This window comes from Plantibacter cousiniae (nom. nud.), from assembly GCF_977070315.1.
Map to the genome: position 1 here is coordinate 626,570 of NZ_CDRVEU010000002.1, position 57,129 is coordinate 683,698.

The window sequence follows — 57,129 nt, forward strand, 5'->3', positions numbered from 1 at the left end:
GGCGTTCCAGTACCTGAGTGCCCTTGCCCTGCCGGCGCAGCACACTGCCCTCGCGGACCAGTTCGTCGACAGCACGGCGAATCGTGTGGCGGTTGACGCTGAAGCGTTCGGCCAGCTGAAACTCGGCGGGCAGGTAATCGCCAGGCAGGTACGTGGCCAGCTCGTCACGCAGCGTCTCGGCCAGTTCCAGGTACATCGGCTCAGCTTGTCTAGACAACTGCATGGTTAAAAAAAGTGTTCATTGAACACCCCTCTTCTGTCAGATGAATTGCTTGCGCAGGCGCTGCGACATGATGTCGATGACGCTTACCACAACGATGATCACCAGCAGCACGGCGCTGGTCTGGACGAACGCAAAGGCGCGAATGTTTTCCCAGAGGATAACCCCGATGCCCCCTGCGCCGACCATCCCGACCACGGTTGCCGAGCGCACATTGGATTCGAACCGGTATAGAGCATAGGAGATCCACAGCGGCATGACCTGCGGAATGACCCCGTAGATGACTTCCTGCAAGGCGCTGGCACCGGTGGCGCGCACCCCTTCGACCGGTCCGGGCTCTATGGCTTCGACAGCTTCGGCGAACAGTTTGGCGAGGACCCCGGTGGTGCTGATCCACAGTGCCAGCACCCCGGCGAACGGCCCCAGCCCGACGGCGACCACAAACAGCATCGCGAACACCATCTCGTTGATCGAACGAAAAGCGTCCATGCAGCGCCGCAGCGGCAGATGAATCCACCACGGCGTGATGTTCTCGGCGCACAGGATGCCCAACGGTATCGAGCAGACAATCGCCAGCGCCGTGCCCCACAGGGCGATCTGGATAGTCACCAGCATTTCCTTGAGGTAGCTGCGCCACTCACGGAAGTCCGGAGGGAAGAAATCGGCGGCGAATGTGGCCATGTTCGACGAGTCGCGAACCAGTGCCATCGGGTTCATTTCTGCGCCCTGCCAGGCCCAGGCCAGTGCAGCGAGCAACAGGCCCCAGCCCAGATAACGGGACCAGTTGGGTTTGCCTGCAACCTGGGCGTAGGCAACGTGAGTGGTCATGACGAACTCCTGATCGTGAACGGCTGGCTCAACCTGCGGAGCTGCCTGCGGTTTTCTGGTTCAGCTCAGTGATACGCTCCTGCAACTTGCTCAGGCTGGCATCGATATCCTTGAGACGGGCAGTTTTCTCCTGGGCGTCCAGCGTGGTGCTGGCAGCCACTTCGGTGCGCTGCTTGAACAGCTCGAGCTGGCGGATGGGCAGCAATTGGTCATCGCTGGACTTGAGAAACTTGCCCATCTGCATGTTCTTCAGGACGGTTTTCTCTTCATCGGTATTGCCATAACTGGTGAAGAACTCACGAATCTTTGCCTTGTCCTGGTCCGACAGCGCCTTGCTCCAGACAATCGGGTCGGCCGGGATCAGCGGCGATTTCCAGATCACCTTGAGTTGCTCGACCTTGTCGGGTTGGGTCACAGCCAGGCGATCCCAGCTTTCGGTATTGAAGGTCGCAACGTCCAGCTGCCCCTTGGCAACACTCAGGGCGTTGACTTCATGACTGGAGTTCAAGGTGCGCTTGAAGGCAGTGGACGCATCGACGTGGTTTTTCGCAAACACGTAATAACCTGGCACCAGATAGCCCGAGGTGGAGTTCGGGTCGCCGTTGCCGAAGGTCAGGCTCTTGGCATTCTTGAGCATGTCTTCGACGCTATTGATCGGGCTGTCCTTGCGCACGATCAGCAGGCTCCAGTAACCCGCGTCACCGTTGGCGGCGGAGGTCTGGGCAAAGATCTCGCCGTTGGAGCGGTCCACCGCTTCCATCGCCGCCTTGTTGCCCAGCCAGGCCACGTCCACCTTGTTGAAGCGCATGCCCTGAATAAGGCCGGCGTAGTCCGAAGCGAAGGTGGCATTGACCTTGAGACCGGTCTTGCGGCTCATGTCATCGAGGACCGGCTGCCAGATACTTTTCAGGTTTTGCGAAGACTCGGTGGACATGATGCCGAAATTGATGGCTTTTTCTTCTGCGGCCTGGACGGTGCCCAACGCGCAGGCAGTCAGCAAGGCGGCAGAGGCGAGAAGACGACCGATACGCTTGAACATGCAGGCTCTCCGGAAAATGTCAGGTGGGGGATGTTGAAAGGACGTCAGACCTTGGCCAGCGTCAGGCTGGCTTTTTGCCGCACGCGCCGGCTTCGTTCGGTGATCATCAGACTCGCGTCCGCGTCTGCACCGTAGAGGTCGTTGAGGAACTGTTTGCTGAGCTCCTGCGCCAGACCATCAAAATGAATACGCCCGGATTTGAGCGCCACCGCACGCGGGCAATAGCGCACGGCATAATCGACCTGATGCAGGGTCACCACGACCGTCTTGCCGTCGCGGCGGTTGATGTCGGCGAGGATTTCCATAACGCGGCGGGCCGATTCCGGGTCCAGTGAGGCAATCGGTTCATCGGCGAGGATCACTTCGGCGCGCTGGGTCAAGGCGCGGGCAATCGCTACCCGCTGCTGCTGTCCGCCGGACAGGGTCGAAGCCCGTTGCGCGGCAAGGTCCGCCAGCCCGACCCTTTCCAGCGCGGCCATTGCACGCTGTTTTTCCTCGTTGTTGAACAGCGCCAGACTGCCGCGCCAGCGTGGCATGCGCCCCAGACAACCGAGCAGGACGTTGTCCAGCACGCTGAGGCGATTGACCAGATTGAATTGCTGGAAGATATAACCGATATCGGCGCGCAGACGTCGCACCTGGCTGTTGAGGCGGCCGGAGGACTGAACCTCGCGGCCCAATACCTGAACCTGACCGCCATTGCTGCGATCACAGCACGCCAGACCGGCGAGATGCCGAAGCAGCGTTGACTTGCCCGAACCGGAAGCGCCAATCAGCGCGACCATCTCACCAGGTTGTATAGACAACGCGAGATCAATGAGAGCGCTTTTGTGGGAAAAGGTCTTGTTCAGGCCTTGTACATGAATGGCTTCGTTCATGAGGCTTCTCGGTCTGTGCACGACCCGGGACAGGTCGCATTTGGTTGTCAACCAAACTGAACCTGTGTTGTTGCAGAGTCATGAACCGCGAGTGACCAAGTGATAACAGTTTGTCACCCATCGTGTGGCAACGGACAGCGGTGGGACCCTCATCCGCTGCATTGCCACGCTGAAGCATTGGGACTGAAAGAAGCCCAGGCAGCCGCTCCCGGTACTGCGGAGCGGCGCAAACGCAGCGGATCAGATCCTGAAGCTGCCCACCAGCTGCTGCAGACGCGCAGCCTGCTCTTCCAGCGAGTTGCAGGCATCCAGGGTCTGGCGCAGGTTGTCGACGCCCAGCTGGTTGAGGGTGTTGATGTGAGTGATGTCGACATTGATCGACTCGACCACCGAGGTCTGCTCTTCAGTTGCCGCCGCGACCGACTGGTTCATGCCGTTGATCTCTTCGATGCGGCGGGTCACGCTGCTCAGACGCTCGCCGGCCAGATTGGCGATGCCGACGCTGTCCTCGCTCTGACGCTGGCTCTCGGTCATGTTGGTCACTGCTTCGCGAGCGCCGACCTGCAGCTCTTCGATCATGGTCTGTACTTGCTGGGCAGAATCCTGAGTGCGGTGCGCCAGGTTGCGCACCTCGTCGGCCACTACCGCAAACCCGCGCCCTGCTTCACCGGCACGCGCCGCTTCGATGGCGGCGTTGAGCGCCAGCAGGTTGGTCTGCTGGGAAATGCTGGTGATCACTTCAAGAATCTGCCCGATGTTGGCGGTCTTGCCATTCAGGCTTTCGATGTTCACGCACGACTCGCTGATCTTGCCGGACAGCTCGTTCATCGCCTTGATAGTCTGCTGCACAACGTTCTGACCGTCGCTGGCCAGGCCGCTCGCATCGCTCGACTGCTGCGAGGTGCGCGCCGCATTCTGGGCAATTTCCTGGGCAGCGGCACCCAATTCGTTGATCGCCGCTGCCACGCTTTCAGTGCGATTGGCCTGCTGGTCGGAGTTGCCCATCGACGCGTTGGAGACCTTGACCACCCGGGTGGCAACCTCGCCCAATTGCGCGGCAGTCGAAGCCACTTCGCGGATCGAGGTATGGATACGTTCAACAAAATGGTTGAACGACTCGGCCAGTGCGCCGAATTCATCCTGCGAAGTGATGGCCAGACGCTTGGTCAGATCGCCCTCGCCATCGGCGATATCACGCATCGCGCGGCCCATCTGATGCAGGGGTTGCATCAACACCCGGATCAACAGGCCCAGTAACAGGATGATCACCATCACCACAACCACCATCGCAGTGATGGCCGAGGTACGGAACTCGGTCAACATGGCGTAGGCGGAATCCTGCTCCAGTACCAGTGCCACGTACCAGTTGGCCGTCGAGACACCTTGAACGGGCGTGAAGGAAATGATCTCGGGCTTTTTACCGGAGTCGATTTCACTCACCCCGGCAGCAATTTTCGGCGTATTGGTCGGGTAGGCTTCACTGATGTTCTTGAGCACCAGCTTGCTGTCCGGGTGCACCAGAATCTTGCCGTCGGCGCTGACCAGAAACGCATAACCATGGCCATCGAAGTTCAGCGAGTTGATGATCTTGGTGACGTTGTCCAGAGCGATATCGGCACCGGCCACGCCCACGAACTGATTCTGGAACTTGACCGGTGTGGCCATGGTCATGACCAGCTTGCCGGAAGATGCCGCGATGTAGGGTTCGGTCACAATGGTGCCGGGGGCATTCTGTGCCGCCTTGTACCAGCCACGCGCACGCGGATCGTAGTCAGATGGGCGATTGGCCGACGGCACCGAGAACATCACGCCATCGGTGTTGCCAAAGTAGCTCAGCTGAAAACTGTCACTGTAGGCAGGCAGGCCGATGGCGCGTTGCAACTGGGGCAGTTCCTTGCCATCCGCGGCGATTTGCTGCGACATCGATTGCAGCAATTGCATGCGGCTTTCCAGCCAGGTTTGAATGTTCTGCGTGGTGAGCGTACCCAGTTGTTGCAACTCGGACTTGACGCTGGATTTGAGCGACTGACGCTGTCGATAGTCATTGACGACAATGAATACACTGAACGCCACGACCACAATCAATGCAGCGGCGAGAAGAATCTTTTTGCTGAAACCCAGACTTTTCATAGCGGTTACTTCCACGGCAAAAAACCAATAAGGACGATCTCTGGATCGCCAATCAAACTTCACAACAGTGCCGTCTATTTCACATTACAACCCACAGGCCGTTCAGCAACCGGAGCCGATACGTCTGCCACGGCGTCAATCACCAGGCAGGTCCGAGTATCGAAACCTTACAGAGACGCTTGTATCGCCATATCGGCGCGATCCACGAGTCCTTGATTATTTTTTTCGTCGCAGGTCGAGACGCCCTTCCCACAATCGACACTCAAGCGTGCAGAACAGGAAAAACTGGCTATGGTTGAAATCATCCCCCGCCCTGCACAGGATGGTCTCGCCATGCCAAGTATCGAGCAACTTTTTGACGGTTTGCATAGCCTCCCGAGTATTCCCAAAGTGGCTCAGGATCTGATGCTGCAATTTGACAATCCTTCTTCGAACCTGGAAAGCATTGCGCGCAATATAGAGAAAGACCCGGTGATTGCGGCCAAGGTATTGCGTCTGGCCAACTCGGCGCGCTTTCGCGGCTCAAGGGAATCCTCGAGTATCGAAGACGCGGCCATGCGCCTGGGTTTCAATACGCTGCGTACGCTGGTGATGGCCTCGGCAGTGACCGGTGCATTCAAGGCCGGGCCGAGTTTTGATCTCAAGGGGTTCTGGCTGAAAAGCTTTCAGGTAGCAGGAATCTGCCGGATGCTGGCGAAACAGACGGGCGCCGATCCTGAAATAGCCTTTACCTGCGGGGTGATGCATAACATCGGTGAGTTGCTGATCCAGACCGGCGCGCCCGATGTTGCCGAACGCCTGAACAACGCCGCCAAAGCCGGGACGCCAGGACGTGCGGCCAGCGAAACCCTGCAACTGGGTTTCAGCTACCCGGAAGTCGGTGCAGAGCTGGCCAGTCGCTGGCATTTGCCCAAGGTTATTCAACAGGCTATCGCCTATCAGGCAACGCCGATGAGGGCACCGGCTGACGCATCGCTGCCGAGGATCGTCGCCCAGGCCATTACCATTTCGGATGCGCTGGAGGCCCACGGCGGCGCGACACCTCAGGCGCAGCAGGCGTCAGGCGGTCCGCTGATGGAAGGCATCGATCTGGACGCGCTGTTTGCCGGGTTGCCGGCGGTGCTGGAAGCAGACAAGGCGTTCTCCGAATTACTGAACTGAACCAAAAGCAATTCTCCAGGCTGACCAGCGTATGCGGGCATGGCGTCAGGCGGTCCATTTTTGAGGCCGTATAGCGCGTTTATCTGTATATCCATACAGATAAACCTTGCCCGCTACGCATTCAACGTTCATCCTTGCAGCCCTTGCACCGGTAATCGACGACGGTAGTCATGCGGCTGTTTCTCTGCGAAAAACCTTCCCAGGCCAAAGACATTGCGGCTGCGCTCGGCGCAACCCGGCGTGGCGACGGCTGCTGGGTGGGTGCCAATGCGACGGTCACCTGGTGCATCGGCCACCTGCTGGAAACCGCCCCGCCCGACGCCTACGATGCACGTTACAAACGCTGGGTACTGGAAGACCTGCCCATCGTGCCGGAAAAATGGAAAATGCTGGTCAAGCCCAGAACCGCCAGCCAGTTCAAGGCAGTCAAGCGGCTGCTGGGTGAAGCCCGGGAACTGGTGATCGCCACCGACGCCGACCGTGAGGGCGAAATGATCGCCCGCGAACTGATCGAGCACTGTCGCTATCGCGGGCCGATTCAGCGTTTGTGGCTGTCGGCACTGGATGACGCCTCGATCCGCAAGGCGCTGGCGGCGCTCAAGCCCGGTGCCGATACGTTCAGCCTGTATCACTCGGCGCTGGGTCGATCACGCGCCGACTGGCTGATCGGCATGAACATGAGTCGCCTGTTTACACTGCTGGGTCGACAATCCGGTTATCAGGGCGTGTTGCCAGTAGGTCGGGTACAAACCCCGACCCTGCGACTGGTGGTAGACCGTGATCGCAGCATCGCCAACTTCGTCCCGGCGCCCTACTGGGCTATCGACGTCAGGCTGCTGCATGACAATCAGGCGTTCATCGCCCAGTGGCGCGCACCATCGGATGCCTGCGACGACCAGGACCGTTGCCTGAACCAGGCGCTTGCGCAAAAGGCTGCGCACGACATGCGCGGCGCGGCCAGCGCACGACTGGTCAAGCTGCGCACCGAGCGCATTCGCGAAGCGGCGCCTTTGCCGTTTGACCTGGGCACCCTGCAGGAAATCTGTTCGAAGAAGCTCGGGCTCGGCGCGCAGGAAACCCTCGACATCGCCCAGTCCCTGTATGAAACCCACAAGGTCATCACCTATCCGCGCAGCGATTGCGGGTACCTGCCGAACAGTCAGCATGGTGAGGCCGCAGGCATTATCGCGGCGCTGTGCAAGGCCGACCCTGCGCTGGCAGGCCTGTCGCCGCACCTCGACCCACAACGTCGATCACGGGCCTGGAATGACAGCAAAGTGACAGCCCACCACGGCATCATTCCCACCGCGGCGGTGCGCGGCGTAGAACGTCTGACCGGCAAACCGCGAGCGGTGTATACCCTGATCAGGGCGCGTTACCTCGCGCAGTTTCTGCCCAACCACGAATTCGATCGCACCCAGGCTGACTTCGACTGTGCAGGCCACGCGCTGCGTGCGGTGGGCAAACAGATTGTCGAGCCAGGCTGGAAGCGTGCGATGCCCGAAGCGCTGGCCCCGGTCAAGGGTCGCGAAGCGCCTGCCCCGCAGCCGTTGCCGGCATTGTTTCAGGGCTGCGAGTGTGCGGTCGCCGAGGTCATCCTCAAGGACCTCTGGACCCAGCCGCCCAAGCCGTTCACCGAGGGAGACCTGATCAAGGCAATGAAGAACGTCGCCAGACTGGTGGAAGACCCGCTGCTCAAACAGAAGCTCAAGGACACCACCGGCATTGGCACCGAAGCCACCCGCGCCGGGATCATTCAAGGCCTGCTGGACCGTGGCTACCTGACCAAGCAAGGCAAGTCGCTGTGCGCAGCACCGGCAGCCTTCAGCCTGATCGACGCCGTGCCCCGTGCCATCGCCGATCCGGGCACCACCGCCATCTGGGAACAGGCGCTGGACATGGTCCAGAGCGGCGAAATGAGCCTTGAAGAGTTCGTCGCCAAACAGGCGGCGTGGATGAGCAAACAGGTCAGCCGTTGCGTCGGCATGCGTATGAGTATCAGCGGACCAGCCAGCCCGGCAGGCGTTACACCGCCCTGGAAGAAAAAACGCAAGACCACTAAACGGCCCGCCAAGACCTCCACCGCCACGACGGATACTGCGGCGAAAAAGCCGCGGCGCGCTGCCAGACCGGCCGCCAAGGCGTAGGCCGGAACAGCGATAACCAGATCAGCCATTGCACATTCAAGCGTTACGAACAGGTGTTACAACATGTCAGACCGAGAGCTCATCATTCCGTCCACCATGCAGTCGATCATGGACCGTGCAGGCTATGCACCTGCGGTCAGGGTTGGGGATACCCTGTACTGCGCGGGCCAGGTGGGGCGTACGCGGGATATGGAAGTCATCCTCAACCCGGAGGCGCAGTTCATCGCCTGCTGGGAGAATCTGCGCACGGTGCTCGCCGAGGGCGGTTGCACCTTCGAGGATATAGTCGACATGACGACTTACCATGTCGCCATGAGCGAACACATGGCGGTCTTTCGTGAAGTAAAAAACCGCATATTCCCGCGTGGCCAGTGCGCCTGGACCTGCATCGGCGTTGCCGAACTGGCGCACCCCGGGTTGCTGCTCGAAATCAAGTGCGTTGCGATCAGGCGCAACAACGCCTGATCGACATCACAGACTCGAGCGCAAGGGTATCTCGTGCCGCGAAGTTTGTGCCTGGACATCGTCCAGACCGACCATTTCGTCATGCGCCACGGCCTGGGTCATGAACAGTTTTACGTCAGAGACCGAAGACAGCACCTTGCGCGCCTCTTCCACCGAAGCAACGTGCAGGGTTTTTCCGCTCGAATCTTCCACTGGCACAGACTTGCCCTCGAGCTTTGCGTGCAGCACGTAGGAACCGCCTTCCATGGAGATCAGATCGAGTTCACGAACCGTTTGATCCTTTACATGTTTGGTCAGGTCTTGAATGTTCAAAGTCACACCTCCGGTGGCGTTCTGGAAATCAGCGCCGCTTGAAAATGGAGCTTTTATTGGCGCAAACGTTCAGTCGTTTGGGGGACGGCCAGCCTGAATATCCATGTCGCAAATACATGAGACAGGTTGAGCGATGTTATTCTGCGGCGGCTTCGGACACCCGGCTGCGCACGTCGCGTACCCCCCCCCGAACAGATATTCAAGGATAGACAGATGATCGACTTCAACAACAAGGGCTTCTTCAAACTCAAACAGAATGACGAATACGCGGACCGGGTCAAGGACCTGCTGCTCGACGGCGAAGAGGTTATCGATGCCTACAAGTCCATGCGTGATGGCGTAGTGTTCACGAGCAAACGCATCATTGCGGTCAACGTCCAGGGGCTGACAGGCAGCAAGAAGGACTTCACCTCCTTGCCGTACAAGAACATCGTGGCGTGGTCGGTCGAGACATCGGGTACGTTCGACCTGGACTCTGAACTGGAAATCTACTTCTCGGCGGTCGGCAAGGTAAAATTCGAATTCACCGGCAAGACCTCAATCGTTCAGATATCCAGGTACATCTCCCAACACCTTCTGGGCTGAAAAACGCCATCAGCCTGCGCATGGCGCAGGCCCTGGCATCTTAGGTCACTTGCCCAACAGCAGCGCTGCGTCGAAGCCCATCCGCAAGTTGCCCCAGTGGCGCCCCTCGAAAAAGAACGGCACATCGATTTCGGTCATGATCTCTCCGGTATCGCGCAAATAAGTCTGCAACAGAAAACGCTGCTTGTTGCCTGCGGCGCGCAGACCAATCGGGTCGGAGAACATGCGTTTGTTGCGGCACACCGGCAGATCGACTTCGCGGTTGCCGGTAGGCTTTTGCGATACCCAACTGTTGTTGACCGGGCAATAGCCTTTGCTGTCGACGATGAAGGTGACCTTGCCGCCGCGTGTGCCCTTGGTCAGCTTGTCGCATTCTTCCTGGCAGACTTGCGCAAAACGCTCGGTGTAACCGGTGGTGTATTGTTTGGGGTCTGTGCCCGGAATCAGCTTGTAACTCTGATCGAACAGATTGACGCCCTGTTTGTGCAGCTCGGCCAGGCGTACTTGCAGAATGTCACGGCACTGACTGGCGCGAGTGATCGCTGCATCCAGTTCGCCATGCCCAAGCACGAAACGCCCCAGCAGCGCCTGCACTTGCTCAGCCACACTGGACAGATCCCGAGTAGCCGTTGCGGAGTGCTGCATGCGCTGATCGATGGCCTGGCTATCGGAATAGATCCGCGTTACCCGTTCATTGATCCCCGTGTTGGTAGAGGCGAACTGCTGAATGTGTGCAGCGATGTCGGCGAGCTTGTCGTTGGTCGACTCGAAATCGCCGATCATGCTCTCGAAATGGCCGGATGCGCGCTCCACCACCAGTTGGGTTTCACGGGCGCTGTGGCTGATCTGGATGGTCTGTTCGTGTGTGGAACTGACTTCCTGAAGCATCGCGTCGATGTTGCGCGAGATGTCGTCAGTGGCTTTGCTGACGTTTTGCGCCAGCGTGCGCACCTCGTCGGCCACCACCGCAAAACCTCGACCACTCTCCCCCGCACGCGCCGCTTCGATGGCCGCATTGAGCGCCAGCAGGTTGGTTTGCGAAGAAATCTGCTGAATCAGCCCGACAATCGACTTGATGCTTGATGAACGCTCATTCAGGCCGGAGACCAGCCCACCGAACTCGTTGAGACTGGTGGATATCTGGCTGATATTGCCGGTCACCTCAAGCAGTTCGGCGTAAGAGTCGCGTGCCATGCTCAGATTCTGCGCAGTGGTGCTGGAAATACCCTGGGTCTGCTGCGAAACATCCTCGATGCTGCCCACTGCCATATTGCTCTGGTCCATCACTTCTCTGGCGAAGCGTGCCTGATCGGTCGCGCTGTCGCTGGAGTCACTGATGTTCTTCAGCGAACGCGCCGACTCGACGGCGATCTGCACAGTCAGCCCCTGAATGCTGCTGATGATCTCGCGCTGTTTGGCCAGAAAGAGATTGCAGGTACTGGCCAGCCCGCGAATTTCATCATGGGTGAGCAGCGGCAGATCCCTTGATAGATCACCTTCGCCACTGGCGACCTCTTCGAGCGCGCGAGTCATGGACATCACCGGACGCACGATCAGGTGGCGGAAATACCACACCATGAAGCTGACCATGACCAGCGTGAACAGGGTGCTCAGCAGAATTGCGTTGCTCAGCAGATCGAGCTGACTCTGGATCACGCCCAGCGCGGCAGGGTCCGTTTGCGTGCCGCGCAATTGCAGCATGATGTCGGAACGAATGTTCAGCGCCACCCAATACAGCAAGGCGCTGACCACGACCAGCAGGAAAAGGCTTGATAGCTTCTTGGTCAGCGTGTTGAAAAACTGCTTTTCAACTGACTCGTACAAAGCCTTTAACGTCTGCATTTTCCTGCTCCTGGGTACAAGGGTGATTCTTGTGCGATGGTTAACGTCTGTCGCGACCAAAGCTTTAATGCGTTCGCCTTCAGCGGAGGCGGAAAAACTTCGACCACACAGCTCGCGGCGCTTTTCGCGCCGCAGAGTACTGCAGAGCTGGGCAATTTGATATCACAGTTGAAAGCGATCAACCGATTGTGAAAGCTGCCCGGCCATCAACGACAGTTCATCAGTGGTACTGGCTGTCTGGCCGATGACACGGCTATTGCCCTCGGACATGCTGGCAATCATTTCTACCTGATGGGCGATTTCGTTGCTGGCCAGGCTCTGCTCGCCAATGGTACGGGTGATGTCATTGACCAACTGCGTGGTGCTCAATGTGGCATCCAGGATATCGCTGATCGCACGCTCCACTTCAGCGGTGACCGCCATGCCCTTGTCGACCTGGGCCACACCGGCTTCCATGCTGGTAACCGCCTCGCGGGTGCTCTGCTGAATGCGCGCAACCATGGTGGTTATTTCCTGAGTGGAAGCACTGGTGCGCCCTGCCAGGCTGCGCACCTCGTCGGCCACCACGGCAAAACCACGGCCCTGCTCGCCAGCGCGGGCAGCTTCGATGGCCGCGTTGAGCGCCAACAGGTTGGTCTGGTCGGCAATGCCCTTGATGACCTGAATAATATTGAAGATGCCTTCCGAATCCTTGTCCAGCGTGCGGATCACCTGAGCCGACTGCTGTGCCGAACGGGCAATGCTGTCCATGTCACTGACCACCTGATGGATCACCTTACCGCCGTTCTTGGCCAGGGATTCTGCCTGACTGGCCATATCCAGCGCCTGCCCCGCATGTCGGGTGATTTCTTCAATGCTTGCGGTCATCTCGCTGGTCGCCGCCGACATGGTGCCGGCTGCTGAACTCTGTTGCCGGCTGCTGTCGGCCACCTCATGGCAACCACTGCTGAGCTGACGGCTCATGCCACTGACGTCATTGGCATTGCTGCGCACCACTTCGATCATGCTGCGCAGGTCACGCTGCATGATCGCCAGGCTGCGAATCAGCATGCTGGCTTCGTCACGGCCACTTGACTCGGCGATGGGTTCGCGCAGGTTGCCATGGGCAATACTGTCGGCAATACGGCTGGCGGACGCGAGCGGGATCATGATGCTGCGCGTCACCCAATGCCCCTGCACCAGCAGCAGCAAAATACTGATCGAAAGCACGACTAACAAGGTGACATTGGCACTAAGAGTGGTCTGACGGGTGCGTTCGCCGCTGGCTTTGGCGTTGTCCTCGATCAGGTCACTCAAGCTCGACATCTGCCCCTCCAACTGCGTGAAGGCACTGGAAAAAGTACCCAGCTCTTGCTGCGCGCGGTCCGGGCTGTCGATGGCCAGCCCGACAATTCGCTCGCCTGCGCTGATATAAGCGTCGAGGCTTGGCTTTATCCTGCTCAGCTCTGCCTTGATGGCATCAGTGAGCGGCAATTGCAGGTTATCGCCCACGACCTTGCGAAACAGCGCGGCATGCTCTTTGAGGGATGCCTGCACTTCGTCGCGCATACTGTTGCTCTTGCCCAGGCCGAACAGCATCGCTGACAGCACATCGGCGCGCAGCGCATCGTGCATCATGTCGGCTTCGAGGTGATTGCCCAGTGCAGCCATGCTGACTTCACTGTCGAGCATCGCCGCCTCCATGCGCGTATTACCCAGGTAGTTGACCAGGCTGATGATCATGACGGTCAGCACACTGGTGCCTATCAGCAAGAACAGACGTAGTTTTATCGACATCCTGTAGCCCCTCCGGTCAATGAAATAACGTGAGCTGCGGATTGCTCTTATTCAAGAGCTTATCGACGCACGTTGCCAGATACTTAAGCTTATTTAACGGATATTGCCGAATCCGCAGACGATCACGTTGAACGTCAGGCCTGACGCCGCTCTGTAACGCGTCTATGGTGAACTGAGGACATTCAATCCACACACAGGAGCCAGCACCGTGCCTGACAAGAAGTTCGCCATCGATCTCGCCTACCGGCCCCGCCTTGCCGACCTCAAACCGCTGACGTCGACTACCACGCTGCTGGAACCTCAGGCGTTGGCCGCACCACGCACTACACCGGCAAGCGACTTGAAAAAACGCACCGGCTACGCCGAGAACTTCCTTGGTGATTTCATCGTGCCCTGGCCGACCACCGACGAAGAACTTGCGCCTGATGTCTACCCGTTAAAGAACACCGGTAATCGCCTCGATTACACGCACTTTTCCATCACCATGTCGCGCAGTCGGCGTCTGGCGCTGTATGTCGGCGTCAACATTGATGGTGCCAACAGCGTAGAGGTCAAACGCAGCAAGGATTCCTGGGCATTTGACGGTCGCCTGCCCGCCGAGGCGCAGATTGGCGAAAGTGTGTACGCCGACAACCTGCTGGATCGCGGCCATCTGGTTCGGCGTCAGGACCCTAACTGGGGCAAGGAAGCCGAAGTTGCCAACAGCGATACCTTCCACTTCACCAACTGCTCGCCGCAGATGGGTGCGTTCAATCAGAAGACCTGGCTGGAGCTGGAGGACTACATTCTCGACAACACACGACGCTGGAAGTCACGGGTAACGGTGTTTACCGGCCCCGTGCTGCGCGACGACGACCGCAGCTACCGCAATGTCAAAATCCCTTCGGCATTCTGGAAAGTCGTGGCGTTTCTCGGCGATGACGGCAAGCCTTCGGCCAGCGCCTATATGATCGACCAGACCCGCGAGCTGGGTAAGCTGGACATCATGTTCGGCCCGCTCAAAACCTGGCAACGCAGCGTGGCGCAGATCGAGCAACTCACCGGTATCCGTTTTGGCGATCTGTCCAGCTACGACGGCTTCTCCAACGAAGAGCGCCTGACCGGCACACGCATCGAAGCCCAGATCCGCGGACCACAGGATATTCGGGTCTGACTTGCCGGTAAGCGCGGCCTACTCCACGTTCGATCCCGAGTGTGCAGCAAGGACACAAACGTGTGACGCACAGCGCCACACGTTTGTAACCTGCACACTACTCGAACTGCTGACGGTTTTCCGGAGTAATAAGCTTGAACGGCACCCAGATGACCGGGGACGCCAGGGTTTCGCCGCGCGCCATGCGCATCGCGGCATCCACTGCGCCGTTGGCCTGCCCGAGCGCATCCTGGAACACGCTCACCGCCATCTTGCCTTCGGCCATCAGCTTCAAACCGTCCGGGGTGCCATCGATCCCGCCCACCAGATAATCACCCGCCTTTTTGCCGGTTTTTTCCAGCCCCATGATTGCCCCAATGGCCATTTCGTCATTGTTGGCGGCGACGATGGAGAAGTCCACGCCCTGCTTGACCCATTCAATCACGATGGTCGCAGCCTGACTGCGCTCCCAGTTGCCGATTTTCTTCTGCACGACCCTCATGTCCGGGTACTTGGCGACCACCTTCTCCACGTCCTCGGTGCGCATGACCGATGATTTGTTGCTCGGGTCGCCGACCAGAATCACCACATTGCCCTTGTAATTGGCGCGGCGGGCCAGCTCTTCCATCTGCAGGGTGCCGGACTCCAGTTCGTCAGAGCCGACGAACGCCGTCAGCGCAGGCCATTTGGCAGGTTCCGGATTACGGTTGACGAATACTAGAGGAACCTTGGCTTCATTGGCCAGACGCATCATTTCCGGCGCACTTTTGCCACTCACCATCGCGACCACGATGGCATCGACTTTCGAGTTCACCAGATTGCGAAACTGCCGCATCTGCAGCTCCACGTCGTCCTGGCCGTTTTCCATGAAAATGTCGGCGTCCAGCAGGGCTACCTGTTTCTCCACGCCGTGGCGCAGGATGGTCTGGAAATTGTCGTTGTATTTGGCCATGCCTACACCGATCAGCGGCGTTGCTGCCTGCGCCAGGCCAGCGAACAGCAGGCTCGCACTCAGGGAAATCGATAACCACTGTTTCATGTTCTGACTCCCGGGGCGTTAAACGCTGAAATGATGGAGCAGCTCGCGCTGATCCCTGGCCATTTTCGACAGATCCTGACTGCTGATTGCCGATTGCTCGGCACCGTCGGCGGCCTGCTGGGCAGAATCGTTGATGTGCGTGACCATGCGACTGGTCTCCTGCACCGTTGCGCTTTGCTGCTCGGTGGCCGCAGCGATCTGAATGTTCATGTCGCGAATCGTATCCACCGCCTCGCCCATTTCCACCAGCAATTGATCAGCGCCGGAGGCCAGTGTTACGCAATGGTCGGACTGGATCTGGCTTTCGTTCATCACCTCTACCGCCGAATGGATCTTGCTCTGCATCTGGCCGATCATTTCCTGGATCTCGCTGGTGGAGGTCTGTGTGCGACTGGCCAGCGAGCGCACCTCATCGGCCACCACCGCAAAGCCCCTGCCCTGCTCGCCAGCCCGCGCCGCTTCGATGGCTGCGTTGAGCGCCAGCAGGTTGGTCTGTTCGGCAATGGTGCGAATGGCGTCGACGATACCGTCGATGTTCTGCCCGTATTTCTGCAATTCGTCGGTCACCGCAGACGCCTTGTTGACCTGTTCAGCCTGCTGGCGAATGTTGACGATGGTTTCAGCCACACGCTTTTGCACCTTTCCGGTCAGCTCACTGGTGCTGTCCACCGCGCCGCGTGTGTCCTGAGCCCGACGGGCCACTTCCTCGACCGTGCTTTCCATTTCATTCATGGCTGACGCGGCAGAGTTGAGCCGATCCTTTTGCTGGTCGACCACGCGGGTCGTCTGCTCACTGATCTGCGCGTTCTGGCTGGCGGTCAGCGCCAGGGTATCGGCCGACCCGATCAACTGACGAAACGTCTGTTGCAACGACTGGGTGAATTCATTGAGATAACCACCCAACTCACCAAACTCATCGCGACGGCTAACGTCGAAACGTACCCGCATGTCGCCACCGGTGAGAGTCTTCAAAACCTCGCGAAACGCCGCCAGAGGGCGACGCAGGCTGAAGGCGACCCATGTGCCGATGATCGCTGCCGCCATGACGGCCAGCAGGCAGGCGATCAGCAACAGGCTAAGGCTGGTGGCAATGGTCGAATCCGCCCCGGCCTTGGCCTCATTGGCCACCGCCAGTGACTGATTGCCGAACTCGCCAATCTTGTCCAGCGTTGCCTGAAGACGGGTTTCCGCTGCCTGGCGCTGTTTGTCGACCTGCTCGGCGAGCGCCGCTTCCTGCCTGTAGGCCTGATAAACGCCGTCGCTGCCGGTCAGATCATTAAGCAGGCGGTTGACCATCACGCCGGCAATCCGGCCAGCACGCGGGTCGGCTGCGATGAGCTCCCGTGTGCGGGTGCTTATCACCTCATCCTGCAGGTTGAGCACGCGCTGCAAGGCCTGAATATTCGGTGTGGCGGCATGGGCAGCCAGACCTTCGTAGGATTTGCCGACTTCCAGTAAAAGCTTTTCCCCCGCTGCCACAGTTTCGGCGGAACCGGCGTTGCGCTCGCGGGCAATGTAGTCACGAAGATAACCGGTCAGTTGCGCGCCCTGACTGTTGCTGTAGCCCTGCAACACTCGGCTCTGAATTGTCTGCAGAACGTGCTGTCGATGGCTGGCAATCAGCGTCTGCGCCTGCTCGGCATAGGCAGCACTCAGTTGGCGCTGCTGGTTCAGGTTGTCGCGCAGTTCGGAACGATCGCCAATATAGGCAGGCGTGCTGTCCAGCAGCTGATTGAACCGAGCCATGCTGTCGTTGAAGGGCTGTTTGCCATCGTCGATCTGTCTGGGATCATTGCTGACCAGGATCCCGAGCAGTGCCTGATTGGCGCGCAGCACATGCACGTAAAGCTCGCTCGCCGCCCTGCTCAAGGGTGCGGACTGCCCTGTGATGACGCTGATCCGATCGCTTATGGAATGGGTGCTTTGATAGCTGATACCTGCCATGGCAAGCAGCAGTACTACCAGCACAGCAAATCCACCGATCACTCGCTGAAGAATGGTCATGGCTATCCTCTTTATTTTTATTGCGCTGAATCTGATCCGGGCCCGCGTCGAGAACGTCAGTCCGGAAAATGATCGGAGCGCTAAAGAGAATGTCGGCTGCGCCAAGGGCGACTTGAGAAGTAGGTCACGTTTTTTTACTGGCAGGAGCCACTAAAAAGGACTGCCTGACCTGAGACGTCAAACAGTCCTCTATCAAATATGGTGATCAGCGGAAATGACGCGCCACGGCTTCCGGCGCGTCAGGCACGTCCATATTGATCCGGCGCCAGGCCGCCTGCGCGAAGCTGTACACCGAAAACGCAATCAGCCCGAGCGCCACAATCAGCAATACCAGGCCACCTGCGGGCAAATCCTGCAAACCGTTGAGCGCGTCCTTCATGCCCGGCGGGTGCATGGCCTGATAACTGGAACCGCTTACCGCCAGTAACACGGCAATTTCGATGAATGCCACGCCCCGGGCGATCAAGCCGAAGCGCGATACCGGACGCACGTACTTCATGACGTCCTCGTCGGCCTCGAAATACTTCTCGAAGGAAGCCTTGTAGCCCTTGATGATGTGCACAATGCCCAACCCCAGGGGCACCAGGGCGACCACGTAGACCAGCAGATTGGAGTGATCCCAGGACAGAATGGCTGCCAGCAGGTCCTTGGCCTGACCACCGTCCGATGAGCCACCGGAGCTCTTCAGCCCACTGACCAGCAGGCCAAGGGCGAAGAACGCCAGTGCGCCGTACGTAAAGCCGCCCACCAACAGACCACCGCGAATCACCAGCCCTTTGAATTCGCGGCCATGATGATCAACGTCCCGGGTAGCCTGCAAGATACGCCATGCCGCAAATGCCAGCAGGCCGACGATCACTACCCCGACCAGAACACCGCCGAATGGCTGGCTCAACAGCGCTTCAAGACTGCTGTGGCTGTCGGCAGGCTGCGAGGAGCCTTGCGCCGCCAGTACCGCGAACAGACCGATAATCAGATAAACAACACCACGGGCGGCATAACAGCCCCGTGCAAGTAGAACAAGGCCGCGTTGCGCCGACATAATTAACTATCCCTGAAAGTGATTACAGGAACAGACCGGGCACAGCCCGAGGGGTTCGACCCGATTGACGACGCGTCATGCCATTCGCCGTCATCGGGTCACACGCCGTCAGGCAAACGTGGCACCGCGCGCGTTGACGAACACCGAATAAAGCGAATGGCTGCTGGCCATGAACAGCCGATTACCCTCTCGCCCGCCGAAGCAGATGTTGGCGCAGCGTTCGGGCAGGCTGATGTGGCCGATGGCCTTGCCTTGAGGGTTGAACACGCGCACGCCGTCGAGTTTCTCCATGTCCGCCTTGGGGTCACCATTGCCGCCCCAGCCGCACCACAGATTGCCGCTTTCGTCGCACTTGATGCCGTCGATGGCCGCGTAGTCCAGACCTTCGATGTGCTTGCGCCGTTCGCCCAGCGTGCCATCTTCCTTGACCGCTATAGCCCAGATAAGGCCATTGGGTTTGGCCCGCCCTTCGACCACATACAAGGTTTTCTCGTCCGGCGAAAAGCACAGACCATTCGGACCGGCCAGATCATCGATAACCCTGGAGACCTTGCCGTTCGAGGGGTCTATGCGATAGACGCCGAAGGGTTGCTCCTGCTTGACCTTTTGACCTTCATAATTGCTTTCGGCCTGAAAGGTAGGGTCGGTGAACCAGATAGAACCATCACGTTTGCAGGCGATGTCGTTGGGCGAATTGAAAGGTTTGCCCTCGAAGCTGTCGGCCAGCACGGTGATACGCCCGTTGTACTCGGTACGCGTCACCCGCCGCCCTTCGGTGGTGGTGCTCGACCCCTCACAAACCAGCAACCGACCCTGACGGTCGCGGCACATGCCATTGGAAAAGTTCGAGTGCTCGCGGTACACCGACAGCTCACCCGTTACCTCGTCCCAGCGCATGATGCGATTGTTGGCGATATCGCTGACCAGCAAGTAGCGACCGTCTCCGATCCACACCGGCCCTTCGGCCCAGCGCATGCCGCTGGCCAGCTTCTCGACGCTCGCATTGAATATTCGTATGTCGGTAAAGCTGTCATCCAGCACACGGACCAACGGGTCGGGATAGCGCTGGGTCAGCGGCTGAGCGCTGGAAAAACGCGGCAATGCGCCGATGGCGGCAACGGTTGCTGAAACGGCCAGCGATTTTTTCAGAAAGCTCCGACGGCTTGGCTCCAGAGCGGGGCTTGAGGTTGAGAAATCCATCATGCGTCTCCTTGTTATTTTTGGAATGGCGCCGGCCTTGCGGCCGAACGTCATCCTACAAGATAACGCTGCATAGCTTGAATGATGGCCGTGTGAGATCACGGCAGCACTGCGTATTATCTGCCAGCTCTCTTATTAGCTGCTGACTGCCGTTCTGCTCTGAACGTATGAAGCCTTTTAGCTGCAGCGCATACAAGAAACGCCGATGGAACCAGCATTACGAATACCATTAAGGCAAGAATCAGGAACTCTCCATCCTCGCCACCGATTATGCCTAGCGCACTCACTGCTGAAGCATACATATCGAGGCCTGTTTCAGTTCCAAGAAGCCAGCCAATAAAGCCTAAAGCGACAACCCACTTAGTGAGCAGCGTAGCCAGTAGCAAAACCAAAATACCCATTACGATGAGTTTTATTATCTTCTTCATTTGGAATTCTTATCGCCAGCATCGACCACATCTATTATCCCATAGTACTTGAGATTTGTTCCGTCAATAACCGCCCCCCTCTGGCTGCGAAGATACTTCTTAAGCTCATCGAAACCAATCTGAGAGTTAAGAGTAACGCAGCCTTCGCTTACACCACGCGGCCCGACGGGGTGGAGCCTAAACGCGCCACGCCGTATATTATCAACAGTTGTCTGATCATCAACTTCCCCGTCATCTCTGTAGAGACCAAACCACTCTCCTCTGTCTGTGCCAGCCAAAAAGTCTTGTAACGGCTCTCTAACCCAACCGAACCTGCCCCCACTTTGCCGATCAACAATAAAATATCGCCCAGTTGGAATTGCACCTTTCCCCTGAACAGACTGATATTGAGGATTGTTAACAAATGGAGCCCCCATACCCGAGAACGCTTCATAGCTAGCTTGGCCACAACGTAAGGTGCTCACGGATTCACTATTTAATGAAAAGCTGCAATATGCAACATTAGGATTATTGGTATTTTCCGACATGTAACACCCTTCTTTGGCAAAACTAGGCGTAGACTCTACTTTTTATACCATCCCAACCACCCGCTACTTGTCCGCCGCCTTGACCATCGGATCGCTTCTGCTGGGTATAGAGCATTTTTATGCGCCCATAATTAAGACGCACTGTTTCAGTTGGAAAACCACTTTCAATCGAGCCATTACCATTCAGAGATACCGAAGAAATTATTACCTCTTCAAGCTTTATCTCTAGATATTTTATTTTTTCCGTACCTGCACGATTTACAGCGATAGTGACCTCTTTGAAATGCTTACCACTGCAGCAAGCCTCATGGAGCTTGGGGGTAGATTTATCAACAGCTTTACGGAAAAAGAAATCGCTCATACTGGCTCGCCCGCTGCTTGCCCCGCCAGCGCTTGTTGTCGTCGCCGACGCTGACTGGCTTGCACCAACATCAAAATCCGAAAGCTCTATCCAATCTTTAAATACAGCGTCAAGAGATTCGCCAGGAATACCTTCGATCTGCATATAAGTATCAAACGCCATAGCACCACTCCCTGTGTACATTTAACAAAAGACTTATAGTAACTGATTTTTTAGGCTGAAAACTTTTTCCTATAACTCACCCAAGAGAATTCAAGAGAAATTCTCGCAGAGCTTGCAACTCAACACTGAATCATTAACAGCGCCATTAGCATATCAAGTGTTGATACCTACAAATAATGCGCCAAACACACCTTTATGAAAAACCATCACTGAATACTCCTTAGCCGATATTAAAACGTCGTCAGCTCGACAAGCAATAAGTCAAGGCACACAAGGATGCCCGAACGGCACATGTTAACGCTATCGTCTTTATCTGAAGACCATGAAGGATAAGTCATACTGAAACATTTAAAAATAAACAAGACCTTATAATTATGTGCTTAACCTGATTTGCAGGCCAACTCGAAGCACAGCTTTCACGTTCTTGATTGCCTCAAACTGTAAGCAAAACCAGCAATCAGGTATCGTGACCATCTTTCTCTCTACACTCCAAGGTCCCCCATGCCATCCTGCAAACGCGAACAGGCCCAGACAGATCGGCGTCTGGTGAGCGCACTGACGCACGCCTGCGAGACCGCCAAGGCCGAAATGCCCGGTTTTTGCTGGCTGACTCATGAAGTCGATTACGCGGCGTTCCCGGCCAGCCTGCGGGTGGTGTGGGTGTTTGACACGCTGGCTGACAAGAACGCTGCACTGGAGCGCGGGTTGGGCGAGCGGATGATCGGTCTTACGGTAGAGGCACTTGACGATGCACAGGTCAGCCTGTCGAATCCAGCGGCTCATGTGCATGTCGACTGCGAAGAGCAGTGCCTGCGCGAGAACGCGGGCGACTGGCAGCAGCGCATCAAACGCAAATACGCCAGACGAGGTTGAGCATGGCCAAGGACATAGAAAACCCGTGCATTTCCGTATGCCAGCTCAGCGGTGATCTGTGTGTGAGCTGCGGGCGTACCAAGGACGATATCCGCAAGTGGAAGCGCATGAAGCGGCCAGAAAAAATGGCTGCCGTGCAACGCGCGACCCAGCGACTGAAAAGCCTGCAGAAAAAGAGCATTTGAAGCCTAAATTTCATCTTCGGTGTGGAAACTTCTTTAAAACGGCCCGGGTCAGTATTACCCGTGACTCGGTTGCCTGGAGTCGGACGAATTACAGGAACTTCACTCTTGGTCAGTCATGCAGATCGCCGCAACACGCTTTCACTGGACAGCCTGAATTTCTTCCTTGCCGATGTGCGCGATGGCCTGGGCCCGTATCTGGCGATCTACCTGCTGGCGGTGCACAAATGGGACCCGGCCAGCATCGCTGTGGTGATGACCATCGCCGGCATTGCCGGGCTGCTGACCCAGACACCTGCCGGGGCGCTGATCGACCGTACGCCCTACAAGCGCGCCATGATTGGTGTGGCGGCCTTGTTGGTGACGCTGAGTTGCGTGATTCTGCCGTTTACCTCGTCCTTTTCCATTGTCGCCCTGACCCAGGCGTTGAGCAGCATTGCGGCCTCGGTATTTGCACCGGCCATCGCGGCCATTTCGCTGGGCATCACCGGGCCAAAAGCGTTTACCCGCCGTACCGGACGCAACGAAACGTTCAACCACGCTGGTAACGCCTGCGCAGCCCTTCTGGCTGGCGGCTTCGCCTATCTATTCGGCCCTATTGCGGTGTTTTACCTGATGGCCGCGATGGCGCTGGCGAGTATTGTCGCGGTCAGCTTCGTTTCCGCAGACGCCATCGATCACGACGTGGCTCGGGGCTTCGACGCCAGTCACGACGTCAGTGGTCATCAGCCGTCGGGGCTTTCTGCACTGTTGAGCAACAAGCCGCTGCTGATGTTCGGTATCTGCTGCGCGCTGTTCCATCTGGCCAACGCAGCGATGCTGCCGCTGGTGAGTCAGAAGCTGTCACAGATCAACATGCAAATGGCGACACCGCTCACTTCAGCGTGCATCGTCGCGGCCCAACTGGTGATGGTGCCAGCCGCGCTGCTGGTAGGTATGAAAGCGGATGTCTGGGGGCGCAAGCCGCTGCTGCTGGCCGGTTTTCTGTTCTTGCCGATTCGCGGTGTGCTTTACACCCTCTCCGATGATCCCTATTGGCTGGTAGCGGTGCAGATGCTCGACGGCATCGGTGCGGGCCTGTTCGGTGCCCTGTTCCCATTGATGGTCAAGGACCTCACTCAAGGCAGCGGGCGTTTCAACGTGAGTCTGGGTGCGCTGTCCACGCTGTTCGGGCTGGGTGCAGCGCTGAGCAATAGCCTGGCGGGTTTTGTCGTGCATGCGGCAGGTTACAGCGCGGCATTTCTGACCCTTGCCGGTGTGGCAGCGGTAGCGTTCTGCCTGTTGTGGCTGGCCGTGCCAGAGACCCTTTCGCGCTCGCATAACGAACCCGGGCTCAAGCCGGACACTACCGTGGGCGCGTGAAACGTCTTACTCCAGCGTAAACGCCCTGACCTGCCAGCCCTCGCGCTGGCGGGTCGCGACTACCAGACCACCTCCTTCACCTTCCATCCCGCCGACCCAACGCCCTTCCTCGTCCCACAGACCACTGCGCCCCGCCGACTGCCAGCCGCCAGTCGGCCCTCCATGATTGGCCATCAACACCGGCAGTGAGTGGCGGCGGGCATGCCCCGAAAGCAGTCCGGCGTCGTATTCATAGCCTCCCGGCGAGATCAGCACACTGGCTGCGTACACCCAGGCTCCGCCTTGCGCCAGGCGGCGCGCATGCTCGGCGTGGGCAAAGTCTGCACACACGCACAGACCGATCCGCTGCTGACCAAGTGGCAGATAGCAGTCCGCATTGCCTGCGCTAAACACCACGTCTTCACCGGGATGCAGGTATTGCTTGGCATAGGCGATGACATCGCCCGCAGCGGTGAAGGTCAATGCGCCAATCAGGACGCTATCGTCCGGCCCCTTGAGCGGCACGCCAAGGGTGGTCGTCAATCGCAACTTCACCGCCAGTGCCGCGAGCGGCGCCAGACGCACATCGTCGGCAAGCAGGGCGAGTTCGCTAGCCAGATCCGGTTCGTAGCCTGTGAGTGACAACTCTGGAAACAGCAGGTAAGTGGCGCCCTGTTCAGCTGCCCGTTGCATGAACGCCAGGTGCCCGGAGAGGTTGTGCTCGATAGCTCCCCGTGCAGAGCAGAATTGGGCAGCGGCGAGTATTGGAAACGTCATTGGCTCTCCAGAGCACACAGGAATCACAGGCGAGAGGTTCGCCGACCTCAATAGCCGGGTTGACGCATATTACATTTTCAAGGCCCAGCGAAGTTGTACGACGTAGTCCCCCACCTGAGCGCTGAGTTGCAAGGATCGCCCCCCTACTGATCAGCCCGATGTTACATCCCCAGCAACAAACAACAATAATTCTCAACGGAGATGTTATATTGTATCTATTACCATCAGGAAGTCTCACATGTCGTCTCGTAGAATCGCGTCTCTGGCAGGCTTGGCAATCGGCGTTTTGGGCAATACGGGTTACGCGGAGGAAAGCCCGCAGACCATAGAACTGGAAAGCGTCAACGTCACGTCCGACTATCAGTACGAGACGGCGACCAGCCCGGTCCAGGGCTATCGCGCTACCCGCTCGGCCACGGCCACTAAAACCGATACCGCCATCGCGGATATCCCGCAGTCGATCAGCGTGGTACCTGCCTCGGTGCTCAAGGACCTTGGCAGCAACAGCGTCGAGCGTGCGCTGGATTTTGCCGGCGGCGTGTCGAAGCAGAACAACTTCGGCGGTCTGACGCTTTACGAGTACAGCATCCGGGGCTTTACCACTTCCGAATTTTACAAGGACGGCTTCAGCGCCAACCGCGGCTACCCTGCCACGCCGGATGCCGCAAATATCGAGCGTATCGAAGTGCTGAAAGGCCCCGCCGCCAGCCTGTACGGGCGTGGCGATCCGGGCGGCACGGTCAATATCGTCACCAAGAAACCCCAGCGTGAAGCCTTTACCACCTTGCAGACCAGCGCAGGCAGTTGGGATCGCTATCGCACCGCGCTGGACGTCAACACCCCGCTGGATGAAGAAGGCAATCTGCTCTCGCGGGTCAATCTGGCCGTCGAAGACAACAACAGCTTTCGTGACCATGTAGAAAGCAAACGGGTGTTTGTCGCCCCGTCCTTCAGTTGGCAACTGAACCCAGACACCCGTCTGCTGGTGGAAACCGAATTCGTGCGCCACACATCGACTTTCGACCGGGGCGTGGTCGCCCCCAACAACACCTGGAACGGCGTGTCGCGCTCGACCTTCCTCGGTGAGCCGGACGATGACATCGATAACGACAACAACATGGTCCAGTTCGCGTTGGACCACCAGCTCAACGATATCTGGTCACTGCGTCTGGCCAGCCATTACAAACAGGGCGAGATGTCGGGTTTTGCCAGCGAGGCGCGCCCGTTGAATGCCGACGGGCACACGGTCAATCGCCGTTATCGGGAGCGCGACAACAACTGGCATGACAGCATCACCCAGTTGGAATTACGCGGTCGTCTCGATGGTATGGGAGTCGAGCACGAAGTGCTGATCGGCACCGAGTACGAGAACTATCGCAAGAACGAGCGCGTCACGACCATCGCCGGCAGCCCCTACGCCATCGACATCTACAACCCGGTCTACGGCCAACCGAAACCCGCCGGCGCACGCTCCGGTACTGATTTTTACGAGCATGTCGAAAGCCGCGCGCTGAACCTGCAGGACCAGATTGTCTTTACCGACAAGCTGCGCGGCATGATCGGGGCACGCTACGAGCACTTCGATCAGCAGGTCGATGACTTCACCACCAACGCCACCTCCGGGCAGCGCCAGGACGCCTTCACTCAGCGCGCCGGGCTGCTTTATCAACTTACACCGCAGGTCGGCCTGTTCGCCAACGCCTCCACCTCATTCAAGCCCAACAATGGCCTGGATGCCGCCGGCAAAACCTTCGACCCGGAAGAAGGCGTCGGCTACGAAGTCGGGATCAAGAGCGAACTGTTCGACGATCGCCTGAGCACGACCCTCTCCGCCTTTCATATCGAAAAAGAAAACGTTCTCGCGCTGGATCCGGGCACCGACACCAATCGTGCGGTGGGCAAGGCTCGCAGCCAGGGCTTGGATCTGCAATTGACCGGGCAGGTCAGCGAAGCCATTCGGGTCATCGGTGCCTTCGCCTACATTGATGCCGAAGTGACCAAGGGCGACCAGAGCATCCCCTCCGGCAGTCGGATCCTCGGTGTCGCCAAACACAGCGGCAGCCTGCTGGGCGTCTATGAGTTCCAGGAAGGCGCGTTGCGCGGCTCGGACGTGGGCGCGGCGTATACCTACGTCGGCGACCGCTCGGGGCAGTCGGGCGCTGACTTCGAGTTGCCGGCCTACCAGACCGTAGACCTGCTGGCGCATTACAAAGCCAGCGAGAACGTCACGGTGGGTCTGAACCTGAACAACATTTTCGATGAAAAATACTACGAGCGCTCCTACAGCAATTACTGGGTCGCGCCTGGCGAACCGCGCAACGTTACGGTGAGCCTGACCCTCAGCCTCTGACGCTCATAACAATTCGATTCAATACACCCCGCTCCCAACAACAAGGACGCATCATGCTTTCAAACAAACCTTTCCTGGCCTTGGGCCTGCTCGGCGCTTTGTTCGCCAGCCACGTCAATGCGCACGGTCTGTGGACCGAACAGCGTCGCGGCAATATCGAAGTGGTCTACGGTCATGGCGCCGAAGACAACGCTTTCAAGGCGCAGAAAGTCAGCGGGGCGTGGGCCTACGACCTGCAGGGCAAAATGATCCCGGTGACGGTACAACGCCTTGAAGACCACGCGCGTCTGGTGCCGCTCAAGCCGCCTGCGGTCATGAGCGTTGCGCTGGATAACGGCATGTGGACGCGCGACGCCGAGAAGCGATGGGTCAATGAAGGTCGCAGCAAAGTGCCCAACGGCACCGACTCCATCCACACCTTCAAATACAGCGTGGCTATTTACGCCGAAGGCGCGCACCTGCCAGCGTTCAACAAGTTGAATTTCGTGATCGTGCCGCAGACCGACCCTTTGAAAGTCGGCGCAGGCAAACCACTGCCGGTGCGCGTACTGATCGACGGCAAACCCGCCGCCGGTATCAAGCTGATCGGCGATTACCGCAGCGCACCGGACGTCGTCAGCGCCGAAACCGATGCACAAGGTCTGGCCAGCGTCATCGTGCGTAACGAGGGGCTGAATATCATCGCCGCCGAAGTCACGCTGCCGGTCAAGGACAACGCCGACATCGCTGAACGCGGCTTGTTTACCTCGCTGACGTTTGTTGGTGAAGCGCATCACGACTGATGACGCGCAGTAGCAAATAACTTCTACTCAGCCACGCAAGGTATCTTCGGCCGACGTTGCCGGAGAACCTTGCTGATCGCAATTTGCGCGTGCCTGCTCGATTGCCTGCCTGTTAATGCTTGCCCATGCGGACAGCATTTCCAGCTGCGGCTTCAATGAGTGGCCGAGTTCGGTCAAGTCACAGCAAACATCGTCGAAGCCTTGGTCAGGCAGTCAGGTTCAACCCAAGAGCCTGACCATGGAATGCGTGCGCGAATATACAATTTTGTACAAAATAGATACATCAATCTAAAGGCCCGCTGTTGCGGGCCGATAGGCGTACTAAACAAGACTCCACAAATCCTCCGGGACCGGAACCTCAATGAAAATCGCACCTTTCGACACCCCTCCGATCATGAATATTCAAGTCGTGAGCTCAACGCCAGCTTCGGTGACAGAAAGCTCCGCAGTATCCAGTGTTACACCTGCCGCTGTTAAGGTTCAGATCTCGAAGGAAGGTCAGGAAAAACTCGAAAGTGAAAGGAACGCGGACATCGATCGGTCCGGCCTGCCTGAGGACGTCAAGGAAGTCTTGAAAAACATCCGCAAGCTTCAGGATAAGATCGCTGAAAAGAACCAGGAATTGATGGAACTGCTGAACGACAAGACCCTGTCGGAAGATGAGAAGAAACGGCAGAGAGAGCTTTTGACGTCCACCATCAGGAGCATGCAATCCGCGTTGTCCCAAGCCATGAGCGCGCTGAATAACGCGATGTCGTCCAATAATATGGACTCCGATAGCCGTAGCCAGGCCAAGGGCCTGATCGGGATGAAATAGGCGTCACGCATTGACCGGGCCGTGAATATTTCCAGCGGGCGCAACGCTCCGCCGGAATAGCAGCTTGCCACTACAGTGAAATCCGGCGACCCCGCCCCCCCACAAGAAACCTGCAATATTCCCTTTAGTAAACAAAGTTTCCAGAAACCTCTGGACGCTGGATTTCCTTTCGCCTATAAAACAGCCTTCAAGAATATTAAATTCCTGTAGAGAATTTTATTCATCAACGAAAAACCTCTGCACCTGACCTTTTTCGCCCTGCGCCAAACTGCCGCTACCCTTCAGAGGACACGCCATGCAACACGAGAAGAACCATTTCATCCTGAAGATCAGCTGCCCGGCGACCTCCGGGATTGTCGCGGCGGTGACTTCCTACCTGGCTGGCAACAGCTGCTACATCGGTGAAATGGCCCAGTTCGACGATGAGTACAGCGGCACTTTTTTCATGCGTGCAGTGTTTCGCTTCAACGATGGTCATGAGGGCGACATCCAGCAGTTGAAAGCCGGCTTCGACGCCGTTGCCAACGACTTTGCCATGCAGTGGGAGCTACACGACACGCGCCGGCCGATGCGTGTGCTGCTGATGGTCAGCAAGTTCGATCACTGCCTGACCGACCTGCTGTACCGCTACCACAAGGGCGAAATGGACATGACCATCACCGCCATCGTGTCCAATCATCTTGACCTGCGACCGATGGCCGAACGTGAGGGGATTCGCTTCATCTACCTGCCCGTGACCCGAGAAACCAAGGCCGCGCAGGAAGCCGCACTGATGAAGGTGGTCGATGAAACCGGCACCGAGCTAGTAGTACTGGCGCGCTACATGCAGATTCTCTCCGACGACCTGTGCCAGCAACTGGCTGGCCGGGCGATCAATATCCATCATTCGTTTCTGCCGGGGTTCAAAGGCGCCAAGCCCTACCATCAGGCTTACGAGCGCGGTGTGAAGCTGATCGGTGCCACCGCGCACTACGTCACCAGTGACCTGGACGAAGGTCCGATCATCGAGCAGGAAGTGCAGCGCGTCGATCACGTCTACCTGCCTGCCGACCTGGTCGCGGCGGGACGCAATAACGAAACCATCGCGCTGTCGCGGGCCGTCAAATATCACCTGGAGCACCGCGTGTTTCTCAACACGGATCGAACGGTGGTGTTCCGATGAGCGCACACATCATCGACGGCAAGGCCGCCGCCGCTCGCGTTCTGCAACAGGTCAGACACGATGTGAACACCTTGAAGGTCGAAGGCATCGAACCGGCACTGGCGGTCATTCTGGTCGGTAATGACGCGGCCAGTGAGGTTTACGTACGCAACAAGATCCTGCGTGCCGAGGAAGCCGGCATTCGCTCGCTGGAACACCGCCTGCCGGCCGACAGCAGCCAGGCCCGCTTACTGGCGCTGATTGCCGATTTGAATGCCGACAACACGGTACACGGCATTCTCCTGCAACTGCCCTTACCCGCTCACATAGAAGAAAACCGCGTCCTGCAGGCTATCGATCCGGGCAAGGACGTAGACGGCTTTCACAGTGAAAACGTCGGTGGTCTGAGCCAGGGGCGCAACGTATTGACGCCCTGCACCCCCAGCGGCTGCCTGCACTTGCTCGAAGAAACCTGCGGCGATCTGAGCGGCAAGCATGCGGTGGTAATCGGTCGTTCCAACATCGTCGGCAAACCCATGGCCGCCCTGCTGCTGCAAGCGCACTGCTCGGTGACGGTGGTGCATTCGCGCAGTAATGATGCCAGGGCCTTGTGTCAGTTGGCCGACATCGTCGTGGCAGCGGTTGGCCGCCCGCGCCTGATAGATGCCAGCTGGCTCAAGCGCGGCGCGGTGGTGATCGATGTCGGTATCAACCGCATCGACGACCACGGCCGTAGCCGCCTGGTGGGCGATGTGGACTTCGACAGCGCCATCGAAGTCGCCTCTGCGATCACGCCCGTTCCCGGCGGGGTCGGACCGATGACCATCGCTTTTCTGATGAAAAACACCGTGACTGCTGCCCGGCAGCAGGCCCACGCGCAACGCAGCCAATCGGAGGCCGTATGCCTTTCAACCTGTTGAAATACGGGCTCAGTTCGGAGTACCCGGTCGAGGTAGATCTGCCTGCGCCGAAGGAACTGAAGTCCTCCTACGACGTGGTGATCATCGGCGGCGGCGGGCATGGCCTGGCCACCGCCTACTACCTGTCGAAATACCACGGCATCACCAATATCGCCGTGCTGGAAAAAGGTTACCTGGGCGGCGGCAACACGGCGCGCAACACGGCGGTGATCCGCTCCAATTACCTGACCAGCGAAGGTGTGAAGTTCTATGCCGAGTCGGTGAAGATGTTTCAGGGCCTGTCCAACGAGTTCGACTTCAACATTATGTACTCCGAGCGCGGCCAACTGACCCTCGCGCATACCGATGCCACGGTCCGTTCGTTCCGCCAGCGCGCCGAGGTCAACAAGCATTTCGGCGGCCGCACCGAGATGATCGACCGCCAGCAGATCCGCGAACTGGTGCCGAGCCTCAATCTGGACCCCGGTCATCTGCCGGTGCTCGCCGGCCTGTGGCACATCGACGGCGGCACCGCCCGGCATGACGCGGTTGCCTGGGGCTACGCCAAGCAGGCGGCCAAGCGCGGTGTGGAGATCATCAACTGACCGAAGTGCAGGAACTGGTGATCGAGAACGGTACCATCACTGCGGTGAAGACCAATCGCGGCACCCTCCAGTGCGGCTGCGCCGTACAGGCGGTGGCGGGCATGAGTTCGCAGATGATGAAGAAGGCCGGGATTCGCTCGCCGATCCAGACCTTCCCGCTGCAGGCGATGGTCACTCAACCTTTCAAACCCTTTCTCGACCCGCTGGTGAGTTCGTCCGCCCTGCACTGCTATGTGCAGCAGACCAGCCGTGGCGAAGTGGTGTTTGGCGGCGGTTCTGATCCGTACCCGTTGTTCAACAGCCGCTCGACGCTGGACCTCAAGGAAAGCCTGCTGGCCCACGCCATCGAGATGTTTCCGTTTCTGGCCAACGCCAAACTAATGCGCCAATGGGCCGGGATCACCGACATGACCCCGGACTACAGCCCGATCATGGGCCTTTCCCCCGTCAGGAACTACTACCTCGATGCGGGCTGGGGCACCTGGGGCTTCAAGGCCACGCCGATCTGCGGCAAGACCATGGCAGAACTGGTTGCCAGCGGCGGCAAGGTGCCCGAGTTGATCAGGCCATTCGCGCTCGAACGCTTCTCAACCTTCCAGCAAGTCAACGAAATGGGCGCAACAGCGGCCAGCCACTGACGGAGAGCGACACATGAAAATCATGACCTGCCCGCTCAACGGGCCGCGCAACATCAGCGAGTTCACCTACGGCGGGGAATTCAAACACATGCCCGACCCGCAAACCTGCAGCGACAGCGAGTGGGCCGATTACGTGTTCAACAGTGAAGACACACTGGGCGTGGTGTGCGAGTGGTGGATGCACAACCCCTCCAGCTACTGGTTCCTGGCCGAGCGCCACACCGGCAGCGACGAGATCATCCGCACCTTCGACCCACGCGACCTGTTTACCGCACGTATCGACTTCGCCCCCCTCGCCTCAAAGGAGATCGCAGGATGACCACCCCCGCCCGCCTGCCCGCGCCCATGGGCCTGCTGATCGATCGCACCCGGCCGCTCACGTTCAGCTTCGATGGCAAAACCTATCAGGGCCTGCAGGGCGACAGTATCGCCAGTGCTCTGCTGGCCAACGGTCGCTTTCTGCTTTCGCGGTCGTTCAAGTACCACCGCCCGCGCGGCCCCCTGACCATGGCCGGGCAGGACGCCAACAGCCTGATCCAGTTGCCTCACGAGCCCAACGTAATGGCCGACACCGTTGCCCTGCAGGAAGGCTTGCAGGCCACCGGCCAGAACTTCAACGGCTCGCTGGACAACGACCGGGACGCGTACCTGGGCAAGTTCTCGAAGTTCATGCCGGTGGGTTTCTATTACCGCTCGTTCTACAAGCCCAAGGGCATGTGGAAAGTCTGGGAGCCGATCATTCGCAAGAAGGCCGGCCTTGGCGTGCTGGACCTGGCGTTCCAGCCCGAGTACTACGACAAGGCCTACCTGTTCACGGATCTGGCGGTGATCGGCGCGGGACCTGCCGGCTTGCAGGCAGCACTGAGCGCCGCCAATGCAGGCGCCAAGGTGTTGCTGATCGAACAGCAGCCCATTCTAGGCGGTTCGCTGGCCTATGCCCGCTTCGATGTCGACGGCCTGCGTGCCGAACAGCTGCGGCGTGAACTGGTCGCTGCGGTAGAAGCACATGACAATATCCAGGTGCTCAAGCAAGCGACCTGCAACGCATGGTTCACCGACAATTACCTGCCGGTGATTCAGGGCAAGCGTTTGTACAAGGTGCGCGCCACACACTGTCTGGTATGCAGCGGCTCGTTCGATCAGCCGGTGATTTTCCGTAACAACGACCTCCCCGGCGTCATGCTGACCAGCGCCGTACAGCGCCTGATCAAGTTGTACGCCGTCAAGCCCGGCAAACGCGCGGGAGTGCTGACCGGCAACGATGACGGTTACCTCGCCGCACTGGACTTGCACGATCAGGGCGTCGATGTGGTCGCAGTGGCCGACATGCGCAGCAGCCCGTCGGACCGGACGCTGCGGCTTGCGCTGGAGAAGCGCGGCATCGTCTGCCACATGAACACAACGGTCTATGAAGCGCTGCATGAGAAAGGCATGCGCCATGTGAGCGGTGCCGAGCTGCGCAAAATCACTGGCCAGGGTCAGGTGGCGAGCAGCGGCTCGCGTGTCGACTGCGACCTGCTGTGCATGTCCGGCGGCTACATGCCGGTCTACCAGTTGTTGTGTCAGGCCGGCGGCAAGCTGGCCTATGACGATCAGCAGGCCGAATTCGCCATCAGCAGCCTGCCGAAGAATCTTGGCATTGCAGGCTCGGTCAACGGTTACCACGCGCTGGACAACGTGCTGGCCGATGCGGCGCATGCTGCCGCCGGCGTGGTCACGGCACTGGGCCTGACATCGGCTGAAAGCCCTGCTCCGCTGCGCAGCGAAGCGCAGGTCAACTTCGCCTGGCCGATCTTCCCGCACCCTGACGGCAAGGATTTTGTCGATTTCGACGAAGACCTTCAGGTACGCGATATCGTCAATGCCACGCGCATCGGCTATCGCGACATCCAGTTGGTAAAACGCTATTCCACGGTAGGCATGGGCCCGTCTCAGGGTCGTCATTCGGCACTGCCGACCGCGCGACTGGTGGCCGCTTCGACACAGCGCAGTATCAGTGAAACCGGCGTGACCACAGCCCGACCGCCCTTCGAGGCAGAAAAACTGGCACACGTTGCGGGCCGTGCCTTCGATCCGTATCGGCAGACGCCCATGCACCAGCGTCATGTGCAGGCCGGTGCGAAGATGATGCCGGCCGGGATCTGGCAGCGTCCGGCGTTCTATGGCAAAGCCTCGCAACGCGATGCCTGCATGCAGCAGGAAGCGCTGCACGTGCGTAACAAGGTCGGCATCATCGACGTGTCGACACTCGGCGGTCTGGACGTGCGCGGCCCCGATGCCGCCGAGCTGCTCAACCGCATGTATACCTTCGCCTTTCTGAAACAGCCGGTCGGGCGTTCACGTTATGCGCTGATGACCAACGAACAAGGTGTGGTCATCGACGACGGCGTTTGCGCGCGCTTTGCCGAACAGCATTTCTACGTTACCGCCACCACCAGCGGCGTGGATCGCATTTATCAGCAGATGCTCAAGTGGAATGCCCAGTGGCGTCTGAACGTGGACATCACCAACGTCACGGCGGCCATTGCCGCGGTCAACGTGGCGGGTCCGGATTCACGCAAGGTGCTGGAGCAGGTCTGTACCGACCTTGATCTGTCTGCCGAAGGTTTCCCTTATCTTGGCGTGCGCCTGGGCACTGTTGCCGGTATCAAGGCGCGGCTGCTACGGGTCGGTTTCGTCGGCGAACTGGGCTACGAGATCCACGTCCCCGCTCGTCACGCGCTCAGGCTCTGGGATGCACTTGTCGAGGCTGGCAAGGTCTTCGACATGCGTCCGTTCGGCGTCGAGACGCAACGTCTGTTACGTCTGGAAAAAGGCCACGTCATCATCAGTCAGGACACCGACGGCATGACCCATCCGGCCGAAATCGACATGGGTTGGGCCGTCAGCCGGAGCAAACCTTTCTTCGTCGGCCGCCGCTCGGTGGACATCCTCGAAGCCCAGCCGCAAAAGCGCAAACTGGTTGGCTTCACCCTGCCCAAGGCCAGCCCGCTGCCGCTCGAGGGGCATCTGGTGCTCAAGGGCCCGGACATCAGTGGCAACGTGACGTCCTGCGAGTACTCCTCGACCCTGGGCATGATCATCGGCATGGCCTATGCCGTGTTCGACCAGAGCACACCCGGCCAGCAGATTCCGATCCGCGTCGAAGATGGCGTGGTGGTTCAGGCAACCGTCGTGAAACTGCCCTTCTTCGACCCTGAAAACCAGCGCCAGGAGCTCTAACCCATGACCAGCCTTCTCCAGAACAGTCCTCTCGGCGCCAACGCGCGCGCCTTGTGCACGCTGCAAGACCTGACCGATCGGCCACGCGTGGGATTTCGCGGTACGCAAAGCGCTGACTACCTGACGGCAAGCGGCTTCAACCTGCCCGAGGCACCGAACCGCGCTGTCACACAGGCGGACGGCAGCCACGTCGCGCGCCTTTCACAGACCGAATACCTGCTGCTGGGCAGCCCGCACGATGACGGGCAGCGCATCGCCGATGAAGAAGCTCGCTGGGAGCTCGACCACAGCGCCAATTACCTGCTGCCTCGCGAAGACAGCCATGCCTGGCTGCAACTGAGTGGCGCGTGCATCGCCGAGGTGATGGCCAAACTGTGTGGCGTGGATCTGCGCCCCGAAGTGTTTGCGACAGGTTCGGTGGCGCAGACCTCGGCAGCGCGCATCAATGTGATCGTCATCAACCTCGGCGCGCAGGCTGAACCCTGTTTCCAGATCCTCTTCGATCGGGCTTCACTGGCTTACTTCAAGGACGCGATGCTGGATGCCATGACCGAGTTTGGGGGGCGCCTCTCATGAACAACGGGTTACTGCTTCGGTGAATAAAGGCCGTTTCGTGCTCATGAACGACAACAAGTGTCTGTTACCGTCAAGCCGCCTAAAGAATGCTGGCAAAAAGTCGTTGACCTCTTGGTAGACCATAAGAGCGACCCTCAGCTCAATGCCTCGGGTCGCAGACTGCATCCATGCAGCACCCGACACTTGCGGCAGTAACACGCCCCCCGGAGCTCAAATGAATATCAAACAGAAATTGACGTGGGCGTTCGCAGTCATTGCGTGCTTGCCCATATTAGTCGTCGCCGCCATCGTGGTCGTGAACCTGCGCGACAAGGCGACCAGTGATTTCGTGGACGGTAGCGCACGTGAGATTCGCCAGGTCGACAATGCCATGCAGCTGTTTTTCGACGGCATTACGCAGAACGTCAATTACATCGCGGCGCACCCGCTGATCGCCGGGGCGAGCGATGATTTCCGCAACTACATGGGCGCCACGCCTCCCCCGCAGTCCGAGAATGACAGGCACGCGACCGAGCTGTTCGCCAATATCGCCAAGGCTCACCCGGCCTACTCCTACGTTTCTTATGGTCTGATCAACGGCAGCTACATCATGACGCCGGAAGACCCGAAAATGAGCAACTACGACCCGCGTGTGCGGCCGTGGTACAAGACGGCGATGGCCAATGCCGGCAAGACCGTGCGCAGCGACGCCTATTACTGGGCCAACGACGACGCGGTACTGGTCAGTACCATCCGGGCGATTCCCAATAAACTGGGCAACCCTGGTGGCGTGGTCAATATCGACGTATCGCTCAAGCAACTGACCAACATCGTCAAGCAGATCAAGCTCGGCGAAAGCGGCTATCTGATGCTGATGGAAAAGAACGGCACCGTGCTGGTCGATCCCAAACAGCCCGAGCATAACTTCAAGAAACTGGGAGAACTGGGCGACGGCTTCAGCGATTTGGCGAAAACCGCCAGTGGTCTGGTCGAGGTGACACTCAACGGCGAGCGTTACATGGCCAATGTGTACTCGTCCGAGCAACTGGGCTGGAACTTCATCGGCCTGATCAAACAGGACGAAGTGATGGCCTCGGCCACCCGCCTGACCTGGTTGATCGGCATCATCGCGGTGGTGCTGGCGGTGGTCTTTGCGATTGTCGGGGCCAGTTTTGCCCGGGTCATCGTGCGCCCGATTCACAGCGTGTCCAGCGGCCTGGAAGGTATTGCAGGCGGCGAAGGCGACCTGACCCAGAACCTCGCCGTGCGCGGCAAGGATGAAACTGCGCAGTTGGCTGGCTGGTTCAACAAGTTCCTGACCGCGATCCGCAGCCTGATTCAGCACATCGGTCAGGCGGCCGGGAAGATTCTCGAAGCCTCACACAGCTCGACACGTGTCTCCAACGACATGGCCGAAGCTGCTGGCCGGCAGCGCGAAGCGGTGGACATGGTCTCCACGGCGTTTCATGAAATGGTCGCCACCTCCAATGAAGTCGCCCGTTCCTGCAGCCAGGCCGCAGACTCGGCAGACAGCGGCCAGCAACAGGCGCGTGAAGGTCAGCGGCAGATCGATGATGCGGTGCGCAGCGTCGACCAGCTCAGCGAAGAACTCACCCGCTCGGCCAAGGACATGACGCAACTGGAAAAGGACAGCGCAGGCATTCAGTCGATCCTCAATACCATCCGTTCGATCGCCGAGCAGACCAACCTGCTGGCCCTCAACGCGGCCATCGAAGCAGCACGTGCAGGCGAACAGGGCCGCGGCTTCGCCGTCGTAGCCGACGAAGTCCGCGCACTGGCCAAACGCACCTCGGACTCGACCGCAGAAATCGACAGCCTGCTGGGCAACCTGGCCAAACGCACTGCCTCGGTGGCGCAACAGATGCATGCCAGCCTCGACGTATCGCAGCAATCGGTGACCAAGATCGGGCAGGCACGCAGCAGCTTCGGGCAGATTCGTGAGTCAGTGGATGTGATTCGCGACATGAACACCCAGATCGCAACCGCTGCCGAGGAGCAGCATCAGGTGGCCGAAGACATCAACCGGCACATCAGCCAGATCCATGGCGACGCCCAGTTGATCGCCGAACTCTCGGACTCGGCCCGCGCGGATTCCAGAAGCCTGGAGATCCTGTCAAGCGAGCTGGACGGCCTGGTGCGCAAGTTCAAGACCTGATCCTGCCTATGCGGAGCGTGAGGAACGATGGGCGTCTGTGTCTCCCTATCGTGCCCATGCTCCGCGTGTTCTGGACGCTCTGAGTCCTGTCCACAGCAGGAGATCTAATCTCCACCCCTCTCAAACCATTCAGTCAGAAAATCCAGAAAAGTGCGCAGCGTTGCCGACTGATGGTGCCTTGAGGTGTAGATCGCGTGTATCCCCAAAGCCCGTGGCTGGTACTCCGGCATCAGGGCGATCAGCTTGCCGCTCGCCATCAGCGGCGCCGCCGAATGCACCGGTTGCAGGCTGACACCGGCGCCAGCCACTGCGGCCTCCAGCAGCACCACTGAATCGTTGGCACTGAGGTTGCCGCCGACCGGCACACTGAGCGGCATCTGCTGGCGGGTAAACTCCCACAGGCTTTTGCCGAAGTACGAATATGTCAGGCAGTTGTGAGCAGACAGTTCCTGCGGCCTGGACGGTGTGCCGTGCACGGCGAGATAGGCTGGAGAAGCACACACCACCGAAGCGCACTGCCCCAGCGGACGGGCAATGACATTGGGGTCCAACTGATTGGTGATGCGGATCGCCAGATCGATTCGCTCGCTGACCAGATCCACGGCCTCGTTGCCGATAAGCAGGTCTGCCGAGGTGTCGGGATAGCGTTGCAGGTAAGCCGTCACCGCGGGTGCCAGAACGGCCTGGGCCAGTGACTGCGAACAGGCGATACGCAGCATGCCGCGTGGCTCGTCGACTTGCGTATCGGCTGCCAGTGGCACCGCGTCGGCCAGCTCGACCAGTTGCTGACACCGCAACAAGGTCACTTGCCCTGGGCCGGTCAAGCCGAGCTTGCGCGTGGTCCGGTGCAGCAGTCGCGCTCCGGCCCAGCGCTCCATCTGCGCCAGATAACGCGTGACCATGGCCCTAGACATATCCAGCGCCTCGGCGGCGGCGATGAGGCTGCCCCTCTCGTTGATGGCAATGAATACCCGTGCAGCTATGATCCTATCCACAATTCGTCCGATATAAGCAATCAATAGTTGCCAATACTGAGGCTTTTGTTTCACTTGAGGCAACCTAAGATAACGACCTCAGCCCTGTCCAAACAAAGGTCGTATCCCATGCCGCGCAAATCCCTGCTTGCCCTGTCCTTCGCCACTCTGTTCCCTCTCGCAGCCCAGGCCGCCGCTCCCTTGGCGATCGAGGTATACAACCCGGCTGAAAAAGCCGTCTTCCCGGTTTCATCCGAACTGATCACCGGCAAGCATGACGCGGTGCTCATCGATGCGCAGTTCCAGCGCAACGACGCCGAGGCCCTGGTGCAAAAGATCAAGGCCAGCGGCAAGCAACTCACCACCGTCTACATCAGCCACAGCGACCCGGACTACTACTTCGGTCTGGACGTCATCAAAGCCGCGTTCCCCGAAGCGAAGATCGTCGCCAGCGCGCCTACCGTGAAGGCGATCAAGGCTTCGATGCAGGGCAAACTCGCCTACTGGGGCCCGATTCTCAAGGACAATGCGCCAACCAGCCTGGTTGTGCCGGAAGAGCTCAAGGACGACCACCTGACGCTTGAAGGCCAAACATTGCAGATCAAAGGCCTTAACGGCCCGGCACCCGAGCGCAGTTACGTATGGATTCCCTCCCTCAAGGCAGTGGTTGGCGGTGTCGTGGTCTCCAGCGGCATCCATGTCTGGGTCGCTGACACGCAAAGCCCGAAATCGCGTCAGGACTGGCTCGCGACACTCAAAGGCATCGAGGCGCTGAAACCGGCCACCGTAATTCCGGGTCATTACCTGGGCAAGATTCCGTCAGGCACCCAGGCTGTGACATTCACCGCCGACTACCTGAAGTCCTTCGAAGAACAGGCCGCCAAAGCCAAGGATTCCACCACCCTGATCGACGCCATGCACAAAGCCTGGCCGCAACTGGCCGAACCGGCTTCGCTGGAGATGAGTGCAAAAGTCATCAAGGGCGAGATGAAATGGCCGAATTGATCCGGCACCTGTAACGCCTCGGCGAGGCGGCGCGAATATCGCAGTGGACGGATTTTTACGTGCGCTGCGGACACGCACGGAGGTATGGTCAGACGCCCTTGTCAGTCGTTATGCTGCGCCCATGAACGCCCCTCTGAAAATCCGTAACCCCTGTCCGCCCGGCGCTTGCGACTGCAAGCGAGAGCTGCTGGATGCGGAAGGTGCAGACCTGCGGATTCTGCTGCTGTCCCGCGACGCAGAAAAAACCCTGCTGGATCGCCTGGAGCGTATCGAAAGTCTGGAAGATCTGGAGCACATGCAGCGCAAGATTTTCCAGCAACTGGGCGTGCGTGTCGACGTCGCGCCGGGCTTCAATGAAGTGCGCACCATGCGCGGCATCAGCATTGTCGTCGAGGAAAAGGTCGGGCTGTGTCGCAAGACGCGTCAATCGATACCTGCCGCCATCCGCCGCGCCCTGGAAGCACGTCCACAGATCGCCTATCAGTTGCTCAACGCCAACGACCTGCTGCGTGACGCCTGACTATCGAGCGCCTGGCGAGTGCGGCTATCATGCTGCGCCCATTAGCCAAGGATTGCCCTCCGTGTCCCTCGAAATCCGTCCAGCCACTGCCTCTGATGCCAGTCAGATTCTGACGTTCATTACCGAACTTGCCATCTATGAACGCGCAGGGCATGAGGTCAAGGCCAGTACCAACGACATTCAACGCAGCCTGTTCGCCGACAACGCACCGGCCAGGGCGCTGATGTGCCTGCATGACGGCCAGCCCATTGGCTATGCCGTTTATTTCTACAGTTACTCGACCTGGCTGGGACGCAACGGCGTGTATCTGGAAGACCTGTACATCACTCCTGAGAAGCGCAGCATCGGCGCCGGACGCGCACTGCTTCGACATATCGCTCGCGAAGCGGTAGCCAACGATTGTGGTCGCCTGGAGTGGAGCGTGCTGGACTGGAACGAGCCAGCCATCAAGTTCTACGAAGCGATCGGCGCTGCGCCGCAAAGTGAATGGGTTCGCTACCGGATGGAGGGTGCCGGGCTACTGGACTTCGCCAAAGGCGGCGATTGAAGCACAAAGGCCTGACACGAAAACGCCCGGCCTGTGTGGGCCGGGCGTTTAAGAAAAGCATTCAACAGCGGTCAGCAAACCCCAGGCGGGATGCCGTCCTTGTTGAAGTCTTTCAGGCGTTCCTTTTCTTCGGGCGTCGAGTGCGCGGGCACGTCGCTTTGCGGTTCCGGTTTTTTCTCGTCTTTCTTGTCAGTCATGGTCGTTGACTCCGCTGGTGAACACTCAAATAAGGCCACGCGCGGAGCATTCGGTTCAGACTGATTGCACAGTACGGCGCTGATCAACGTTGCATTCCAACTGTCGGGCCAGGCCCTGCAGATCAAGCAGGGTCGCACGCCAACTGCGCTCCTGACTGCCGACGCTGACCAGCGAGCGGACCCGGTCATTGACCGAAATGCCCTTGCCAGTACTGGCTTGCCAGCCTTGTTCCAGCATGGCCGGATCGAACTGATTGAACGCGTCGATCGCATCGACGCGGTTCACTGCAAAACCGAAGCACAGCCGCTCGCCACGCACGATCAATACACGCGACGCTTCGCCCTGGACCTGTGCGCCTTCGCCCAGCAGACTGCTCAGGCAGATCAGCGGCACCTGTTCGCCGCGCAGATTGAACTGTCCCAGCAAATGCGTTTCCGGCTGCGACAGGCCGATCAATTGCTGCGGCATGCTCATGATCTCCACGATCTGGCTCAACGGTGCCACGAAGCGGGTCGGCGCATCGAACAGCAGGCAGGCGTGGCGCAGCATGGCCTTGGTCACATCGTGCGAGGCCTGGGCAGGTTTGACGTCGTGCTGGTAAACCTGGGTGTAGCTTTTGACTTCCGGGCGCTGCAACAGCATCGGATGATCGAGCAACAAGGCCTGCTGCCCCTCTTCCAGGTTCATGACCCCGGCCAGCAGCTCTGGGTGCGGCAGGCCATAATGCGGTGCCGCCAACAGGCTGTCCGGATCCTGACGCTGAATGGCGACCATGCGGTCGTAGCCAAACCCGCACACCCGCCCGTCCGGCGCAGTCAACAGCAGCAACTGCGGCTTGGACGTCTGACGCTGGTGGTCCAGGCCAAGCACTTCGGACAGGTTGAGCGCCGGGACCTTGGTGCCACGCACCGAGGTGACGCCGAAGCAGCAGTCACTGGCAAAATCCGACGCCGTGATCTCGGGATCGTCCACCAACTCGGTCACAACGCTCGCATCGATACAGAAGTTGCGGCCGTCGCACTCAAACACCAGGTAATGCAGCAAGCGGCCCTTGGCGGCCAGTGCCTCGTCCTTGAGCACTTGCGCGTTCGGATCGGCAGCGAACATCACGCCTGGCAAACCACTCATGAAGTCGAGGTCAAGCTTGTAGATCATCCGCGACTCTTCGGCGCCGAGCAGCAGAGAGGGCAGCAAGCCGACACCGCTGCCCGCTGGCCCCAGTGGACTGAACTGAGAATCACGGGCCTTGAGAATGTCGCACACAGCGTCAATCGCCAGCCCGAGGTAGCCACCGCCGTACTTGAGAATCGCCACCAGTGGCGTCGGCGAAGACATATCGCCGCCCTCCGCCAATTGAGCCCGCAGGTCGACCAATGGCACCGGTTTGCCACGCAAGGTAAACACCCCACGCAGCGCTCCCCGTGTCAATGGATGGGGATGCAGATCAGCAGGCCAGTGCACGGCCTCCATCAACGCATCGGCAACCACCGCCAGATACACACCGTTGATCTGCACGACGCCATAGGCATTCAGGCTGCTCATGCAGGTTGTCCGATGGATACCTTGTCCAGAGTCTGGGTGTAGCCGGTCAGGTTGGCTTTATGCAGCTCGACGATCAGTGTCTCGACTTCCTGCGCCGACAGACGTTGCTTCTCTGTCGCCGTGTTGATCCCGTCAATCGCCTGAGTGGTCTGCATCACGCCTTCCACGATGTGTTCGAAAGCTTCGCCGGCACTGCGCGAAATCTCGTTGCCCGACTCGATCCGGCTGACCGTTTCCAGAATCAGCTTGTTGATTTCCTTGGTCGCACGCGAAGACTTCTCGGCCAGCTTGCGCACCTCGTCGGCGACTACCGAAAAGCCCAGGCCATGTTCACCGGCCCTGGCCGCTTCGATAGCCGCGTTGAAGGCGAGCATGTTGGTCTGACTGGCGATCTCGCTGATCACCTGAATAATGTCCTGAATACCCTCGGCGGACTTGGCAATCATGTCCATCGCGTCGGAGGCCTTGACCAACGTCTGCGAACCGGTGCTGGCCTGCTCACGCGTCATTCTGGCCAGATCGGTGGCCGTCTCGGTACTCTGTGCCACATAGGAAATGGCATTCATCAGTGCTTTCACCGACTCGCCCATGGCGCGGGTCTTGGCCTCTATCGCCTGTTCCATCTCGACCTGACGGGTAATGTCAGTGGCGAATTTCACCACTTTGAACGGCAAGCCGTCGTGGTCGAAAATCGGGCTGTACGTCGCCTGAATCCAGATTTTCTGCCCATATTTGCTGACGCGCATGAAGCGCCCGGAGTAGAACTCGCCCTGCCCCAGCCCGTGCCAGAATTCACGGTACTCGGTGCCGCGCACGTATTCTTCCTCACAAAAGATACGGTGGTGCTTGCCTTTGATTTCCTGAAGGCCATAACCCAGCGCTTTGAGGAAGTTGGCATTGGCGGTGATGATGTTGCCGGCCATGTCGAATTCGATGACGGCCTGGGCGCGGTCGATGGCATTCACCTTGCCCTGGTCCTCGACGCTGGTTTCCTTGGCATCTGTCACGTCGAGCGCGAATTTGACGATCTTGTAGGGTTTGCCCTGCGCATCGAAAATCGGGTTGTAGGTGGCCTGAATCCAGATCTCCTTACCGTCCTTGCGCTTGCGCTTGTATTCGTTGGCGTCGTACTCGCCGCGCCCCAGCTTCTCCCAGAGCTCACGATACTGCAGGCTGCTGACAAATTCCTCGGAGCAGAACATGCGGTGGTGCTCGCCGACGATTTCATCGAGCTCGTAGCCAAATACCGCCAGAAAATTGCGGTTGGCATGCAGCACCTTGCCCGTCAGATCGAATTCGATCACCGCCTGAGAACGTTCGATGGCTGTCACCTTGCCCGCGGACTCAGCCTGACGAATGCGGCTCTCGGTCACATCGTTGGCGAACTTCACGACCTTGTAAGGACGACCATCCGGGTCGAATATCGGGTTGTAAGTGGCGCTGATCCACAACTCGCGACCGTTCTTGCCGATGCGCTTGTATTCGCCGGAGTCATACTCGCCACGTTCGAGCTTGGCCCAAAAGGCACGATAGGCCGGACTGTTCAGGTAGTCGTCTTCGCAGAACATGCGATGGTGCTGACCCTGAATCTCGTCCAGACGATAACCCAGGACCTTGAGAAAGTTTTCGTTGGCGGTGAGCACGCGACCGTTAAGGTCGAATTCGATGACACCCTGCGAGCGATCGATGGCCGCAACCTTGCCTTCGTACTCGGAATTGGACTTGCGCTGCGCAGTCACGTCCGTGGCGAACTTCACCACCTTGAACGGATTGCCTTGCTCGTCAAACACCGGGTTATAAGTGGCCTGCAACCAGATCTCGCGCCCGTTCTTGCCCAGGCGCTTGTACTGCCCTTCGTCGAAAGCGCCCTTGCCCAGTTTTTCCCAAAACGTCGCGTATTCGACGCTGGACGCATATTCCGGCGTGCAGAACATACGGTGATGCCGACCCTGGACCTCATCCAGCCGATAACCGACGCAATCCAGAAAATTGGTATTGGCCCGCAGGATATTGCCTTCAAGATCGAACTCGATCATCGCCTGGGAACGGTCAATGGCCGTCAACAGCGAGTGAAGATCAAGTTCCAGCCCGGCCCGTTCCCTGTAGGTGCTTTCAATTGTGGTCGACATGTGGAAGTACTCTGCGAGTAAGCATCTGTGGAAGTATTGTTATAAAGCCCCGGTCTCTGCGAGCCCTGTCAGACACACCGATGTGCGGACTATGGAGGCTGCCGGTCAAGCCGGTTAATCGTCTTTTTCAATGCCTTCCATAGCGCAAACTTCAAGGCCGTCAAAGCCAGGTAGAACTATCGAAGTCATTCGGCAAGGGGCCGTTACATAAACATCGGCTTCAGTCAGATTAGCTTTAGCGCTGCCAGACCACTATTTAGCCACTATCAACGCACACACTTCCTGGCCCTACCGATCACCGGCAAGGACCGCTTCGTAAACCACTTCCGTCTCCTGCTGAAAACCGTTGCGTCATCAGGCGTAAAACCAGATGACGAGAATCACGGCCCCCGTCCATCCCAGGGTGAGCAAGAAAGAAAGCCCAGCAAGGCGCGGGTCCATGGAACTCCTGTTCTAGAAGGCTTGGGTAAGCAGAGCGCTGCATACGTAGGGATATATCGGCTGGATCACAGGTCTATAAACTATTTTCACCACCTTGAAACACTGCCGGCACAGGGGTCTTGCTCTGGATCAACGTCTGATAACCTTGCCGCCGATCACTTCGTAAAAAGACGCTCGTCGCAGAGGCAGCCATGGCCATGATTTTCCCAGCCGAACCACTACGGCCCGAGGATCGTTTCGACGCCTGGCAGGAGGTTGTGAGCTCGACGTATGGCTTGGTCACCAGCCAGCCGCTGACCGAAGCGCCGTTTGACGGCAGGCTGAATGTCAGGGATCAGAGTAGCGTTACCTTCACCCGTATCCAGTCTTCCCCCCTCCATTACCGGCGGTTGCAGCAAGACAGGGAGAGCGATCACTTCCTCCTCACGCTCTCTTTGTGTTCCGTCGCTATCGTCGTGCAGAACGACAGAGAGTCCCGGCAAGGCGCTGGCGATATCGTCCTTTACGATAGCGCACAGCCTTACGCATGCAGTTACCCCGAAGGTGACGATCAGATTGTGCTGGCGGTGCCCCGCAAATTGTTGCTGCAACACATGCCCGCTGCCGAACGACTGGTGTGCCGCACGCTCGATGGCCGTTCGACGCTGGGCCGTGTTGCCGCAACCTTGTTGAATGAAGCCTGGAACACAGAAGGCTTATCGGACCCGCTGAGCGAGCGACTCAATGCATCACTGCTGGACGTACTGTCTACAGCCTTCGACTCGGTGTTCGGCGACACCGATACCTGAACGAACGTTATGACGGTGACCTTGCCGTGCTGTGGGTCGACGCTCACCCGGACGTCATGACACCCAGAGACTTCCAGCATGCGCACGCGATGGTCATGGGCAATCTGCTGGGCGAAGGTGACAAGGATTTCGTCGATGCCGTGAAACGCCCGATCAAGCCGGCCAATGTGATGTACGCGGGCCTGCAGGAAATGCTTGAGGTCGAAAGCGCATTCATCAAGCGTCTCGGGCTGCGCAGCGCCGATGCACAGGCGCTGGCGCACTCCAGCGAACCGGTGCTGCAGTGGCTTGAGGAAACCGGTGCAAGACACCTGGCGATCCATCTGGACCTGGACGTGCTGGACCCGGCACTGTTTCGTTCTGTGCTGTTTGCCCAACCCGGTGGCTACGATCGTTATGGCAATTCCTATGAAGCCAATCTGACGGCAAGCTGGGAGCTGGACGTTTTTGGCGGTTTGAGACGCAGCCGACAGGCTGCACTGGCTGAATATCAAGCTTCGCAGGCAGGTGTTGCGGCTGCCAGGCTGGCTGTGGCAGCCCAGACCGCTGATACCTACATCACCGTCCGTGGTCTGCAAGCCAGACTGGCAATCGCGAACCGACAGGTTAAAACCCGGCAGGACCTGCTGGAAAAAGTCCAGCTCCTTCATGAGCGTGGTCTGTCCCCGGAATATGAAGCTCGTCAGATCGAAGCGGAGCTTTTACAGGTGCAGGCAACAGTGCCTATTCTGCAAACAGGTCTCGACGCGGCGATGAACGCGCTAGATGTGATGTTGGGCGTGCCGCCTGGCACTCACCGGAGCTCTCTGGCTGAAACAGGTCGAATCCCACACGCACCCGAACTTACGTCGACAGGAACGCCAGCCGATCTTCTCCGTCGCAGACCTGATCTGATCGTGGCCGAGCGGCGCCTCGCCGCTTCCAACGCACGTATCGGCGTGGCGATCAGCGAGTATTACCCCAAACTCTCACTCAGCGCACTGCTGGGCAGCGCCACAGCCGTGTCGAGCGGCAACCTGTTTACCGATGGTGCCAGTCAGTCAGCAGGTATTTTGGGGCTTCGCTGGAGGCTTTTTGATTTCGGCCGGGTGAACGCCCGGATCAGACAAGCCAAAGGACAAGAGGCAGAAGCTCTGGCGGCTTATCGACAGTCAGTTTTGCGCGCCACTGAGGACGTTGAAAACGCTTTTTCTTCGTTGACCAGCCGCGAAACTCAAGCTGCAATGCTGGGTAAAGGAGAAACTGCACTTGCTTCAGCCCGGCAATCCTCATTCGCAAGCTACAGCAAAGGTGCTGCCAGTTTGATCGAGGTTCTGCGCGCTGACGAGAAAATGCTGCAGGTCGCTGACGCCAAGGCGCAGGCACAGGTCGAATCCGCACAGGCGGCGGTCGCCGTCTTCAAAGCGCTGGGTGGTGGTTGGCAAATGCCTTCCACCACTTCACCTGAAGAGAAGATGCCTACACTGTAGGTGTCACCAAGGAACGCATCCTTTCAGATCAGGCGTACTCAGCGATAACGTTCAAGCCAGTGAGCGTAAGGCGCCGGCAAGGTCCAGGCCGACTTTTCAACGCCCAGTTCTTTCGCCGCGAAATAGGCCCAATGAGGATCGGCCAGATGCGCACGGCCAATCGAGACCAGATCGAGCTGGCCTGACTTGACCGCCTCTTCAGCCAGCTTCGGCTCGCCGAAGCCCCAGGCGCTGGTCACTGCAATATCCGCTTCACGACGCACACGCTCGGCGATCGGTCCCATGAACGCAGGCCCCCACGGAATGTTGGCGTCCGGCGTGCTGAAACCGACGCTGACGCTCAACAGATCCAGCCCGCCAGCCTTGAAGCGGCGCGCCAGTTCGATTGGCTCGGCAAGCGTCTGCTCGTCGCGACCGTCGTATTCGATCACGCCAAAACGTGCGGTGAGCGGCAGGTTCTCAGGCCAGACTTCACGTACTGCGACCAGGGTTTCCAGCAGGAAACGGCTGCGGTTATCGAAGCTGCCGCCGTACGCATCGGTGCGTTGGTTGGAGTGCTCGGAGAAGAAGCTCTGCCCCAGGTAGCCGTGGGCAAAATGCAGCTCGATCCATTCAAAGCCGGCATCGCGGGCGCGACGCGCAGCATCGACGAAGTTCTGGCGAACACGCGCGATGTCGTCCAGGGTCATGGCGCGCGGGACTTTCGGCAGGTTGGCACCGAACGCAATGGCGGACGGAGCGATAGTGTCCCAGCCACGCGAATCGGAAGCAGCGATATGGTCATCACCTTCCCATGGACGATTGGCACTGGCCTTGCGACCCGCGTGGGCAATCTGAATACCCGGCACGCAACCTGCGGCCTTGATGGCTTTGACGACAGGTACGAATGCCTGTGCCTGTTCATCGTTCCAGATACCGGTGCAACCGGGAGTGATACGTCCTTCCGGCGCAACGGCGGTAGCTTCGACCACCAACAGACCAGCACCGCCACGTGCCATGCTGGCCAGGTGCACGTGGTGCCAGTCGTTGATGACACCTTCGGTTGCCGAGTACTGGCACATCGGAGGAATGGCAATTCGGTTGCGCAGCGTAACGTCTTTCAGTTTGAAGGGTTCGAACAATGCAGACATTGGAAAGCTCCCGTAGGCCAGATGACTTTTGATTTCAGTTGTTCGATGGTAATCGAACTATGGCAATAAACGGAAGCCTTGATATCATCCCCTCCATGCGAACCTTCCAACACCCCGATCCTGAAGACCTCACACTCGAACGCTTACTCTATGCCTTGAGTGATCCCGTTCGCATGGGAATCGTGCGCTGCCTGGCCGGCGTCGCAGAAGCCACCTGCGGCGAACTGGACGGCGGACGCCCTAAATCGAGCATGTCCCATCATTTCCGCGTGCTGCGCGATGCCGGGCTTGTACAGACGCGCAACGTGGGCACCACGCACATGAACTCGCTACGCAAACAGGTGCTTGAGAGCCGGTTCCCGGGTCTGCTGGACAGTATTCTGGCTCAGCATTGACGTAAAAAGGCATCAGCCCTGAGACAACCTGCGCTGCCATTTCATTGCATGAATTTCGATGCGCTGCTCGTCAGTTTCATTCCAGGTCACCTGAAAGCCGGCAGTTCTCAACGCTCCGCACACCTTTTGACCAACGCCGACGCCTTTCAAGGGATCATCATCTAGCGAACCGAAAGCGATCATCAGCTCGCCGCCTTCAACCACACGCTCGACATCTTGCCCGTGATAGAAACAGTAGCCATGATAATGACCGTCTGGCGCGTCATGATCAGCCTGGGCAACCTCCGAGTATCCATCCGACATCGTGTAACCCGCGTTGGACAGCGCACAGATCCCCGCTTCATGCAGATGGTAAAAAACAACGTCCAGTCGATCACAATCGGTGATCTTCGGCCAGAGGCGTTCGGCTTCGAGCTTTTGCTTCAGCTCCTGCGCAATAAAGGCTTTCAGCACCGCGACGTCGCAATCGTCGTCAATGATGTCTTCGATCATCTCATCCATCTCTTGCGCACTGTAAAACCCGGACCAGACCCAGATTTTGATGCTGTCAGTAACATACTGTTCACTTTCGTTCATCGGCGTGTCTTCCTTGTGAAATTCAAGCGGACAGCGTGGGGACGGTCAGGCCGGATCATCGCGCGGTTGCAGCCACTAACTATGTTTTATGGCGAAATCCCACTCACCAAAACATGCTGACTCATGCAGGACAGGCAAAGTTTCGACGGAGTCGAGAGACAGTTCATAAACCAAGCGGGTGCAATCGCCATTCGCTTCCACCAAGCCTGTGAAGCCCATTGAATAAAGTCCTGATGAGACTTCAAGGTAGTCGGCGTTGCCGAGCCCAAGAGCACGCTGATCTTTGAAATTCAGGAAGAATGCAGGATCCCAGTCCATCAGCGCATACAGATCTGCAACCACCAACACACCCGATTCGATTCTCAATGGAATACCGTTGTGCTGAATAACCGCTCCGGGAAGCTCGATTGGCAAATCGTCGCTCTTTTCACTCAAGCGAAACAGATAGTGCGCTTCAGGAATTTCATACATCGGCAAGACCACACCAGCTTGTACGGCCAGCCGCCCCACTTCACTCTCTTCGATAAAAAACGCAAACAGATCGCCAACTTCCGGGCAGTACGCTGCGGCAAACCGGCACAATACAGCCGGATCAAAGATGACCGCCCCAGCAGTGAATGTCTCTATATTTGCCTGATTTTTCATAGGACTATCCGATGTACGTATTGATCAGCGATGAATAATTGAGGGCTCAGGGCGTCTCAGGGCTGATGGGGGAAATTGCCACGAACGTATAGGTCAAGTAATCCGGTCACCCATGATGGTGGGAGCCTGGATCGCCAGGTGATGAGCGATCAAGCCAAAGTCATCGGAGACATAGCCGGCAAGATTGGCATTTCGCGAGATTGATAAGACCTCTTTGAATACATGCTCTCTGAGCAGGTTGATCGACTCAGTCATATCACGAGCTAAAGGTGTTGCCTGCAAGGCGACATGATGCAGGGTCCATAACTGATCAAAAAATTCATCATCCCTGGCATCAAGCACTCGGTCCCAGTCAGCCTCACAGGCACAGAGCGTTTGGAAGAATGACGGTGGGCGAACCAGCTCCCATAACCCGTCCAGATTATCGGCACTCACAAGACCAGCATCCGCAGAACCAGAAAGGGAAAATGGTTCAGGTGTGTATCACTCATAAGATAGTTCTCTAGCCTATTCGCTGTCAGATGGGTAGCTTACCAAGCCCATTACGAAACCTGGCTAACGGACAAAGGGCTCACTACTCTTCAGCCTTTCCAGCGCGAGCATCATGCAGAGAAATGAATCAACATTTCTACACGACAGCAGAGCGCATCCAGCAATTGCGGCAGCTCGAACGCGGCCTTGCTAACCTGGTCCCCTTCTCAATACGTATGGGACTTGCACAAACGCCCCATTATGAAGATGCACTGCGTCGCACTAGGATCCTGCTGGAAACCGGTTTTAATCAAGCAGACCTGACCAGCCTGGCACGCGCCATTCCGGACGTTTTTCATCGGGGTCGAGACTGGGAAGCACAATACCTGGTTAAAAAGCCGGATGGTTCCTGGGGCTTTTCCGAAGAATACCTGAACATTCAAGCACGGCTTGGTCCCGTCATGCAGGTGGTCGACGCCTTGCGCAGGCTTGGGTATTACTGAGCAAGCAGCACCGCATAAAGGCCCGGCGGACACCGACTATGAGCAATCATAAAAAAACCGGGATTAACCATCGACTAATCCCGGGGTTTTCAGCAGCCTAAGCGTGTTTACGAGCAGTCCTCAGACCTTAAAGCCGAAACTTGCCCACTTCCGTCTGCAGGCTGGTGGCGAGGGTCTTCAGGCCGCCGCTGGTCTTGAGCAGTTCCTGAACCGACATGTTGTTCTGTTCAGCCATTTGCGCAGAACGCTCGACGTTACGCGCGACATCCTGGCTCGCTGCGGTTTGCTCACGCAGTGCGAAGGATATCTGGTCGACCACCTGCAGAACCTTGCCCGAACTGTCGCGAATCTCGATGATCGCCTGACCGGCGGTGCCCGCCATTTCGACGCCTTCGTTCACTTCCTGAACGCCGCTACGCATGCTCTCGACGGTTTCCCGCACGCCCGCCTGAATTTTCTCGATCATCCCGGCGATTTCCTTGGTGGATTTGCCAGTGTTCTGCGCCAGCAGGCGTACCTCGTCAGCAACCACTGCGAAGCCACGGCCTTGCTCACCGGCCCGAGCAGCCTCGATGGCAGCGTTGAGAGCCAGCAGGTTGGTCTGGTCGGCAATGCCCTGAATCACGCTGACGATCGATGAAATGTGCTCGGAGTGCTGACCCAGGCCTGCGACCTGAGTAGAAGACAGCTGCACGGTCCGGGCGATGCCATTCATGCTGGACAAGGTGTTTTCGATGACCTGCGCACCATCTTTCGACTGCTGCCCCGAACGGCTGGCGAGTTCATGCGCCTCGTCGGCGTTTTCGGAAACGTGATGGATGCTGACGGTCAACTCTTCGATCGTGGCCGCCATCGCCGAGGCGGACGTCGACTGTTCCTGGATCGCACCGGACAGTTGCTCGGACGCACCGGAAATCTGTTGTACGGCAACGACCAGTTGATTGGCGGCCTGGCTGATCTGTTGAATCATCTCGCGCAGACGATTCTGCATACGATCAAAAGCTTTCGGCAGTTCATCGTGGCTGCTGGTGTCGATCACGGTATCCAGCTTGCCATTGGCAATTGCTGTTGCGGCATCAATGGCCAGTTGCAGGCGCGCCGTGGTGCTGCGTCCCAGTGCCGCGGCCAGTATCATCGCCAGAACGGCAGCTGCCAGGCCACCGCACATCAGGATCATGATCGCAAGCCGCTTGGCATCCGCCATTTCCTGGCTGCGTTGAAGCAGCAACTTCTGCTCGGTGCCGCTGATCTCAGCCAGCAGAGCGCGCATGCTGTCCATTTTGGCTTTGTCAGCCCCCGAGGTGATGCGTGCATCCAGTTCATCATCAGCCGCATTGCGTGCTGTCAGATCGCGGCGCAGGGCGATGATCGGATTGATATCCTCGTCAAGCCAGCGCTTCTGGGTTTCACCCAGTGCAGCCAGGCGGCGCTGCTGCTCCGCATTGTCGGCTGTCAGGCGCTTGAGCGAATCGAGCTCTTCGATGAAGCGCTTTTCCCCCGCCACCAATGGCTCCAGAAACGCATCCTTCGAGGCAATGACAAAGCCGCGCATGCCAGTTTCGATATTGATCAGCTGTTCAAGGGCAAGTTGAGCTTCGCTCAGCACCTGGTACGTATGGACATTGCTGTTGGTGGCTTCCTCGACCTGCTCGAAGCCTCTGTAAGCACTCGCGACAAGGACGGCGATAAATACGATGATCGCGGCAAAGCTGAAGTAAAGCTTTTGCGAGATGCTGAGTTTGCTGAGTTTGCTGAACATGATGTCGATCCTGAACATAGCCGTTCCGTGGCTTGCATGGTGGGCGTTATCGCTCGTAAAAATAGGCTGAACCAACTTTTATGATTGATGTCATTGAGATATTACTCATGTCGCCCGCCAGCTCAGTAACTTTAGAGACCGTCATTTCATCGAACCTGAATAAAGGCTCTAATTCCACCCAACCTGTTGATATTAAAGGTTAAAAAATTTTTATTACACTTGGCATTTCATTCACTGTACGACTCAAAAAACTTGACGGTCCAGTTTTTATGACGTCAATTTTTTGCCTCTGATAGTAAAGGCATGTACTGATCGCGACAGCTCAGATGTCGCTGCACAACAAGTAATGCCAGGAAAAAGTAATACTTTATTCTTCCACTCCCATTGGCTGTATGGTCCGGCAAACGCATGCTGACGCTCTTGAAAGTGGCACTTTTTGGCTGATACGGGGACAGATGTTGAGAACTGACGTTCTCTTTCTGGTCCCCGCAGGCCGACGCATCTGTGCAGATACAGCGCGTCATTACAGAGTGACTTCCCGTTCTGAAAGATCAAAACCAAGTGACCTTCCTTGTCACCCTTACACGCTCCGCTGCGCTGTCAGCAATTCCGGACGGTGTGAAAACAGTTGCAAAAACGCCCCGCCCAACGCGCAACCGGCCATCACGAAAAAGCACACGGTATAACCGCTGAGGCTGGTCCAGCCGCCGCCCATGGAAATCAGCGTCCCCATCAGCACCGGGGCAATACCGCCGCCGATGAACATCGCCGTGGTGATGATCCCGTTGGCTGTAGAGGTTGCCGAAGGTTGTGCAGAGTCGGAAGCGACTGCGTAGTAGATGGGCCAGACGGCATTGGCTACCAGGCCGAAAAGCAACTGCACGGCGATGACGATCAGGATGGTGTTGGCGAAGTAAAAGGCCCCGACACTGAGCGCCATCCATATGCCACAGATGATCAAGGTGATGCGCCGGCCGATGATGTCCGACAGCGAAGGCCAGATCAGTTGCCCGAGAATGCCGGTCAACGTGAACACGACGCTCATCCCCGCCGACTCGGCCAGCGACAGGTTGAGGATGTTGTACAGGTAGGCCGGCAGAACAATATTGACGCCCATGTACACCACCTGCGTGAGCAGGGTGTTACCGGCAGTCAGGGCGATATTGCGGTTACTCAGCGTCGCTTTTACCGACTTCCAGACCTGGCCTTTTACATTGGTCGATGGCGTGCTGTCCGGCGGGGTCATGCCTTTGGCAGCGATGTCCACGTACAGTTGAGTGATACGCTCGGCCGTGGAGTAGCGTGCCCAGAAGATCATCAGTGGCAACGCAACCACGAAGGCGAAGAAGAACACATAACGCCAGTTTTCCTCACCGTAGGTGCTGATCACGAAACTGGCGACAATGCCGCTGAGCATCGCGCCGATGGGGTAACCGGTATGGTGCGCGCCCAAGGCAAAACCACGGCGTTCAACAGGCCACCACTCGGCAGTGTTGCTGACGCCGACCGGTTCGCCCCAGCCAGCGCCCAGGTTCACCCCGACCCGCAAGGCAATGAAACTGGCGAGGCTGCCACTCAATGCCTTGAAGCCCGACAAAAACGACAGCGCGGTGTAACCCAGTACCAACGGCACCTGAAAGCGCGCCCGTTTCCAGCCCCCGCCGTAACGATCACTCCAGATGGAGCCGGGTATATCGAGAACGGCCAGCGCCAGCATGACCACCGTAGCTACCGTCCCCCACTGGTCCGCAGACAGGTCGAAATGCTTGGAAATCGTTGGGCCCAGACGCAAGACGATCTCGCGATCGTAGGCATTCAGAATCCAGATCATCCAGCAGACCAGCAACGACACCCACGAAAAACGATGAATCTTGCCCAGCGATGCGTTCTTGTTATTTGGCATGGGAAATCTCCAGGCGTGCCGCACACGCCCCTGCGAGAAAGGGTCCAGTCGTCCTTAACGTTCAGGTTCAGTCTGTCGACGGGTTAACTGGCAAAGCGCCGCTCGGCGATGCCTTTCACACCCAGTCCGGTGATGGCGAACAGGGCACCGCGCTGCTGGCCATCTTCCGGAAAGCGCGGCAATGGCGGCTTGGCCATGGAGGTGACAAACAATGTGTCCAGATTCGGGCCGCCGAAGGTCAGACTGGTCACTTTTTTCACCGGCATGTCGATGATGCGATCCACCTGCCCGTCGGGGGTATAGCGCACCAGTTTTCCGGCATACACCAGCGCTTGCCACAGACAGCCTTCGGCATCCACGGTGCAGCCATCCGCCGCCCCTCCGCCTGAGGTGTCGACCTTGGCAAACGTACGTCTGTCGGCGACTGCGCCGCTGGCGTTGTCGTAATCGTAGGTCCAGATCTCCCCTGACCAGGTGTCGGCGAAATAAAAGGTTTCCCCGCCCGGACTCCAGCAAGGACCGTTCGACACGATGATGCCTTCATCCAGGGTGTGCAGGCTAAGGTCCGGATCGAGGCGATACAGCTTGGCGCTGGCCTGATCCTCCTGCGTGTCCATCGAGCCCACGATGAACCGGCCCTGCCGATCGACCTTGCCATCATTGAGTCGATTGTTCGGCAGCCCCGGTTCGGGGTCGACGATCAGCTCGAGATCACCGCTCGGCAAGTCAAGGTTGTAGATACCCGTCTGCAACGCCACGAGCGCCGCATCGCCGTGCTTGCGCAAGGCCATGGAGCCGATTTTCTGACCGACATCCCAGGCGCGCAGTTCGCGCCCGTCGTCGGTGCAGCGCAGAACGCGGCCGTCGAAGCTGTCGATCCAGTACAGGCGCTGTTGCTCGACATCCCAGACCGGGCCTTCGCCCAGCGTGGTCTTAACGTCGACAACGATTTCGATACGCATTTTTCACCTCTGTCTTGTTGTTATTGAGATGACACATTTTGCGGCCGCTAGAAATTAACCTTGTCCTGCCCCTTCAAATCAAGCATTTCACGGGCTTGGTCCGGCGTTGCCACCTGCCCGCCCAGCGCTTCGATCACTGTGCGGATACGCTTGACCTGATCGGCATTGGACGCCGCCAGTTTGCCCGGTCCATCCCACAACGAATCCTCCAGACCGACCCGCACATGGCTGCCCATCGACAGGCCCATGGTGCCCAGCGGAATCTGATTGCGACCGGCCCCCAGGATCGACCACTGATAGGCATCGCCAAACAGGCGATCAGCCGTACGGCGCATATGCGCCAGGTCTTCAGGATGCCCGCCGATACCGCCACGCAAACCGAATACCGACTGTATGAAAATCGGTGCCTTGAGCAACCCGCGCTGCAGGAAGTGCGCTGCGGTATACAGATGACCGATGTCGTAGCATTCAATTTCAAAGCGTGTGCGGTTTTCGGCGCAGGTATTGAGGATGTGCGCGATATCGCGGAAGGTGTTGCGGAAAATCCGGTCGTCGCTGTCGGCCAGATAAGGACGCTCCCAGTCGTGCTTGAATTCGCTGTAGCGATCGAGCATTTCGTACAGCCCGAAGTTCATTGACCCCATGTTCAACGAGGCCAGTTCCGGCTTGAGCTGCGCCACCGGCTGCAGGCGCTCTTCCACGCCCATGGTCGGGGCACCGCCCGTGGTGATATTGATCACCACGTCGCTCTTGGCCTTGATCTGCGGCAGGAACTGCCGAAACAGATCGACATCCTGACTGGGCCTTCCGTCATGTGGGTCGCGGGCGTGCAAATGAACGATCGAGGCTCCGGCCTCGGCGGCACCGATGGCTGCATCGGCTATTTCCTGCGGCGTGATCGGCAAATGAGGCGACATCGACGGCGTGTGGATCGCACCCGTCACTGCGCAGGTGATGATGACCGGACGTTTCTTGGGCATGAGCATTCTCCATTCTTGTTGTTGGCGAGAAGTCTGATGTGGAACATGACTCGGAAGATGTCCGGTCATCGTTGCTATCGGGCCGAATCCTCAGAGGTACTCGACGTTGCCATCCACACTGATGGCCTGACCCGTGACGTTGCGGGCGGCGGGCGAACACAGAAAGAGCGCCATCGCAGCAACATCCTCGGCGGTGACCATGCGCTTGAGCGAAATCTTTTTCAGGTACTCCTCGCGCATCTCCTCCTCCGGCACGTTCATCTGCTGTGCACGGGCCCGAATCACCCCATCCATGCGCGGACCTTCGACGATACCCGGCAGCAAGGCATTGACGCGGATATCACTTTCACCCAATTCGGACGCCAGCGACTTCATCAGCCCGACAATCGCCCACTTGGTCGCGGCATACGGGGTGCGCCAGGCATAGCCCAGGCGACCAGCGACCGAGGCGATATGGATCAGGTGAGCGTTGGGTGAGTCCTTGAGCAACGGCACCGCGTGATGAGCGAAGCGGTACTGCCCAGTGAGATTGATATCAATGGTGCGCTGCCACTCC

53 protein-coding genes and 1 pseudogene (2 of these 54 only partly in view) are annotated in these 57,129 nt (G+C 58.4%); 25 read left to right on the forward strand and 29 right to left on the reverse strand.

Annotation, left to right across the window (positions count from 1 at the left end; translation table 11 throughout):
* From phnF to ACW55A_RS06405, 5 genes are all read right to left on the reverse strand, one after another.
* A protein-coding gene (phnF, locus tag ACW55A_RS06385; RefSeq protein WP_498810653.1) for a phosphonate metabolism transcriptional regulator PhnF crosses the window boundary here: on the reverse strand, positions 1-223 show its 5' end (the start). The gene continues 527 nt to the left of window position 1, outside the view; only the first 223 of its 750 coding nucleotides appear in the window; it begins with the start codon at positions 221-223; the stop codon falls past the left edge of the window.
* A 36-nt stretch (positions 224-259) separates the two neighbouring features.
* Positions 260-1,048 carry a phosphonate ABC transporter, permease protein PhnE gene (phnE, locus tag ACW55A_RS06390; RefSeq protein ID WP_099266425.1) on the reverse strand — a complete coding sequence of 263 codons (789 nt, stop codon included), beginning with the start codon at positions 1,046-1,048 and terminating at the stop codon, positions 260-262.
* A gap of 28 nt (positions 1,049-1,076) precedes the next feature.
* Positions 1,077-2,087, reverse strand: coding sequence for a phosphonate ABC transporter substrate-binding protein (phnD, locus tag ACW55A_RS06395; RefSeq protein WP_498810652.1), 1,011 nt, complete (start codon positions 2,085-2,087; stop codon positions 1,077-1,079).
* Positions 2,088-2,131: 44 nt separating this feature from the next.
* On the reverse strand, positions 2,132-2,965 hold the full coding sequence (gene phnC / locus ACW55A_RS06400; RefSeq protein WP_044308342.1) for a phosphonate ABC transporter ATP-binding protein: 834 nt from the start codon (positions 2,963-2,965) through the stop codon (positions 2,132-2,134).
* Positions 2,966-3,205: 240 nt separating this feature from the next.
* The gene (locus ACW55A_RS06405; RefSeq protein WP_498810651.1) at positions 3,206-5,095 is read right to left on the reverse strand and encodes a methyl-accepting chemotaxis protein; all 1,890 of its coding nucleotides are present in this window, start codon (positions 5,093-5,095) and stop codon (positions 3,206-3,208) included.
* Between the two features lie 333 nt (positions 5,096-5,428).
* Here ACW55A_RS06405 and ACW55A_RS06410 point away from each other — a divergent pair, with 333 nt between their 5' ends.
* From ACW55A_RS06410 to ACW55A_RS06420, 3 genes are all read left to right on the forward strand, one after another.
* The gene (locus ACW55A_RS06410) at positions 5,429-6,256 is read left to right on the forward strand and encodes an HDOD domain-containing protein (protein WP_032609424.1); all 828 of its coding nucleotides are present in this window, start codon (positions 5,429-5,431) and stop codon (positions 6,254-6,256) included.
* 170 nt (positions 6,257-6,426) lie between these two features.
* Positions 6,427-8,403: a DNA topoisomerase III gene (locus ACW55A_RS06415; protein ID WP_058416759.1), complete on the forward strand. Its 1,977-nt coding sequence runs from the start codon at positions 6,427-6,429 to the stop codon at positions 8,401-8,403.
* A 63-nt stretch (positions 8,404-8,466) separates the two neighbouring features.
* Complete coding sequence (locus ACW55A_RS06420) at positions 8,467-8,868, forward strand: RidA family protein (RefSeq protein ID WP_003367150.1); 402 nt, start codon at positions 8,467-8,469, stop codon at positions 8,866-8,868.
* A 6-nt stretch (positions 8,869-8,874) separates the two neighbouring features.
* On the opposite strand, the gene ACW55A_RS06425 is transcribed toward ACW55A_RS06420, so the two are convergent.
* Complete coding sequence (locus ACW55A_RS06425; RefSeq protein WP_003367149.1) at positions 8,875-9,180, reverse strand: DUF6482 family protein; 306 nt, start codon at positions 9,178-9,180, stop codon at positions 8,875-8,877.
* A 213-nt stretch (positions 9,181-9,393) separates the two neighbouring features.
* On the opposite strand from ACW55A_RS06425, the gene ACW55A_RS06430 reads away from it, so the two are divergent.
* Complete coding sequence (locus ACW55A_RS06430) at positions 9,394-9,765, forward strand: PH domain-containing protein (RefSeq protein WP_003367147.1); 372 nt, start codon at positions 9,394-9,396, stop codon at positions 9,763-9,765.
* A gap of 45 nt (positions 9,766-9,810) precedes the next feature.
* Here the strand turns inward: ACW55A_RS06430 and ACW55A_RS06435 are convergent, their stop codons facing one another.
* Both ACW55A_RS06435 and ACW55A_RS06440 read right to left on the reverse strand, forming a co-directional pair.
* Complete coding sequence (locus tag ACW55A_RS06435) at positions 9,811-11,607, reverse strand: methyl-accepting chemotaxis protein (RefSeq protein ID WP_455807689.1); 1,797 nt, start codon at positions 11,605-11,607, stop codon at positions 9,811-9,813.
* Positions 11,608-11,769: 162 nt separating this feature from the next.
* On the reverse strand, positions 11,770-13,383 hold the full coding sequence (locus ACW55A_RS06440) for a methyl-accepting chemotaxis protein (RefSeq protein ID WP_498810650.1): 1,614 nt from the start codon (positions 13,381-13,383) through the stop codon (positions 11,770-11,772).
* Positions 13,384-13,591: 208 nt separating this feature from the next.
* On the opposite strand from ACW55A_RS06440, the gene ACW55A_RS06445 reads away from it, so the two are divergent.
* Positions 13,592-14,536 (forward strand): DNA/RNA non-specific endonuclease, encoded by a 945-nt coding sequence (locus ACW55A_RS06445; protein ID WP_003432935.1) that lies wholly within the window; start codon positions 13,592-13,594, stop codon positions 14,534-14,536.
* A 97-nt stretch (positions 14,537-14,633) separates the two neighbouring features.
* Here ACW55A_RS06445 and ACW55A_RS06450 read toward each other — a convergent pair whose 3' ends face one another.
* The 7 genes from ACW55A_RS06450 to ACW55A_RS06480 form a co-directional block, all read right to left on the reverse strand.
* Positions 14,634-15,554 (reverse strand): substrate-binding domain-containing protein, encoded by a 921-nt coding sequence (locus ACW55A_RS06450; protein WP_058396782.1) that lies wholly within the window; start codon positions 15,552-15,554, stop codon positions 14,634-14,636.
* Between the two features lie 18 nt (positions 15,555-15,572).
* Positions 15,573-17,558, reverse strand: coding sequence for a methyl-accepting chemotaxis protein (locus ACW55A_RS06455; protein WP_003432937.1), 1,986 nt, complete (start codon positions 17,556-17,558; stop codon positions 15,573-15,575).
* A gap of 205 nt (positions 17,559-17,763) precedes the next feature.
* Positions 17,764-18,600: a DUF1206 domain-containing protein gene (locus tag ACW55A_RS06460; RefSeq protein ID WP_498810649.1), complete on the reverse strand. Its 837-nt coding sequence runs from the start codon at positions 18,598-18,600 to the stop codon at positions 17,764-17,766.
* Between the two features lie 108 nt (positions 18,601-18,708).
* A complete protein-coding gene (locus ACW55A_RS06465) occupies positions 18,709-19,803 on the reverse strand; it encodes an SMP-30/gluconolactonase/LRE family protein (RefSeq protein ID WP_498810648.1) in 1,095 nt (364 codons plus the stop codon).
* A gap of 113 nt (positions 19,804-19,916) precedes the next feature.
* Positions 19,917-20,228 (reverse strand): hypothetical protein, encoded by a 312-nt coding sequence (locus ACW55A_RS06470; RefSeq protein ID WP_096106950.1) that lies wholly within the window; start codon positions 20,226-20,228, stop codon positions 19,917-19,919.
* Positions 20,225-20,755 carry a DUF2778 domain-containing protein gene (locus ACW55A_RS06475; RefSeq protein ID WP_080348723.1) on the reverse strand — a complete coding sequence of 177 codons (531 nt, stop codon included), beginning with the start codon at positions 20,753-20,755 and terminating at the stop codon, positions 20,225-20,227. Before ACW55A_RS06475 ends, ACW55A_RS06470 begins: the two co-directional genes overlap by 4 nt.
* 22 nt (positions 20,756-20,777) lie before the next feature.
* Complete coding sequence (locus ACW55A_RS06480; protein WP_003432945.1) at positions 20,778-21,278, reverse strand: Hcp family type VI secretion system effector; 501 nt, start codon at positions 21,276-21,278, stop codon at positions 20,778-20,780.
* A gap of 501 nt (positions 21,279-21,779) precedes the next feature.
* Between ACW55A_RS06480 and ACW55A_RS06485 the strand changes: the two genes are divergently transcribed.
* The 3 genes from ACW55A_RS06485 to ACW55A_RS06495 all read left to right on the forward strand — a co-directional run bounded on the left by ACW55A_RS06485 (position 21,780) and on the right by ACW55A_RS06495 (position 23,695).
* Complete coding sequence (locus tag ACW55A_RS06485) at positions 21,780-22,151, forward strand: hypothetical protein (RefSeq protein ID WP_455807693.1); 372 nt, start codon at positions 21,780-21,782, stop codon at positions 22,149-22,151.
* A gap of 2 nt (positions 22,152-22,153) precedes the next feature.
* Positions 22,154-22,336: a DUF1289 domain-containing protein gene (locus tag ACW55A_RS06490; protein ID WP_003315517.1), complete on the forward strand. Its 183-nt coding sequence runs from the start codon at positions 22,154-22,156 to the stop codon at positions 22,334-22,336.
* Between the two features lie 105 nt (positions 22,337-22,441).
* Positions 22,442-23,695 (forward strand): MFS transporter, encoded by a 1,254-nt coding sequence (locus ACW55A_RS06495; RefSeq protein WP_498810647.1) that lies wholly within the window; start codon positions 22,442-22,444, stop codon positions 23,693-23,695.
* A gap of 6 nt (positions 23,696-23,701) precedes the next feature.
* Here ACW55A_RS06495 and ACW55A_RS06500 read toward each other — a convergent pair whose 3' ends face one another.
* Positions 23,702-24,451 (reverse strand): carbon-nitrogen hydrolase family protein, encoded by a 750-nt coding sequence (locus ACW55A_RS06500; RefSeq protein WP_498810646.1) that lies wholly within the window; start codon positions 24,449-24,451, stop codon positions 23,702-23,704.
* Positions 24,452-24,689: 238 nt separating this feature from the next.
* Between ACW55A_RS06500 and ACW55A_RS06505 the strand changes: the two genes are divergently transcribed.
* The 10 genes and pseudogenes from ACW55A_RS06505 to ACW55A_RS06550 all read left to right on the forward strand — a co-directional run bounded on the left by ACW55A_RS06505 (position 24,690) and on the right by ACW55A_RS06550 (position 37,636).
* Complete coding sequence (locus ACW55A_RS06505; protein WP_455807697.1) at positions 24,690-26,801, forward strand: TonB-dependent siderophore receptor; 2,112 nt, start codon at positions 24,690-24,692, stop codon at positions 26,799-26,801.
* Positions 26,802-26,854: 53 nt separating this feature from the next.
* Positions 26,855-27,583 (forward strand): DUF4198 domain-containing protein, encoded by a 729-nt coding sequence (locus ACW55A_RS06510; RefSeq protein WP_003367111.1) that lies wholly within the window; start codon positions 26,855-26,857, stop codon positions 27,581-27,583.
* A gap of 361 nt (positions 27,584-27,944) precedes the next feature.
* The gene (locus ACW55A_RS06515; RefSeq protein WP_024663487.1) at positions 27,945-28,400 is read left to right on the forward strand and encodes a hypothetical protein; all 456 of its coding nucleotides are present in this window, start codon (positions 27,945-27,947) and stop codon (positions 28,398-28,400) included.
* A gap of 295 nt (positions 28,401-28,695) precedes the next feature.
* On the forward strand, positions 28,696-29,562 hold the full coding sequence (gene purU / locus ACW55A_RS06520; RefSeq protein WP_003346974.1) for a formyltetrahydrofolate deformylase: 867 nt from the start codon (positions 28,696-28,698) through the stop codon (positions 29,560-29,562).
* Positions 29,559-30,461 (forward strand): bifunctional methylenetetrahydrofolate dehydrogenase/methenyltetrahydrofolate cyclohydrolase FolD, encoded by a 903-nt coding sequence (folD, locus tag ACW55A_RS06525; protein WP_498810645.1) that lies wholly within the window; start codon positions 29,559-29,561, stop codon positions 30,459-30,461. Before purU ends, folD begins: the two co-directional genes overlap by 4 nt.
* Positions 30,443-31,683: pseudogene (locus ACW55A_RS06530) on the forward strand (FAD-dependent oxidoreductase). Before folD ends, ACW55A_RS06530 begins: the two are co-directional and overlap by 19 nt.
* Before the next feature lie 13 nt (positions 31,684-31,696).
* Positions 31,697-32,002, forward strand: coding sequence for a sarcosine oxidase subunit delta (locus ACW55A_RS06535; RefSeq protein WP_003367099.1), 306 nt, complete (start codon positions 31,697-31,699; stop codon positions 32,000-32,002).
* A complete protein-coding gene (locus ACW55A_RS06540; protein WP_498810644.1) occupies positions 31,999-34,905 on the forward strand; it encodes a 2Fe-2S iron-sulfur cluster-binding protein in 2,907 nt (968 codons plus the stop codon). Before ACW55A_RS06535 ends, ACW55A_RS06540 begins: the two co-directional genes overlap by 4 nt.
* A 3-nt stretch (positions 34,906-34,908) precedes the next feature.
* Positions 34,909-35,481: a sarcosine oxidase subunit gamma gene (locus tag ACW55A_RS06545; RefSeq protein ID WP_187598835.1), complete on the forward strand. Its 573-nt coding sequence runs from the start codon at positions 34,909-34,911 to the stop codon at positions 35,479-35,481.
* Positions 35,482-35,695: 214 nt separating this feature from the next.
* A complete protein-coding gene (locus ACW55A_RS06550; RefSeq protein ID WP_498810643.1) occupies positions 35,696-37,636 on the forward strand; it encodes a methyl-accepting chemotaxis protein in 1,941 nt (646 codons plus the stop codon).
* 104 nt (positions 37,637-37,740) lie between these two features.
* Here ACW55A_RS06550 and ACW55A_RS06555 read toward each other — a convergent pair whose 3' ends face one another.
* Complete coding sequence (locus ACW55A_RS06555; RefSeq protein ID WP_455807705.1) at positions 37,741-38,631, reverse strand: LysR family transcriptional regulator; 891 nt, start codon at positions 38,629-38,631, stop codon at positions 37,741-37,743.
* Between the two features lie 108 nt (positions 38,632-38,739).
* Here ACW55A_RS06555 and ACW55A_RS06560 point away from each other — a divergent pair, with 108 nt between their 5' ends.
* The 3 genes from ACW55A_RS06560 (at position 38,740) to ACW55A_RS06570 (ending at position 40,682) form a co-directional block, all read left to right on the forward strand.
* On the forward strand, positions 38,740-39,615 hold the full coding sequence (locus ACW55A_RS06560) for an MBL fold metallo-hydrolase (protein ID WP_455807706.1): 876 nt from the start codon (positions 38,740-38,742) through the stop codon (positions 39,613-39,615).
* Between the two features lie 121 nt (positions 39,616-39,736).
* Positions 39,737-40,135 (forward strand): hypothetical protein, encoded by a 399-nt coding sequence (locus tag ACW55A_RS06565; RefSeq protein WP_003367095.1) that lies wholly within the window; start codon positions 39,737-39,739, stop codon positions 40,133-40,135.
* A gap of 61 nt (positions 40,136-40,196) precedes the next feature.
* Positions 40,197-40,682, forward strand: a complete 486-nt coding sequence (locus ACW55A_RS06570; protein ID WP_003367094.1) for a GNAT family N-acetyltransferase — start codon at positions 40,197-40,199, stop codon at positions 40,680-40,682.
* Between the two features lie 71 nt (positions 40,683-40,753).
* Here ACW55A_RS06570 and ACW55A_RS06575 read toward each other — a convergent pair whose 3' ends face one another.
* Genes ACW55A_RS06575 through ACW55A_RS06585 form a run of 3 tightly spaced genes read right to left on the reverse strand, consistent with a single transcriptional unit; the run spans position 40,754 to position 44,551 of the window.
* The gene (locus tag ACW55A_RS06575) at positions 40,754-40,879 is read right to left on the reverse strand and encodes a hypothetical protein (RefSeq protein WP_003315538.1); all 126 of its coding nucleotides are present in this window, start codon (positions 40,877-40,879) and stop codon (positions 40,754-40,756) included.
* A gap of 55 nt (positions 40,880-40,934) precedes the next feature.
* Positions 40,935-42,422 carry a chemotaxis protein CheW gene (locus ACW55A_RS06580; RefSeq protein WP_096128206.1) on the reverse strand — a complete coding sequence of 496 codons (1,488 nt, stop codon included), beginning with the start codon at positions 42,420-42,422 and terminating at the stop codon, positions 40,935-40,937.
* A complete protein-coding gene (locus ACW55A_RS06585; RefSeq protein ID WP_187598839.1) occupies positions 42,419-44,551 on the reverse strand; it encodes a methyl-accepting chemotaxis protein in 2,133 nt (710 codons plus the stop codon). The genes ACW55A_RS06580 and ACW55A_RS06585 overlap by 4 nt, the downstream gene beginning before the upstream one ends.
* A gap of 632 nt (positions 44,552-45,183) precedes the next feature.
* On the opposite strand from ACW55A_RS06585, the gene ACW55A_RS06590 reads away from it, so the two are divergent.
* On the forward strand, positions 45,184-45,780 hold the full coding sequence (locus tag ACW55A_RS06590; protein ID WP_498810642.1) for a cupin domain-containing protein: 597 nt from the start codon (positions 45,184-45,186) through the stop codon (positions 45,778-45,780).
* 26 nt (positions 45,781-45,806) lie between these two features.
* Positions 45,807-47,249, forward strand: coding sequence for an efflux transporter outer membrane subunit (locus ACW55A_RS06595; protein WP_498810641.1), 1,443 nt, complete (start codon positions 45,807-45,809; stop codon positions 47,247-47,249).
* Positions 47,250-47,287: 38 nt separating this feature from the next.
* On the opposite strand, the gene ACW55A_RS06600 is transcribed toward ACW55A_RS06595, so the two are convergent.
* Complete coding sequence (locus tag ACW55A_RS06600) at positions 47,288-48,379, reverse strand: NADH:flavin oxidoreductase/NADH oxidase (RefSeq protein ID WP_498810640.1); 1,092 nt, start codon at positions 48,377-48,379, stop codon at positions 47,288-47,290.
* 95 nt (positions 48,380-48,474) lie between these two features.
* Here ACW55A_RS06600 and ACW55A_RS06605 point away from each other — a divergent pair, with 95 nt between their 5' ends.
* Positions 48,475-48,774 (forward strand): ArsR/SmtB family transcription factor, encoded by a 300-nt coding sequence (locus ACW55A_RS06605; RefSeq protein WP_032607433.1) that lies wholly within the window; start codon positions 48,475-48,477, stop codon positions 48,772-48,774.
* 12 nt (positions 48,775-48,786) lie between these two features.
* Here the strand turns inward: ACW55A_RS06605 and ACW55A_RS06610 are convergent, their stop codons facing one another.
* From ACW55A_RS06610 to ACW55A_RS06620, 3 genes are all read right to left on the reverse strand, one after another.
* Positions 48,787-49,350 (reverse strand): DUF6891 domain-containing protein, encoded by a 564-nt coding sequence (locus ACW55A_RS06610; RefSeq protein WP_058396800.1) that lies wholly within the window; start codon positions 49,348-49,350, stop codon positions 48,787-48,789.
* Between the two features lie 75 nt (positions 49,351-49,425).
* A complete protein-coding gene (locus ACW55A_RS06615) occupies positions 49,426-49,995 on the reverse strand; it encodes a hypothetical protein (protein WP_268950692.1) in 570 nt (189 codons plus the stop codon).
* A gap of 93 nt (positions 49,996-50,088) precedes the next feature.
* Positions 50,089-50,430: an immunity protein PIM1 family protein gene (locus ACW55A_RS06620; RefSeq protein ID WP_498810639.1), complete on the reverse strand. Its 342-nt coding sequence runs from the start codon at positions 50,428-50,430 to the stop codon at positions 50,089-50,091.
* 179 nt (positions 50,431-50,609) lie between these two features.
* On the opposite strand from ACW55A_RS06620, the gene ACW55A_RS06625 reads away from it, so the two are divergent.
* A complete protein-coding gene (locus ACW55A_RS06625) occupies positions 50,610-50,969 on the forward strand; it encodes a hypothetical protein (protein WP_455807718.1) in 360 nt (119 codons plus the stop codon).
* 127 nt (positions 50,970-51,096) lie between these two features.
* Here the strand turns inward: ACW55A_RS06625 and ACW55A_RS06630 are convergent, their stop codons facing one another.
* The 5 genes from ACW55A_RS06630 to ACW55A_RS06650 form a co-directional block, all read right to left on the reverse strand.
* A complete protein-coding gene (locus ACW55A_RS06630) occupies positions 51,097-52,728 on the reverse strand; it encodes a methyl-accepting chemotaxis protein (RefSeq protein ID WP_498810638.1) in 1,632 nt (543 codons plus the stop codon).
* Positions 52,729-53,308: 580 nt separating this feature from the next.
* Positions 53,309-54,631: an MFS transporter gene (locus ACW55A_RS06635; RefSeq protein WP_003432993.1), complete on the reverse strand. Its 1,323-nt coding sequence runs from the start codon at positions 54,629-54,631 to the stop codon at positions 53,309-53,311.
* Positions 54,632-54,714: 83 nt separating this feature from the next.
* A complete protein-coding gene (locus ACW55A_RS06640) occupies positions 54,715-55,593 on the reverse strand; it encodes an SMP-30/gluconolactonase/LRE family protein (RefSeq protein WP_046719564.1) in 879 nt (292 codons plus the stop codon).
* Between the two features lie 47 nt (positions 55,594-55,640).
* Positions 55,641-56,573, reverse strand: coding sequence for a 3,5-dioxohexanoate:acetyl-CoA acetone transferase (gene kce / locus ACW55A_RS06645; RefSeq protein ID WP_003432995.1), 933 nt, complete (start codon positions 56,571-56,573; stop codon positions 55,641-55,643).
* A gap of 90 nt (positions 56,574-56,663) precedes the next feature.
* Positions 56,664-57,129: the 3' portion of an SDR family oxidoreductase gene (locus ACW55A_RS06650; RefSeq protein ID WP_455807719.1), read on the reverse strand. Its footprint extends 323 nt past the window's final position; only the last 466 of its 789 coding nucleotides appear in the window; its start codon lies off the right edge, out of view — the gene reads right to left on this strand; the stop codon is at positions 56,664-56,666.

Excerpts from the sequence above, each read along its gene's own strand:
- ACW55A_RS06485 (WP_455807693.1), top strand. The coding sequence starts at position 21,780 with ATGCCATCCTGCAAACGCGAACAGGCCCAGACAGATCGGCGTCTGGTG.
- ACW55A_RS06640 (WP_046719564.1), bottom strand. The coding sequence starts at position 55,593 with ATGCGTATCGAAATCGTTGTCGACGTTAAGACCACGCTGGGCGAAGGC.
- ACW55A_RS06420 (WP_003367150.1), top strand. The coding sequence starts at position 8,467 with ATGTCAGACCGAGAGCTCATCATTCCGTCCACCATGCAGTCGATCATG.
- ACW55A_RS06590 (WP_498810642.1), top strand. The coding sequence starts at position 45,184 with ATGGCCATGATTTTCCCAGCCGAACCACTACGGCCCGAGGATCGTTTC.
- ACW55A_RS06500 (WP_498810646.1), bottom strand. The coding sequence starts at position 24,451 with ATGACGTTTCCAATACTCGCCGCTGCCCAATTCTGCTCTGCACGGGGA.
- ACW55A_RS06635 (WP_003432993.1), bottom strand. The coding sequence starts at position 54,631 with ATGCCAAATAACAAGAACGCATCGCTGGGCAAGATTCATCGTTTTTCG.
- ACW55A_RS06480 (WP_003432945.1), bottom strand. The coding sequence starts at position 21,278 with ATGGCGTTTGATACTTATATGCAGATCGAAGGTATTCCTGGCGAATCT.
- ACW55A_RS06560 (WP_455807706.1), top strand. The coding sequence starts at position 38,740 with ATGCCGCGCAAATCCCTGCTTGCCCTGTCCTTCGCCACTCTGTTCCCT.
- ACW55A_RS06630 (WP_498810638.1), bottom strand. The coding sequence starts at position 52,728 with ATGTTCAGCAAACTCAGCAAACTCAGCATCTCGCAAAAGCTTTACTTC.
- folD (WP_498810645.1), top strand. The coding sequence starts at position 29,559 with ATGAGCGCACACATCATCGACGGCAAGGCCGCCGCCGCTCGCGTTCTG.
- ACW55A_RS06510 (WP_003367111.1), top strand. The coding sequence starts at position 26,855 with ATGCTTTCAAACAAACCTTTCCTGGCCTTGGGCCTGCTCGGCGCTTTG.
- ACW55A_RS06550 (WP_498810643.1), top strand. The coding sequence starts at position 35,696 with ATGAATATCAAACAGAAATTGACGTGGGCGTTCGCAGTCATTGCGTGC.
- ACW55A_RS06585 (WP_187598839.1), bottom strand. The coding sequence starts at position 44,551 with ATGTCGACCACAATTGAAAGCACCTACAGGGAACGGGCCGGGCTGGAA.
- ACW55A_RS06515 (WP_024663487.1), top strand. The coding sequence starts at position 27,945 with ATGAAAATCGCACCTTTCGACACCCCTCCGATCATGAATATTCAAGTC.
- ACW55A_RS06440 (WP_498810650.1), bottom strand. The coding sequence starts at position 13,383 with ATGTCGATAAAACTACGTCTGTTCTTGCTGATAGGCACCAGTGTGCTG.
- ACW55A_RS06405 (WP_498810651.1), bottom strand. The coding sequence starts at position 5,095 with ATGAAAAGTCTGGGTTTCAGCAAAAAGATTCTTCTCGCCGCTGCATTG.
- ACW55A_RS06565 (WP_003367095.1), top strand. The coding sequence starts at position 39,737 with ATGAACGCCCCTCTGAAAATCCGTAACCCCTGTCCGCCCGGCGCTTGC.
- ACW55A_RS06410 (WP_032609424.1), top strand. The coding sequence starts at position 5,429 with ATGCCAAGTATCGAGCAACTTTTTGACGGTTTGCATAGCCTCCCGAGT.
- ACW55A_RS06600 (WP_498810640.1), bottom strand. The coding sequence starts at position 48,379 with ATGTCTGCATTGTTCGAACCCTTCAAACTGAAAGACGTTACGCTGCGC.
- phnE (WP_099266425.1), bottom strand. The coding sequence starts at position 1,048 with ATGACCACTCACGTTGCCTACGCCCAGGTTGCAGGCAAACCCAACTGG.
- ACW55A_RS06465 (WP_498810648.1), bottom strand. The coding sequence starts at position 19,803 with ATGATGGATTTCTCAACCTCAAGCCCCGCTCTGGAGCCAAGCCGTCGG.
- ACW55A_RS06435 (WP_455807689.1), bottom strand. The coding sequence starts at position 11,607 with ATGCAGACGTTAAAGGCTTTGTACGAGTCAGTTGAAAAGCAGTTTTTC.
- ACW55A_RS06470 (WP_096106950.1), bottom strand. The coding sequence starts at position 20,228 with ATGAAGAAGATAATAAAACTCATCGTAATGGGTATTTTGGTTTTGCTA.
- ACW55A_RS06605 (WP_032607433.1), top strand. The coding sequence starts at position 48,475 with ATGCGAACCTTCCAACACCCCGATCCTGAAGACCTCACACTCGAACGC.
- ACW55A_RS06505 (WP_455807697.1), top strand. The coding sequence starts at position 24,690 with ATGTCGTCTCGTAGAATCGCGTCTCTGGCAGGCTTGGCAATCGGCGTT.
- ACW55A_RS06475 (WP_080348723.1), bottom strand. The coding sequence starts at position 20,755 with ATGTCGGAAAATACCAATAATCCTAATGTTGCATATTGCAGCTTTTCA.
- ACW55A_RS06430 (WP_003367147.1), top strand. The coding sequence starts at position 9,394 with ATGATCGACTTCAACAACAAGGGCTTCTTCAAACTCAAACAGAATGAC.
- ACW55A_RS06575 (WP_003315538.1), bottom strand. The coding sequence starts at position 40,879 with ATGACTGACAAGAAAGACGAGAAAAAACCGGAACCGCAAAGCGACGTG.
- phnC (WP_044308342.1), bottom strand. The coding sequence starts at position 2,965 with ATGAACGAAGCCATTCATGTACAAGGCCTGAACAAGACCTTTTCCCAC.
- kce (WP_003432995.1), bottom strand. The coding sequence starts at position 56,573 with ATGCCCAAGAAACGTCCGGTCATCATCACCTGCGCAGTGACGGGTGCG.
- ACW55A_RS06535 (WP_003367099.1), top strand. The coding sequence starts at position 31,697 with ATGAAAATCATGACCTGCCCGCTCAACGGGCCGCGCAACATCAGCGAG.
- ACW55A_RS06415 (WP_058416759.1), top strand. The coding sequence starts at position 6,427 with ATGCGGCTGTTTCTCTGCGAAAAACCTTCCCAGGCCAAAGACATTGCG.
- ACW55A_RS06615 (WP_268950692.1), bottom strand. The coding sequence starts at position 49,995 with ATGAAAAATCAGGCAAATATAGAGACATTCACTGCTGGGGCGGTCATC.
- ACW55A_RS06625 (WP_455807718.1), top strand. The coding sequence starts at position 50,610 with ATGAATCAACATTTCTACACGACAGCAGAGCGCATCCAGCAATTGCGG.
- ACW55A_RS06580 (WP_096128206.1), bottom strand. The coding sequence starts at position 42,422 with ATGAGCAGCCTGAATGCCTATGGCGTCGTGCAGATCAACGGTGTGTAT.
- ACW55A_RS06545 (WP_187598835.1), top strand. The coding sequence starts at position 34,909 with ATGACCAGCCTTCTCCAGAACAGTCCTCTCGGCGCCAACGCGCGCGCC.
- ACW55A_RS06450 (WP_058396782.1), bottom strand. The coding sequence starts at position 15,554 with ATGAAACAGTGGTTATCGATTTCCCTGAGTGCGAGCCTGCTGTTCGCT.
- ACW55A_RS06490 (WP_003315517.1), top strand. The coding sequence starts at position 22,154 with ATGGCCAAGGACATAGAAAACCCGTGCATTTCCGTATGCCAGCTCAGC.
- ACW55A_RS06610 (WP_058396800.1), bottom strand. The coding sequence starts at position 49,350 with ATGAACGAAAGTGAACAGTATGTTACTGACAGCATCAAAATCTGGGTC.
- phnD (WP_498810652.1), bottom strand. The coding sequence starts at position 2,087 with ATGTTCAAGCGTATCGGTCGTCTTCTCGCCTCTGCCGCCTTGCTGACT.
- purU (WP_003346974.1), top strand. The coding sequence starts at position 28,696 with ATGCAACACGAGAAGAACCATTTCATCCTGAAGATCAGCTGCCCGGCG.
- ACW55A_RS06540 (WP_498810644.1), top strand. The coding sequence starts at position 31,999 with ATGACCACCCCCGCCCGCCTGCCCGCGCCCATGGGCCTGCTGATCGAT.
- ACW55A_RS06460 (WP_498810649.1), bottom strand. The coding sequence starts at position 18,600 with ATGTCGGCGCAACGCGGCCTTGTTCTACTTGCACGGGGCTGTTATGCC.
- ACW55A_RS06455 (WP_003432937.1), bottom strand. The coding sequence starts at position 17,558 with ATGACCATTCTTCAGCGAGTGATCGGTGGATTTGCTGTGCTGGTAGTA.